This is a genomic window from Marinobacter lutaoensis (assembly GCF_001981305.1).
In the GTDB taxonomy this organism is placed as follows: Bacteria; Pseudomonadota; Gammaproteobacteria; order Pseudomonadales; family Oleiphilaceae; genus Marinobacter; species Marinobacter lutaoensis.
On record NZ_MSCW01000009.1, the window covers coordinates 57,672 to 114,208 of the forward strand.

The following is a 56,537-nucleotide window of genomic DNA, read 5'->3' on the forward strand; positions in this document are numbered from 1 at the left end:
GTACACCTCTGCCAGCTATGAGGAAGTCCTGAAAATGGTCATCAAGGAAGCCGGTATGGCCGTGGCCATGGAGTTACTGCTCCGGCTGGTGTTCAGCTATGCGGTGGGCAATGATGATCATCATCTGAAGAATATCAGCTTCTACCATGACCCCATGTTCAGGCTGACACCGTGCTACGATGTGCTGGCCTCCAGCCTGTATAGCTCGGCGTCCGAGAACCCAATGGCTCTGCCCTTCTTTGAAGATCGAGAGGCGCTACCGAGCTATTACGGGAACATGGGAAATGGTTTCTATGCGGGGTCGGATTTTATTGAACTGGGCGTCAGAGCAGGTCTGTTGGAGGCCGCTGTTCGCAAACGCATTTCTCAGCTGCTGAGAAAAGTGGCCAGGCTCGCCCCCGCTGCGATCCATGATTCCTATATGCCTGACGAGATGAAAGAAAAGTATGTGAATCTTGTTCGCCAAAGACTCACGTTTCTTGATGTGTTGGACTACACAAACCCAAAACCGACGAGAGAGGGTAGCCGGTGAACATCGCTGCAATCCGAATAAATCAGGATCAACGCTTTTCTCTCGCCAGCGTTTCAATTTGACCTACAATATCGGTACGCCGCCGGGCAGACTTTGTGCTGGCCGACGGATTGCAACTATAGGTTGGTTATTTTTCGCACGGCTCACCAATCACCAACTTCCCGGCTTTATGCCGGCTTTTTTTTGTGTGCCCGGCACGGGCGCACAATCGGGATAGTGGGGAGCCATGAGGCTCCGCCCCTCCCCCACCACCCGGCATGCGGGTCCGCACCGGGCGGTTCGAGACGTTGAGGTTTCACGAGAGTTTCGGCACACCCAACCGGTCGAGAAACTCAGTGGCGAGGACGCGCTGGTCGCTGACCCGGTGCGCGACAAGCCCCGCCGTTCAGGGCGGGGAAGGATAGCGCGGACGGCGCAGCCGTCCTTGTCTTTGGGTTTCAGTGTGGGGTTTGCTGCTGCTCGATGTACTGGCGCACGATGGAAATCGGCGCGCCGCCGCAGCTTGAAGCGAAATAGGACGGCGACCACAGCACGCCTTTCCAGTAGCGCTTCTGGATGTCGGGCCGTTCCTTCCGCAGCAGGCGACTGGAGACGCCTTTGAGGCTGTTCACGAGCTTGGAGACAGCCACCTTGGGCGGGTATTCCACAAGCAGGTGAACGTGATCGTCCTCGCCGTCCATCTCGATCAGTTGCGCCTCGAAGTCGGCGCAGACCTTGGCGAAGATCGTGCGCAGCCGGTTGATAGCGTCACCATCGAATACCCTGCGGCGATATTTCGCTACAAAGACCAAATGGACATGCATCTTAAAAACGCAGTGTCGTCCATGCCTAATATCGTTGTCGTCGCTCATAGGCCAAATTATAATATCCGCATGCAACGCCTCCAAGCCTTCAAATACGAACTGCGACCAGACGGCCAGCAAGAGCGGCAAATGCGCCGCTTCGCCGGTTCGTGCCGGTTCGTCTACAACAAGGGGCTGGCGTTGCAGAAAGAGCGCTACGAGCGCGGAGAGAAGAAGCTGGGCTACGCCGGGCTGTGCAAGCTGCTCACCGAGTGGCGCAACAGCGCGGAAACGGCTTGGCTGGCCGATGCGCCGGTCCATCCCTTGCAACAGGCGCTCAAGGATTTGGAGCGGGCCTACAGCAACTTCTTCGCCAAGCGGGCCGACTTTCCACGTTTCAAGAAGAAAGGCCAGCGCGACAGCTTCCGCTACCCCGACCCGAAGCAGATCAAGCTCGATCAGGGCAACAGTCGCATCTTCCTGCCCAAGCTGGGATGGCTGCGCTACCGCAATAGTCGCGAGGTGCTGGGTACAGTCAGAAATGTCACCGTGAGCCAGTCTTGCGGCAAGTGGTTCGTAAGCATCCAGACCGAGCGCGAAGTTGAGCAGCCCGTGCCGCAGGCCACCACAGCAGTGGGTATCGACATGGGCGTGATCCGCTTCGCCACACTCTCGGACGGCACGTTCTACGCGCCGCTCAACAGCTTCAAGCGGCATGAAACGGCCCTGCGCAAAGCGCAGCAGGCCATGAGCCGCAAAACCAAATTCAGCAACAACTGGAAGAAGGCGAAAGCCCGAGTCCAGCGCATTCACTCCCGTATCGGCAACGCCCGCCGCGACTTCCTGCACAAGACCTCGACCGCGATCAGCCAAAACCACGCGATGGTGTGTATCGAGGATTTGCAGGTACGGAACATATCAAGGTCAGCGGCAGGTACTACCGAACAACCGGGACGAAACGTTCGGGCCAAGTCCGGCCTGAACAAGTCCATCCTCGATCAAGGCTGGTTCGAGTTCCGCCGCCAACTGGATTACAAGCTGGCGTGGCAAGGCGGCTGGCTGGTTGCAGTGCCGCCACAGAACACGAGCCGTTCCTGTCCGTGCTGCGGCCATGTGTCTGCCGACAACCGGCAGACGCAAGCCCGATTTGCATGTGTGGAATGTGGCTTCGAGGAAAACGCCGATGTGGTCGGCGCGATCAATGTGCTAAGGGCGGGACACGCCCGGTTCGCCTGTGAAGTGAGCGATGCAGTAGGGTCGCCAGCAGCAGGAACCCACCGAAGCGACTCAGGGGCGGCTCAATGCCACCCCTGAGCGCCGTAGGAATCTCCGGCCTTCAGGCCGGGGAGGATGTCAACTCTCGGATTCCCATTATTCAGCAGTGTTATTTACCCAGTTTGCCAGGCGTAGCCCAGGCACGTTTTCGAACTGCTTCGTGTTATTCGTGACGACGACCAGGCCCCGTGACCGGGCATGGCCCGCAATCATTTCATCGTAAGGGCCAATCGGTCGCCCCTTCTTTTTGAGTTCGGCTCGCAGTTGCCCAGTATGCGCAGCCGCCTCGTTGTCGTAGGGCAAGACGTTTAGGCGGGCGGCGAAGCCTTCGATAACTCGCAGATTGCGCTCGACTGCGGCGGAAGCCTCGGCGCCGTAGATCAACTCCATCAACGTGACCGCCGAAATGCACATCTGGCCATCATGCGCCTTGAACGCTTCCCGGACCTCTTGTGGCCGGTTTTTGATGGCGTATATAGCGATGTTGGTATCGAGCATGTACTTCAGCATTACAAGGTCTCACGCTTTTGATGGCCTGACTGCTCACGACTTGCCATGAAGTCGTCTGAAACGCCTTCACCGTCGAACCAGGTGTCCCATGATTCGCCTGCAGGAGTGATGATCCTGGCTCGACCTTGGATAACAATATCCACCTGCTTAACGGTGTCAGGGTACGCTACAGGCTTTGGAAGCCGTAACGCCTGACTTTTGTTGCTTTTGAAGATGCTTGCTCTTTCCATTCGTTGTCCCTCATTAAGTATATCCCATTGGTATATCCAGTGTAGCGCCAGTGGCTGGATATGGCAACGGTATATCCCTATCAAGGGCTCCGTCCCATTGACATCCTCCCCCAGCTAAAGCGGGGGGATTCCAGCCGCCTCTGGCGAGACGACGGGTGGTACTCCCTCGCGGTTTCCCACAGGTTCCTGCTTCAAAAGGCGGGCAATCCCATTCCCTCCACAGGCCAGCACCCGGTGCCCCCGGGCTCTGATATTCTTCGCCGCGTTGATGTCCGCGTGTTCTTTGTGTCCACAGGCCCTACAGTGGAACACTGCTTGGCTTGGCCGGTTGTCCGGGCTGGTGTGCCCGCAAGCGGCACATTCCTGGCTGGTGTGATGTGCGGGCACCTTCACCAGCCAGCCCCCTTTCCATTGCAGCTTGTAGTCGAGCTGCCGCACGAACTCACTCCAGCCCTGATCCAGTATGGATCGGTTCAGCCCGGCCTTGGCCCGGACGTTCCTGCCGGGCTCGTCGAGGGTGCCTGCCGCCGACCGGCTCATGTTCCGCACTTTCAGATCCTCGACGAAGACCACCGCTTGGTTCTCGCTGATGGTCGTCGAGATCTTGTGCAGGAAATCCTGCCGGCAGCAGGCGATCTTGTGGTGAAGCCGCTGGATGCGGCGTTTCTGCCGCTTCCAGTTCTCCGAAAACTTCACCTTGCGGTTCAGGGCTCGTTGCGCCCGAGCCAGTTGGTTCTGATACTTGCGATAGGGGCTGATCGGATCGTAGGTGATGCCGTTGGACAAAGAGGCGAAGTTCGCCACCCCTAGATCAATGCCCACGTCCAAGGTGGACGGATGCACCGACTCTGGCAATTCCTGCTCCACCTGCACCGACACATACCAGTGCCCAGCCCGCCAAGACACCGTGGCGTTTTTTACCTTACCCTCGACCTCGCGGCTCTTGAAGAAACCGACCCAACCGATCTTGGGCAGGTAGATACGCCGATTATCCAATTTCACACCCTGTGGGTAGCGAAAGGATGCGTGCTGGTGCTTGCGCTTTTTTCGAGGTAGGCGCTTGAGGGGCTGGTCTTTATCGAAGGCGTCCCGGTAAGCCCGGTCCAAATCCTTGAGCACTTGCTGAAGCGGCTGTGAATGGACTTTACGCAGGAAACCGTATTCCTCGGACTGCTTCCAGAGTGTGAGCCAGTAAGCAGCCTCCTGATACCAGATCAGTGGTTGCTTCGCATCAAGCCGTCTCTGATTCATCCTCCAGATCTGGTTCCAGATCCAACGGCAACACCCGGCGTGGCGGAACAGCTTTTGCTCCAAGACCGGGTTGGTCTTTAGTCGAAACCTATAGGCTTTGCGGATCAGCATAGAACTTGTTCCGCAAGGTGTGTGAGGACTTCGAGGTGGAACTGATCGAGTTCAACGGCGAGTCCGACCATGTGCATCTGCTGGTGAATTATCCTCCGAAGGTGCAGCTCTCCCGGTTGGTGAATTCATTAAAGGGTGTGTCTAGCAGAAAACTGAAGCTGTATCACCCGGAACTCATCAAGCCCGCATACCTGAAAAACGCGCTCTGGTCGCCATCCTACTTTGCCGGTTCCGTTGGCGGTGCGCCACTATCTGTCCTGAAGCAATACATCGAGCAGCAGAAAACACCTCACTAATCGCCCTGTCGGGCGATGGCGCTTATATCCCCGCCCTCAAAGGGCGGGGTTTTACGCGCCGCCAGGTGACTGCTCCCCGCCCTGACGGGCGAGGCTTCCAACTTCTCAGGCCGCTGCCGGTGCGTGACCGGGCTTACGCAAGCCTCCATTGGCAGGAACCGACAGTCCTTCGGCTCGTAGTTTAATAACCCCCTGCTGGCGGATGTTGATCGCGGCATTAATGTCGCGGTCATGCTCCGTATGGCAGACTGGGCAAGACCAGTTACGCACTTTTAGGGGCAAGGAGTCTACCTTGTGGGCGCAGCAGGAGCAGGTCTTGGAGCTGGCAAACCACTGGTCGATCTTGACCAGATATTTACCTTGTGCCTTGGCCTTGTACTCCAGCTTCTGGATCAAGCTGAACCAACTGGCATCAGCGATATTCTTCGCCAATTTCTTGTTCTTCAACAGGTTTTTCACTTTCAGTGTCTCGACTACCACCGCTTGGTTTTCGTCGATGAGTTGTCGAGACAGCTTGTGCTGAAAATCAGCACGGGCATTTGCAAGGCGCTCATACGCCTTGGCCAGTTTCAGCCGCGCTTGCGCACGACCTTTGCTGCCTTTCTGGCAGCGAGACAGGGCTTTTTGCTTGCGTCGAAGGTTTGCAGCAGCACGTTTCAGGAAGCGTGGGTTCGCTATCTTGTTGCCTTCTGAGTCGATAAGGAGATGGGTGAGTCCCATATCAACGCCCAGTACCGCATCGACAGTTTTCAGGGGTGAAGGGGCTTCTACACCATCCTCAAACAACAGAGATGCGTAATACTTCCCCGTCACTGTCCGCGACAGAGTGATGCTCTTGAGGTTACCCGTCAGTTCGCGGTGAATCCTTGCTTTGATCGGCTCCATCTTCGGCACCTTGATCCAGTTCTCACCTGCACTGACGCTCGTGCAGTGGTAACTGGACTGCTTCCCGTGCTTGCGCTTGAACTTCGGGTAATGCGCCGGGTGCTTCGGATCAAAGAAATTCTGGAAGGCTTTATCGAGGTTGATGCACGCTTGCTGGAGTGCGATGGAGTCGAAGTCTCTGAGCCAGTGATACTTGCGGGACTTCTTCGCCACCGCCAGCAGGGGCTTGAGGTCTTGCTTGGCACGAAGTTTCCTACCATGCCGCCGGTACTGAGAGCTGATGATATGCAATGCCTTGTTGTACACAAACCGCGTAGCACCAAACTGGCGGTTAAGGAACTCCGCCTGCTCAGGTGTCGGATAGATGCGTACCTTGATTGCCTTTAACATTTCAGTGCTCACAGCTAGAATAGAGTAATTATAGTATTTATAGAGTCATTTTCAAATGAGTGTACAGGATCACACGCCCCTCAAGGACTACCTGAGAAAACGGCACAGCGTCACGAGGCTAGTCGTGCATCTGGTCTTCACCACCAAGTACCGCCGTAAGCTGTTTGACGGCTACATGGTTGAACAACTGCGTGAAGCGTTTGAGTCGGCCTGCGAGAAATTGGAGTGCGAGCTGATGGAAATGGATGGCGAGGCCGACCACGTTCACCTGCTCGTAAGTTACCCGCCCAAGCTATCCGTCAGCGTGTTGGTGAACAACCTGAAATCTGTATCGTCACGCCGTATACGAATACTCAATACGCACATACCACGGCAAAGCAAAAGTGGGGCGCTGTGGTCACGCTCCTACTTCGCGTGTAGCGCCGGGGGGGCGACCATTGAGACTTTGCGGGAGTACGTGCAGAGTCAGGCTACACCGGATTAGAACCGCTGCGCGGTTCCCGCTTGTATCCCCGCCCGATTGGGCGGGGGTTTACGCGGGGTTGTGCTAAGTTTTTTCTGGATGAAGTCTGCAAGCCTGGGAAATCATGTAGCCAACCCCTGCGATCTTGTGTTCGTGTTTAGGGCCGAATGATTGAAGGTGAGCGCGAACACACCTGTTTAAATGCTCTGGTTTTACTCCATCATTGAGCTCGACCTTGCAAGCTGGCAGCTCGGTGCCGTAAAAGATGGCTTCCGCTAACGAGGTGTAAAGGTTCCCCCGCTTAAAATCCTCCGGAATTTCCTCCCAGGTTGGCAGCAGGCGCTCAGTTGAGAACGCCAGCTCTACATCAGTAATGGACGCAACTTGTTCCGGCGTTAAGCTATATGGTTTATCGTGTGGCATTATCGAATTCCAATAACTGATCAGTGATCTATCTGAGCGTCGAACACCATTGGTTCTATGCTGGTTTGGCCATTCGTACCCAATTTGGATGTCGCCCGTTAGAGCTTCTGACGAAGCAAGTATAACTCGGTGATAATCCGAGCCACCCCAATTATCAAAACACCCAAAGCAGGCAGGACGAGAGACGAGATGTCCTGGGCCACATGAGCCACCCGGCTCTGCCAATCTGCACCGCCAGCAAAGAACACCGTCACCCAGAGTAGAATCAAGGCCCAGCCCACCAAATCGATCAGCGTCGCAGCCAGGGAACCCAGCCGGGGAGTTCGCTTTGCTTCTTGCGTTGCCCCGACTTTCTCTAACTGCGCGATGGATTCCCCATCTTCCGGTAATCGCCCTTGCGCCATGTCACCCCCGTTTTCCTGTGTTGACCTACTGGATTTTAACACTGGGGCTACATGCACTCCGGCCATTCCGCCCAAACGAAACAGCCTTCTCCAACGAATTCTGAGGGCAAAAGAGTTGAAAATAGTATGCGTAAAGCATACCATATAAAGCGTAAGAGGTCACACGCCCAAGCACGGAGAGAAAACCATGACATTCGATGCAACCCTCAGCCAAAGCACAACAGAAATCGCAGAGCAAGCGTCCACACCGAACAGCGACACCCACGCGGAAGCAGAAGAAGTGCGCTTTGTCAGCCCAAACGAAATTGAGATCATCCCGGAACGCAACCCGCGTCGAACCCGCTCAAAAACTGAAGTGGACGAAATGCGCGAGTCCATTCGCCGGCGCGGCGTAATGCAGTCCGTCATGGTTCGCCCAAACCCGAATCCTGACACCGACAAGCCGTATGAGCTGATCGCCGGATATACCAGGATGGCGCTTGCCCTGGAGCTAGGAATTGAGAAAGTACCGGCCCTGGTGCGTCAGGTTTCAGACGACCAGATTCTTGAATTTGCCGCGATTGAAAACATCGTGCGGTCAGACATGACTCCGATGGATGAAGGCATGGCCGCTCGAAACCTCATGTCTGAAGGCAAAGATGCGGATGAGATTTGTAAACTGCTGGGATGGAACCCAACCTTTCTCAAGGGGCGCATCCAGTTGACGCACTGCATCGATGAAGTAGCACAAGCCTTGTGCGACAAACAAATCAACATCGGTCACGCGCAACTGCTATCTGGCCTTCGCCCCGAGTCTCAAAAGAACGCCCTGGCAGTGATCGTGCAACACAATCTGACTGTTGACCAATTACGAGAGAAGATCGACCAGCTTTCATTGCGACTCAAAGCCGCTGCGTTTGATCTGACAGATTGTGCAACCTGCCCCCACAATTCATCGACCCAGACCAGCCTTTTTGCTGATACGACATCGTTGGCTAAGGCGCGGTGCCTGAATAAAGCCTGCTTTGAGAAAAAAACCCAAGAGCATCTAACCTCGGTAAAAGCAGAGCTGGCGGAGTCCTATCACAAAATTGCGTTCACTAGCGAAGTGCCAACGGGTGCAACAACCGTTGTGGTTGCGGGTGGCCCTCACGGGGTAGGCGAACAACAGGCGCAAGCCTGCACCGAGTGCCAGCACTTCGGAGCTTTGATTGACAACGCACTCGGCTCCAAAGCTGCCGTGACAGAGCATGTGTGCTTCAACCTGAAATGCCACAATGAGAAGGTGGCGGCCCACAAAAACATCATTGCAACGGATGCACAACAGGATCAGACCACAAGCAAGGGTGAGACAAACAATGACTCTGGTGCCATGCCCGCTGGCGCTAAAGGCTCCAATAAGCAAAGCGCATCGGAAAACGGCAAAGCCAAGCAAACCAAGTCACCAGCTAAGACCGCCATCCCTAAGAAGATTCTGGAACAACACCATCAGATTCACCGGAAGGCAGCCGCTGAAACCGCACAAAACGAACGAAAACTTGCTCTCATTGGCAGCATCCTGTGCCTGATTCGTGATGCCAAGGTGACGCTGCCAAAAACGCCGAAAGACTGGCCGGTGTCAATCAGCGATGGCAAGTCCGCCCGGAAAGCAGCCGAGCTTCTTGATACCCAGCCCGTAGAAGCGCTGGAAAAACTGCAAACGAAGCTGGTCAGCCAGATGGTGTTGAAAGCGCAAGGCAATTTCGGTGGCGAAAACGAGGGTGATGTATTTGGTGGTTTTGCTCACTGGATCGCAGAGTCTCGTCAGTCTGATCTGTCGGCGTACTTCACTATGAGCGCAGAGTATCTGTCTGCGTTTACCAAACCGATGATCGAGTCGCGCCTTAAAGCAGCGGGTTTCGACAAGCACTACGACCAAACGCATGGTGACAAGGCGTTCGATGCACTGATGAAAGGCAATAAAGGCGACATCCTCAAAGCCGTCAAAGAGTCTGATTTCAATTTCAGCGGCTTTATTCCCGAAGGGTTGGCACTGAGCAAGTAATGGCAACCGGCGGGGACAAACTGTCCCCCCGGAGAACTGAAAACGGTCGAAACGAATATTGATTGAGGTAACAAAGATGAACTCTACCCTGCTGGAACTGGTGACTCCGATTCTGAACAGCAAGACCGCAAAAGTAACCATGGATATTTCCGCTGGCCCTACGGATGACGAACTCCAAGTGGTCGTAAAACCCGTCATTGGCCCGGTTTCAGACAAGGCACCGGAAGAATTGAAAGTCCTGTGCGCCGCGCTTGGACAGCACATCAAGGTAACGGGCGAGCCGGGCGACATTGAACGACTCCTGGCCGAGCGCGTGAACGAACAAGCGGGCAAGCGCCACCAATGGGCGAACCGGGCAGCCCAACTCGACGCCGCTATCGCCGCCGCAGCCGCCAAAGACGCCAATGGCAGCAAGAAAACGACCTCTACAACCAGCACGAAGAAAACCGAAACCTCTGGTGCACTGGTGGAAACCGACACCGAGGATTCACCGAATGAAAACGAGGCGCCGTCCTTCGATCTCGATCTTTGATCCGCAGAAACCTCCGTGCGCCGGGAATACCCGGTTTTGGGCGAACCTTTCGGTTCGCCCTTTTTTGTGCCCAGACAGGCGAAACGAGTCCTGGCATTCACGATAGTGAGCACTTCTTGTGTTGTGTTGACAGAAGTATGCGTAACGCATACTATATGACTATCTCGGATCGATTGCCTCGCATCCGACTAACCCCGCGAACACGATCAATCGCTTTTGCCACACAGGAGAAACACTATGGCAACCATCACCACGCTAACCCGAGTATTCCGCCTGGGAGCTACCGATTTGCCTGACCCTGATCCCGATCTGACGCCGGAGCAGGTTTTGGAAGCCTACAAGGAACAATATCCTTCACTTCGCTACGGCAAAGTTCAGGAAGTCGGGATCGAAGCGGACACCCTTGTATATCAACTCGTGCCTGCCGAGCTGCACCCCAATGGCTGACTTGGAACGGGCGTTAGCCGAATTGGAGCAGTGGGCCGACCATGACGCCAATTCGGCAAGTCTGACAACAACCGGCGGCCATCATGGTGAATACGGAGAAGAAGAATCATGTTTGTCACCCCATCAGATCAGATGCCTGCTCGATCTGGCCAGGAACATCCGGGCCTGCCCTTTGCCGGAGTCGCTAATGCCGCCTATCCCTCGCTAACCTGCCAGGCACAGGGACACCCCCTGCTCCCTGTGCTGCGGGTTCCAGAATTTGGCAGCCACACTCAAAACGAGTACACCCTGGCAAAGGCGTTCAGCACTACAAAGCTGAAAGGCCAACCCGACCGATCCACACTTTTCGAGCACATCAACGTGCTTGCAAAAACCGGTCATCTAACCGCCGATCAGGCCCGCTACCTGGCCGAACATAAAGAGCAAGATGCCGTCCTCTGGAATGCTGTGGGCTCCTTGTCGAAAGACTGCTTCACTGACTCGGAGCGCCACATTTCAAGCTCTGTGGACACCCTCGTTCGCACGACATTTCCGCTACAGAAGATTGTCAGGTTCGCTGTGGAATGGAAGCGGGCTTATCCAGCCTCCATCAAAGACGCAACCATCCGAAATCTGAACCGGGCCGTTATCGGTACAGAGCACAAAGGGAATGCACAACCCCCACAAAAGAAATTCGACAAACTGCGAAACGCCACTGCCGCTGTACTATGGGACGTAACAACCTTTCTCAACAACCGGATGAAGAAGCAAGTTGGCTGGATCGAACTTGGTTTTGATTTGCATAAAACCACCGACAACCACCCCATCGCACTCAGCTTTGGCGGTGTTTCAGGGTTCGTCTACAACATCGATTTGGCCCAGTGTCAGGAAGAAATTTGGCAAACCACCAATCTGGCCTTGCAACTCATCACCACCATCGCCTGCCCAGGCATGACATCGGCGGACGCTCTGGAATACCACGAATGCCTTCTGGATGAAGTTTGCGAAGAACTCGCGGAGATTGAACAAGCCCTGGAAGCGGCCGGGGTAGACGTTGACGATGATGATAGCGTGGACGCCTTTCTTGACCGTATTGAGACGTGGGTGATTACCACATCTGAGGAACTGCAATATTACCGGGAGAGAGCGCGGCGCCTGAACCAAGAAAAAAAGCGCTGGCAACTGCCTCCCACCACCCAACATAACCTGGACAGCCTGCATCAGTTATTGCAACAGCTTCCAGCCCCGGCAAACGAACAGGAAACAAAGCTGATTGAATGGTGCCGCCAGGCATATCAGACGTTACGTGACATCCCCACCTTCTGGACTGAGTGTATCGACGCATCGCACCAGCCATGCGCAAGCTATGAATTCGATGCCAACCTTCTCATTATGTTGAAAGACGACCAGGAAACGCTTGAGGTTGCGGACAGCATTCACCGTTCGATGATGGAAGGCGGCGAAGAAGTGAGAATGGAGTTTGACTATGCCACGCCTCCGGCACAACTGGTTCGGCTGGCCGACACGATCAATGTCGGATGGCGACTGCTCGACGCGCTTGATGAGGCCGTAAACGCTGGCAAGGACACTTGACTATAGTATGCTTTAGGCATACCATGGGGGAGTAGATGGGAGGAAACCTATGTATCAATCAACCGCTAAAGTTCAGTCCATCGCTCTACTGATTCACCAAGTCGAGCAATCCGCGACCAACGAACCGGCCATTGCCATCATGGCTCACGACGTTTTTCATCAAGAAAACGGGCAATCAATTCTTGGGGCCGGTCGCCCATTTGGGCATACCGAGAAAAAACACATGCTGGACATTCTCAGCCAGGATACCAGCCCGGAAATGGAATTTCTGGAAGCTCGTTGTCTGGCCCAGGGCAAAGAAACCCTCATGTGGTATCGGCCCCGTCAAAGAACTCAAGTGGACGTTCTCGGAAAAGACTACAACGTACCTCTGCCATCACTGGTATTCCTGCTGCACCAAAAAGAGCTGTTCGTAGCCGCTTATGCTGGTGACAAGCGCCCCACGAAGGATACCCGACTGCTCAAAGCGGGTCTGCCCAATGTCGGCGGAATTGATGGACTCTGGTGTTCTGGCGGCAACTCGCTTCCGAGTCACCCAAGGCAATCCCACATCGAGGAAGTCGAGCGCGTTTTCTTTCTGAGTCCGTTCACACACTTTAACGGCGCGGATGCAGAGTTTGATCTACCAGGCGCCGAAGATAGCACTACGAAGGAGTACATGCTGTCGTATTTCGATCTGCTGGCTTCCAAGAGGACATTCCCAGTAAGCAAATTGGCTCGGCTTGAGGGCCAATCAACCCACTTCCGCCGGAACTTCGACGAGCGTGGAGTAACGCTCAAGAGTTGGTTTGATGCCATCACCGGGCACTGATTGAGGCACGCGCAGGAGGGACGACCAATGACTGCCATGATTCCAAAAGCCATTCGCACTCGACCGCGTGTCTTTGAAAACCACGACTATCCACTCAGAGTGCTGCTGGTTGGCGCTGGTGGGAATGGCTCAGAATGCTTCGATGGTCTGCTGAGACTTCACACAGCCTTGCTCGCACTCGGCGGGAAAGGACTCAGCGTCACGGTCATGGACGATGACGAGGTATCCCCCAGCAATATCGTCCGCCAGCGCTTTTGGCCGCATGAAATCGGCACCAATAAAGCCATCGCACTTACACACCGCGCCAATTTGATGCTGGGCACCAACTGGGTCGGCCTGCCCTATCGACTCACAGACAAACAGCAATTTACCCACAATCCAAATCTGGTCATTACAGCGGTAGACAACCTGGAATCCAGACGAATGGTGAACCGCATGTTTTCCAGAAAGCTCAATGTTTTTTGGCTGGACATGGGGTGTGATAAAGACAAAGCACAGGTCGTATTTGGGCGTTTTGGGGACAACAAATTGACCGACGAATGGCCTAGCGTCATGGCCCACTACCCCGACCTGGCCACCCGAGAGGATGCAGAAAATAACCCATCTTGTTCCGCCGCTGAGTCCCTGGCCAGACAAGACTTGATGATTAACGGAGCGGTCGCCAATGCCGCCATCAACATGCTCTGGAAAGTGATGCGTGAAGGACAAATCTCATTCAACGGCGTAGTCATCGACTTATCCAGCGGGCACTCCCAAGGCATGAGTTTCCTTCCGTTCGCGCCCTAACAACGCTGATTGAACACCGCAACCAGCCCGGTGGCGCACCGCACCCAGCCTCCCTCCCTCCGGCCGGCGAGGGCATCGCCCGACCCGGCCATCCTCACCGACGCCAGCGCGGAGGTGAGGTTAAGCGCTGGCCGAAGGCCACAAATCGACAGACTCCACACCCAATAGGCAGCGCGGAACTCAAGCTCACCCTGAGCGCCAGAACCACCTCCCCATTAAATGCAAAAACAACACGCCATGATGCAGCCCAAGCTGCGGGACAGCGCACTGCAATAAGCCAAGGCACAGAGCCCAGATACAAAAACGCCGGCAAATGCCGGCGTCTGAGCGTCATACCTCGCAAATTTAATCGGATGATTTTTTCTTCAATTCCACGATCTCCCCGTGCTCGTTATACCGGAGTGTCGCCAAGTCATAGCCGAGCCTGTCCAGGAAGTCCAGACATGCAGTGGCGAGACAGTCTGAATTGGTGGGATTCCGATGGTCGGGGTGATCCTGGTCATAGAGCTTCCGGTTAAAGGCGACAGAGATTTGTCGGATACCCCGTTTATCTTCATCGCCCATCGCAAACCAGCGGGCAATTTCAAAGCTGTTGTATTGCTCACGCAAGCGGCGCATTGCACGAACAAACATTGCGGATTTGGTTTCCGGTTTTAAGGCCATGGTATATCGCTCTGTGAAGAAAAAACCTACCCGGCAAAGTACGCCGAAAGCATACTGGCAGTGTAATCAACGATGAGTTGAAATAAAACTCTGAACGCTATCGGATTTCCGAAAAGGCTCAAAAAAATACCGTCGGTGCAAGGAAAGCGTTATCACGTCGCAACGCGACAACATGTGCCATCTGTACGCCATCGAGGCCAAACATCTCGACATTTCGACAAGACGATCACCTTGGATCGTGTGCACGACATTGCATCGTTTTTTGGCCGACGGACTTGCATCAATCAAAGTGCTGGGAATATTATTCATCCGCCTAACATCACATGGAGTATTGCAGTATGAAGTTTAAAGGCTTTGTAGCGGGCGCACTTGCCATGACCCTGCTGAGTGGCTGTTCCACTGTCATCAAAGGCACCAGCGAGTCAATCACCGTCAATTCCCTGGAAGATGGTACGACGATCTATGTTAATGGCGCCGCTCGCGGCAAAGATTCCGCATTCGTGAACCTGGAAAAAGGCAAGGTCCATACCATTACTGCCCGGAAAGAAGGCTGCGAACCCGCGACCACTCAAACCGGCGAGTCGTTTGACCCCACTACCCTGCTCGGAATTTTGATCGACTGGGGCCTGATTACCATTCCCGTGGACCTGATTTCCGGTGCTGCCTGGGAAATCACACCCACAACGTACACCGTGACGCCCATTTGCCCGGGCAGCAATGCGGTTGCTACATCCCAGTAACCTCGGCGGAAATAGAGCTCTCAAAGCAGACACCTGGCGGCGTTGGCGGCCAGGTGTTTTTTTTGGGCGCCGAGAATGTTGCGTAAAAGCGACACCCGGGATTCATGTGATTGAAGGATCTTTTCTCAAACCTATAATCTCGACGTCACATAGGTTACTTTGATATGCGGGAGTCTCGAAATGCTGAATGTCGCTAAACATCGGGCACTGGAAGTCATTGATCGGTTCTTGGGACTCCCTGCAACCTATGACTCGACTCACCGCCGAATTGAACCTTCCTGGCCAGAGAAAATTGAAAACACGGCCACTCAGGAGGAATTGTCTCCTCCAATTCTGATTCCGGAATCGCCGCTGATTAACTTTCTCTCGCAAATCACCCTGTCCCAGCGACTAAACATCCGAAATATCACCCTCAGTGAGCGATTGGGATACCGGATTGAGCAACAGTTCCGGGATGCCGAAGCCCTTTATCGATGGCTGACCCCGGGACAACGCATTGTGACCAATTTTGCCTGGCCGGCAGAGTCTCATCGAATTCGTTGGTTCAGGACGCCTATTACAGCCAAAGACCTCATCAACGCTGCAGAGCTCGTACACGATCCCGAATCTCTTGAGGGTATCGTTGGGGAAGCGCAGTTTTAAGGCCCGGGTAGCATTCTCTGATTCGCTCGCCCGAAAAATCGATTGCCGAGTTGGAGTCAACCCAATTCGGCAAGTTTTTATAAATGCAAATCGCCCTTGCTATAGCGAAAGCGGAAATGCCGGCGACTCTCAATTTGCGGGATGATGGGCATTTCACAGATTCCCAGCGCAGCAGAGCTATGGCCACCCAAGATTCTCTCCCCGTTACCCTATACCAGCCGATCTACCAAACGCCCACCGATGAACCGTCGTCTCGCTTTGAGCAATGCGACGGTGTTTTTGGACGTGCTTTTTACTTCACGAAAGATCGCAATGCCGCGGCATCAGCACCCGGAGTTCACGGGATTCTGCGCTCCATCATTCGTTGTTCAGATAGTGCCACCCTGGATATGCACCAGGACATTCAGTTTCAGCACACAAATGCAGCACAAGCCGTAAGGGAGGCCTGCGAGTGGTTGCAATTGGACGCACCGATTCCCCGGGAACCGATCATACAGTGGCATCAGCGAAGCCGTGACTACTTGGCGAGCAGAGTCAAGCAAGGACATTTCGCGACTCCAGACCTGAATCAACATCTTGGCCTTCTTGGCATTGATCTGCTGAGAGGCCCTGTACCTGCGACAACAAGCGGCCATTACAACTTCCGTTTGGTATGGGCTTTTACGTCAACGGATCGAGTACAAAGCGTCGAGTTAGAGCTCATACACTGAACAGAAAAAAAACGCGGGTTTCACTTCGGATCTTTACAGTATGCTTTAAGCATACTATGCTGTCATCGTAAGCATCCACGTTTACTGTGGAAAAGGAGAGAGTGATGACCATGATCCGCACAGTACGCAACCCTCGCACCGATCAACCGCGTGTGGTTCTAAACATTATTGCGGTTGTTCTCTTCATCGGCGCAGCGATGGAATTCGATTTCCCCGAAGCGAAGATTGAACCCTCGCACGAGCTTGTTTGTCCGCTGATCCAAACGGAAATTCAGGATGAAAGCGGCACGTATACCGCTGCTCGGCAGCGCTGTTTTTGGGCGGTACGATGAAAGAGCTGCAGAACCTTCTGACGGTGACCGATCGTCGCTTCAAGCCAACGGATCAGCAAAAACGGGTTATCCAAGCGATGGAAACCGGAGCTGACCAGATTTGCATTGCGTTTGCCGGGTCCGGCAAAACAGGCACAGGTATTGAGGTTGCGCATCGACTGCGCAAACCAGGTCACGCCCTTCTGTTCAATCGGGCCAACCAACATGAAATGCGATTAAGGGCTCCGAATTTGATCAACGCGGTCACAAGCCATAGCTTGGCGTATGCCCAGGTCATTGGAAACAGCAACGGCTATGCTCAGAAACTGGCTGGAGCGCTTGACCCATCCACCGGTCCAACCCTTACCCCTGTATTGATTGCCCGATCGATCAACATCTCGGGCCGGATAGGTGAGGGTTACCCTTCGGCCGAGCAGCTGGCATTGGCAACATTAAGAACCGTAGAAGTATTTCAGACGAGTGCGGATCTGGTGATCTGTCGAGACCATATCCCCGATGACGCGCTGCCATTGCACTTACGACACCCGGATCAAAAAGATCTGGCGGATCAGATACGGGAGCAAATCGTCGAGTGGGCTCACGAACTCTGGCGTCGGATGATCAATGAGTACAACGGTTTCCCGATTTCCCATGACACCTATTTGAAGGTCTTTCACCTGCGTGGGTACACCGTTCCGGGTGAGCTTTGGATACTCGATGAGTACCAGGATACCGCGCCTGTTGTGGCGGACATCATTCGCAATCAGCCCGGGCAAAAACTCTATATTGGCGACCCATATCAACAGATTTACGGGTTCAGGCGAGCAATTAATGCCCTTCACGATCCCATTGAGCGGGGCGTGCAATCTCATTATCTGACGGACTCCTTTCGGTACAACTACCAGATTGCAGGCCTGGCTTCGCTGATACTCAGGGCTTTGGGTGAGCGAAACCTGGTTCGAGGTCAGCATCGTCCATTGCTCCCGGTTAACGAACACGAAAGCCATACGGTCATTTGTCGAAGCAACCTGACGATCCTTGCCCGAGCGGGAGAGGCATTGTTGCGGCAGCGTGAGGTCCGCATTGAAGGCGGGATTCCTGAACGCACATTCACGCGCGTGGAGTCGGCGCTTGCCCTCTATGAAGGGCGCCTTGAGGACGTTCGTATTGATGCCATGCGTATCGCCGGTAGCTGGGATGCACTGGTTCAACAAGTGCACGCCCTGGGAGACCGTGCCGGCGACGCCTGGTCCTTGATCCGGTTGATAGAGCGATACGCTACCCATATCCACATTTTCCTGGCCTTAGTTAGGGGGGCCTTACAGCGGTCAAAACGCTCATCACTAAACGCCATTCAGTTCATTACGGCTCACAAGTCCAAGGGCCGCGAGTTTCCTTTGGTGGTTCTCGACGAGGACCTGGCACCGCCGGAAACCGTGATGATGAAGCTCCGAACGCGAGAAACACTGACAGCAACAGAACGTGAAGCCCTACACCTGCTGTACGTTGCGATCACCAGGGCAGAATTGGGGCTCGAACTGCCCAACCGCATCAAAACAACATTCCATGAACTCCAATCTCTGTTCGGTCAGCATCTTGAGCCGGAGGATCACCTTGCCAGCGATCAAATACCAGAGTCCAATGCGTTCCGCAAAGTTGCCCAAAAGGCTCGAATCGAACGGTTTATCCGCCAGCATAGGCGACCGTAGGTGCTCTTCAACCAACACACGATTCCTAACGAATGGTAATGCGCAAGCACTGCTTAAGAAATTGAACTTATGCCACGGTAGTGTATGCTATTAGCATACACTTAGATATAAACGAGACACTCCCTGGAGATGAATTCATGGATGCGCAGAAACAGATGCCCCGCAGCTTCCCCGATCTTGCCAGTCACCCGCAAGACTGGACCGTAATCGACCAGAAACTCTGGCGGGCATCGTTTCGTATGTACTTTGAAGTCAGCCCCAACCTGATCCTGCATTACCTGCACCACATGGCAATGCACACAGTTAATGGCTATCAGGGGGATATTTCTGGCTGGGAGTACGCATATTCTTCGGCAGAGAAAGGAGGTCTGTTTGTATACCCAGTCGCTGATGGAGAGAGCCACAACGATTTTGAAGTGTTCAATTTAGCGGGGAGCAATGCTAAGCACCTCCCCCCCGTCTTGGCGGGCATCCATACCATGATGCTCGCTGTGCTGGCGATGCTCGAACACGCAACGAAACTTAAACTGACCGACAAGCAGTTCAGGGAACTCCGGATGCATTACTACAGGCTGCGCGATTATGGACTCCTACTGGCCAAAGAAACCGGTCATGAGAACGATTTTTTGGATCTGATTGATTAACCAACGCACTTGAACCCAAGCGATCTCTGGCTCAGACATAAATGACTTTCAGGCAGGACTTTTGACGACATGAATAGCGAACGCTCAACGGATCATTCGATCATCAATATCAGTTTGGGAATGGAAGTCTTCTACCGCGGGGAGAGATTGGATTCCAGGGCGCTGGCGCAGTATGTCAGTGTCAACGCTTACCAATGGCTGGCAGGCCAAGAGAGTCATCCGTTGAGTGATGTGCAGATCGAAGCCTATTGCGTTCAAAGTATTGCGGACCCCGAGGATTACCGGGAAAAGCTTGAGGAAAAAATTCGGAACGAGCTTGAAAAGTGCTCAAGAGACATCCCGGATCTCGCCCGAGAAATTGTTGATGCGGGTCTGACATCGACTCCGGCATTTATCCGAAAGCATCTGAACTCTGGGAGCAGTGATCGGGTGTATCAAATCAACAACCAAGGAGGGGCTATGCCGCCACCGATGCGATAGTTGTATCGGTTATGGCTATGTATGGCTGTGGCGCCCGGAATCATGGGAGAGCAACGATATGAAAAAACAAACCACCCCACCACTCAAGCGAATTCGTCTTGGCAAAGAGCTGAAGGGTAGACTCAACGAGGGGCTCATCTCGTTTGCCAAGGGGGCCACAAAAGACCAAGCCACTGTTTTTGGTGAAGCCTTGAAGGAGTTGCGCCAGGGACTGGGTAAAACACCCCGTTACAAACTGGCGAACCTGCTTGGCATGACTGAGCAAACGCTTCAAAAGCTGGAAACCGTACCTCATAAATGCGGGGTAAAACCCACCCTGAAGCTGCTAAATGCCTTTGGTTTGACATTGGCGATAAAGCATCCGGCGGTTGATCAAAGTCAGGGTTACCTCTCGCTGGGCAAGGCGTTTGTTGCTGTTCGAAATTGCAATGCACACCTTACGCAGCGAGACCTGAGTGATGCCACCGGGATTTCAAGGACCACCATCCAGACCATTGAGGCGGGAAAGCCTGCTAAGGTTTCAACGCTGATTCAACTGCTGGAGGTCCTGGGTGCAACACTCATCATCGTTTCTAAGGATGAACTGTGTTTGCGTGACGAGGAGCCGCGAAAAGTCGAACCGGCGAACGCCAGCACCCAGTCCACCCAGAGCAATGACGAAGCCCCCCTGGTAATTGACCGGTATGCACCGAGTCTCGCTGAGATGTTGACTCGGGTGCCCTGGAATGAAAAACCAGGCGCTAAGGTCGCTTGACATCCTCCCCGCCCTAAAGGGCGGGGATTCCAACCGCCTCCGATGCGACGGCAGGTGGTACTCCCTCACGGTTTCCCACAAGTGACTGCAGGTTACTGCTTCATAGGTGGGTCTGACTGCACCCATCCTCCACAGGCCAGCACTCGGTGCCCCCGGGCGCGGATATTCTTCGCCGCATTTAGGGCGGCTGTGAATGGGCTTCACGTCGGACTGCTTCCAGCAGCTTGAGCCAGATGGTTTATTCGCTAAACCTGGTTCCAGACCCAACGGCAACATCCAGCCTGGCGGAACAGTTTAGTAGCACCCTAACCGGCAATAAAAGTTTGGAACGGATATTGACACTTCATCCTACACTACCTATAGTGCCGTTGCGTTTCATGCGTTATATCTTGAGACGATCCAACCGTTTACGCAACTTCATTCACCGAAGGTTCCAAGACGGAAGGAACCTGTTGCCCAGGCCTGACGGCCTGGGTTTTTTTTGCCTGCCAAACAAGCCTGCCAAACAAGCGCGAAGCGGAAGCGAGCGCGCCCCTGGCCGCACCGCAGGTGCCGGCCAGTTCGGAGCGGCAGCGTTGAAACCCTGCACACACCTCACCATTGACACCTCAACGCGCATCAGCCCCCACACTCAACGCCACTCGCGCAGCGAGTCGCAAAAGCGACAAAAACGGATCGAAAGAAGACAAAGCCAACGACGTAAAATAGGTTTAGTGTACCCTGTGCGATGATGCATCGTAGCCGTAAACATATCGGACAGCACCAATGAAAGATCTACACCGTAGGCTGAAACAACCCATCATGAGGGAAACCGTCAACATCGTCATGCAAAACGACAGTCTCCTGTTTGTGTCCCGCCGAAAAGAAGCCATTGCCGGTTACGCCGGCACGGCTGGGACATCGGTATTCTGGGATCACAACGCTATGGTTGCAGCCCAGCTGCTGGAAGGGCGTTCGCCCGTAGACATTATCGACCACAAAGATGATACGTGGGCGGTAATCAGCAAAGCGCTCTTGCGCCTATACCAGAACATTCGCTGCTACGAAGACGAAGAGATCAGCGATCCGGTATTTGATCGGATCGAACCTGACTTGCCGAGACCGCTGGCCAGGGCTCGATTAGAGATTCTTGAAAAGCATGGTCGAATCTGTGACATCCCGGCCGTCATTGAGCTATCTGAAATCTGTCTTGCCCCCTTGCAGAACCGGCCGGTGAATCGTGAGCTTTTCCGTAAGGAGTGCCGAAATAGCAGTTGGTTGGCCCGAGTTGAAGAATATGAGCCGGAAGCCATACGGCGAGCACTGGAAACGACTATTTGTCGGTCGCAAAAGCACAGCAACGATTCCCTCTTCCGGTCCAGCATGGCTGCGCTCGAAGTCGCTGAGTTGAAGTACGCATTGGATCATCGATCCAGCGCTATTCCCACTTTGGACGCCTTTGACACGCCAGCCACACACGAAGAGGTAGGCCAAGTGGCATCTTGTGTTGCCCGTTGAACCACTTTTCAGCCAAGGAGAGATTAAACGATGCCCGCCAATATCAAAGACTTTGTGCACCTTCGCATTCAAACACAGTTGCTCCCGGAGCAACCAAGCTGGAGTGAAATAGGAGCCGTCGCCACAAAGTGGAGAGATTTTCTGGCAACCATCGCCCTGCCTCACGACAACCCGGTATCGGTGATTCGGAACCCTTTTCAGGACCGGAACCCTCTTGCGTCTGGGCATTCTCCCACGTTGCGACAACTCCGGTATCGTCACTATACCCAGATGACAGAGATTGCCGGCCTGGCAATGGCGGCATCGCGGGGCCAGCGAAATTTAGACGCTCGCATGCGGACAAAGACATTTGATCGACTTCTGGGCATGATCGATGACATTGGGCGCATGGCAGAGCATGACGTTGACCCGGTGAGCTATACTCGACTCCGAGAGTCTGGTTACGGACGAAACAAGTTTGATGATATTCGGCGCCTCAACAGCGCTGGAAAGGTATCTCTGGATGAATACAAACGCCAGGTCCGACGGGTATACCAACATCTGATTCCAGAATATCTGCTTCACTGCTTCCCATCGGTAACCCGAAAAGAGGATGTTCCAGAGATCAACCTACGGACAGCCCTGATGATTGCCTCAGATTTGCATGAAAGCATTGCCGACACAAAGCCTCATGAAGCTGGCGAGATTTTGTCAAAGATCTTCCAGAACGCCGAGCAGAACAACTGTTTTAAGTTGCCGGAGGAGCCAGGCATCCGTAAGCCGTCATATTGGGCAGATGTGATTCGCAATCGCTTTTCTGATACTGATCGGGCACCCAACTACGATCACCTTCTCCCGTTTATTGTGCAAGATCGTATTACCTCTTCTGAAATCGTGATGACCCTGATGGAACAGGGCGCCTGGAAAATGGCTCCCGAAGAAGTGGAACTCTATCATCTCAACGGAAATGCGAATGATATCCAGGAAATTATATCGTTCAGTGAAGGCACTCAAAACCGTGTGCTGGTTATGGAGGATCAGTTAAACGGAGACCCATTGTTGGTTCAAAATGCCGGCCACGGTCTTCAAAACACGATCCGAGTCGTGAAGCCTGGGTTCCAAGAAATGGTGACCACCATTTTCTATTCTGATACCGACTCCCTGGACAGATCGACACGGACAAAATGCCTTGAATCTTCGGTCTTTAGTGCGGTAGCGCAGACAACAAGAATGACAGAGAGTGGTGCTGACGTTGCAACCCTGCAGAGCCTCGAAGAAGAATGGCTCGCCATGTTCAAGAACAATTTTCTCGTGACAGACAGCGCCATTAAACGTTTTCAGAAACGGGTCGCTCAAGCTGCGGAGCATCTGATTGCACCGGCTCTGCATAGTTTTGCGATCGACAGGGAAAGTCAGCAAGAGAAACTGCATCAGTGGTTGTTCTTGGCGCAGCGATGTGGCCTGACATTGCAGCCCGATGTGTACGTCTCATTTGGCCTTCCTCGAAAGTTTGGCACAGTGCACGGTAGTGCCTCCCCGAAAGCGGAAATCGTGCTGGAAGACCATGAGACTGCGCGGGTATACAAACTGGATAGCGAGGGGGCCCGTAAAGACAGTGTGCTGGTAACGGCAAACGGTAACCTGACTCAGAAAGCCTTGGAAGCGGCGTTGAAAATGGGGGCCACGACGGTTGGGGAAAGGCATCCGTCTGGCTTTGGTATGAAAATCGCTAAACTGAGCGAAAACGGTCAGTTTGTTGATATTGGTCACTGGCTCGCACCGGATGAGCGCACCAAGCTTCTCGAACTGCCTTTGGCGGATGTAGAAAAAGCACTTGCTCCTGACAAAGCCGATAAACGGACTTCTGCCGAAATTATACAGCTTCAGGAGGCCCTGTTGGCGATGGTGTACCAGCCAAACACCCAAGACCCGTTGGATTCGCGCAACGATTTGATGATCGAAGCAGGCTATCAATGGAATACGCAGGGGCAGTTGCCGATCCAAGCCAAAGACGGTCACACCGTGCTTGTCGATGTCTCTCGCGAAGTGCTGGAAACACAGCCTTTGAAGGAAATTCGTCGGCACTTGTGCGCGCAGATCATTCTGTCTGACCTCAACTATTACGATAAAGCGAACTGCGTACAGAGAATCCGGTCTTCGGCTCTGGAAGATGCGTACCAGGATTATCTGACTGTACTTGATGACGTTTCGTTGGTGGCTGAAACACCGCGTCTGGCGGTCAGTTAACGTATCGAAGCAATCCCACCTTTGATATTGCTGAACCCTTAAAATAGTGCTTCCCAGAGGATTATTTGCAGGGTTCAGCATGTCCGATTCCGCTTCATTTCAATCTGATGTAGGCGTCATTTACTGCCGTTCTGACTTTAAGTTAGAAGATGTAACCGATCGTCTGGTCGAGGCGACGAAATTGCTTTACCAGGGAGAGCGTCGGATGAATGAGCGAGTTCCAGCGCATGGTTGTAGCATCGCCATCTGCCTGACCTCCGATGAGTCCCTATCCTGGAGAAGTTGCAGAGCCATCAATTATTCGCGTGGTGGGATGAAGCTCGAAACAGACATGGATCTGAAAGAGGGTGATCTGATTTGGGTAAGAATCACGCCGGATTGGAAGGCCACGGCCATGGAGCCGTTCAGGATTGGTGCGGAGGTTCGTCACACCACCCCATCTGGTGATGCCATCAGTCTTGGCGTGCAATTCCGGCTTGAAATGACTCAAACCATGAAACGCAGCCAAATAGAAACGAACCTGGATCGCCTGGACTCCTTTTTCCGAGCCCTGGGATTGATCGAAACCTGAAAGTCAGACAGACCAACCTCTTCCGGTGCTACCTGGCGACCTCCGAGTCGTTAGCAGCGAGATTCTTTGCCCAAACCTGCGTGTTTGCCCTCTCTTCCTCATATCTTACGACGCCGTGGCCCGGCAAAGCCAATGGCTGGTATCGTGACTTCCACAGCTGGCCGCCCCTGTGTATGTGCGCCTCTAGGCCGATTGGTTTCACTCTACGATATACTGTGCGATGCAATAGAGTGCGTTGACCACAGAAGCAATGGAAGAGGCCTGCAATGATCACAGAACTAACGCACAAGCGTTTTGCCGCGGCTCCCTTACTCCTTGTTGGCGTCATGGTGTTGACAGGGTGCAAATGGGACAACTCTGAAGACTATCAAATTCGCAGCGAACAGACAGGAACCGAAGACAGTATCGAAACCGGTGATGAGACCTCCAATGATGGTAGTGGAACCCCGATCGACAATACTGATCCGGTTGTATCCGGTGTCGCGGCCACATCTGAACCGCTCGAAAATGCAAATGTCTGTCTGGACATAAATGACAACGCCCAGTGCGATGAAGGTGAACCTTCGACCACAACGGACAGCCGTGGTGAGTGGATTATCCGGTTGCCTGATGGGCGCCTGACGACAAGCACCCGGGTTATCGTTACTACCACTGATGAAACGCGGCTGGCGGATTCAGGAGAAATTGCAACCTGGAACTTTCCTCTATTCGGTTGGGCTATACCCAATGGCACCGATACGGTCAGCGGCGTTTTTGTTTCTCCGATCTCAACCCTGGTAGAGAACGAAATCAACCGCCTCCCCTCCGGGGACCGGGATGAAGCTATTCGCAATGTTGCAAGCAAGCTCGGCACAACCGTTAATATCTTGGAGAACTACCTGAACCCACCTGCAGGGTTAACACCGACCGAACAGGATGAGTATCAACGGCTGGAACGTATTGCCGAGGTGGTCAACGAACTTGCCATAGAGATCGACCGAAATATACCTGATGAGGATCGGGCCAGTCTGACCCCGGATGAGCTGGGTAACCTCATTTTTGATCAAATAAATGATGGTCTCGAACAAGTTGTCGAAGACGTTAACCGCTCGCTGATCGAAACCCCCGATAACCGTGATTTCGACGGCGAGACTGTCATCCAGCAAACGGTGTACGACGAACTCAAGGCCGCTCCTGAAATATCGGCTCCTTCACCTACTCTGACGGAACTGGAGACACGGATTGCGAACGCTCAGAACAACTCACCATTCTTCGAAAAAAGTGGGTTCGAAACCTACCCAGTCAATGGCGCACAAACCATCGATCTTCATTTTTTCCGAAACCCCCTGATTTCGACGCTCAATGCACGTCGGGCACAGCTGCATGACCTTGAAGTAGAGCTGGCGAATCTGCAGAACACCCCTGAACCGCCAGCCCCGTCGATGCGGGACACAAACCAGATCTACTACGAAGCACGACGGCGCATTGCCGTCGACACGGAGCTCGATGCCGCCATCGTAGACATTCAAATTGCAGTACCCAGAAATAACGATTTCCGCAGTGATGCAACGAGCTTCCAGATCATCAGTGAGACCATCTGCACCGACGGTGATTTTCAGTGCGATGAGTTGATGAGCAAGCCTGGGCGCGTGCGTGCTTTGGTTTGGTCAGGCTTCTCCTTCCGGGAACAAACCATCCAAACGGGTCACGCTGGGCAGCAGCGGTATTTACCTCTGTTCGAGCTGGGGGACATCGTTGCAAATTCGCAAAGCACTCAATTTTCGTCTGAGATGAACTTTCGCGAATTCAGCCTTGATGGTTTGGATGCCCGTGATGTGATCGAGGAGCTTGTCGGCGGTGAGTCGGTACCGGGCACGAACAGCTTTACCTTTGGCTCGGAGGCCAAGGCCTATACGTTCTCTGAAGCTCTTGTTGCCGAAATCGTGCTGAGCACCTGGCCGGCTGGCGGTACTGGCAACCTGTGCGATGCTCCAGGTCTTCCAGATGCGTCTGTTACCGGGTCCTGTAACTTGGTTTACGGCCGGATTGGAACCACGACCGGTCAACCCGCCCAAACATTTGCAGACGCCCTGTATCCTGTCGCCCAACAAAACAGCGATTACACGAGCTTACTGGAGAATGGAAAACCGGTTGATGCCCTGGCCATCAGTGGCCCCACAGATGATGTTTTTGTCGCCCGGCTTTTTGGCTCAGCGAGCAACGATGACGGGATCATTAAGCTGTACCGACAAAGCGAGCTAGGTGACTGGGAAACATTGCAGCTCACCGGTCGCTGGGAGCGTTCGCAGGAAGCGTCGTTCGAACGGATCGACCTGCATCTGCCGGCGGGCTTCCATTACTCCGATGCCAAGCTGGGCTTTGAGCTGGGACACGCCTACTTGTTCGAACGAGACGGCTACCTGCGCCATGGCTGGGTTGTCCCGGAAACGGTAAACGTCGATAGCCTGTTCAACCGCAAGCAGGTGAGGTACGCCTTCAACCAGGAGGCCTTCAATCAGATTATCACTGAGCTCAATCGCCTTGGTTTGTTGACCGAACATCCCTACTACACCCGCCAGCTTATTGAAGACGTAGAAGCAGCCATTCAGCAAACACAGGAACAAATCGACAACATCAATTCACCTGGCGGCAGTGGCGGTCAGACGGAATAACAGGGAGAACCCATATGGTTGGCTGATTAAAGCCTACAAGAGCAACACCCGAACGGCATCGACCGGTAATCCATTGGCTGATGCTGCCAACGGCCTTCACTGAGGCTACACAGACCTCAAAAAACTAGGCTCCGGGCCGTGAGGCTTCGGAGCCTTCTTATATTCGGCAGACGCTAAATTGGTATGCTCAAGGCAGACTATCAACCTTTGAATAGCATCATGAGCGAGTTGTCCTATCCTCCCGTCAAGCAGATTCGCGATTCCGGAAGCCAGGCCCCGGCCGTCGGCCTGAGAGTAGTAAAAGGCGCCCTGGTGCCGGCAACGGAAGAGGATTACCAGCAGCTGAAAACACTAGATCTATCCTTGAACCAGACGATCTTCGCCACTATCGACTTCGCTCAGAAGCCTGGCAGCCTGAAGCGAATACATCGGCTCGGCCAACTACTGGTTGAGCAGGTTCCTATGTTTGCTCATCTGGATGCCCATCAGGCCATCAAAGTCCTTCAATCACTATCGGGTGCAGGATGTGATGTAATAAGCGTGCCTGCAGGCACTCTGGCGGCGCTGGCGGGTATGGAATGCCAAGGTGACCCGAACGCGCTAGTTACGGTTTTTCAGCCCTGGTCGTTATCTCCGAGCAGCTTGACTGGCCCCCAGTTCGAGCGTCTGTTCAGCCAACTGTGCCGCTATGTTGCAACGGAGATCTGGCCAGACCTCGACCCTGGTGATATTGAACGGTGGACCGATCTTGTCCACCGGGATACGCCATAACGGCACCTCGCCCTGAGCGGGCGAGGCTTCCAATTTCTCAGCCTTTTTCCGGCTCCTCACCTGCCGCCTTGCTTGTGATCGATCGAAGCAACGGGCGCTTGCGGACCCCGAGCACCTTACCCTTAGTGTCAAACTGCAACGTGCTCACGTCATAGCCTTCCCTGTGAAGAAGATCGAGCAGGCCGATCGCCAAGACATCGCTGTTATTGGCACCACGCTTGTCTGGGTGGTCTTCGGGATACAGCTTTCGAAGCATCGAGCTTCGGATGATGCGCTTGGCCGATGTGCTGGATTCCCCCAGAGCAAACCAACGCGCGATTTCAAACTGAGGATACCAGTCCTGAAGCCGAAGCATGGACTCACAGTAGGTTTGATTCTTCGCGTTTTGATCCAAATAGCCCTCCTTGAGATTCTCAATTCGACACCAGCAAGGGTATGCCATTAGCGGACATTAGCACAATGTTGATATGCTCCCCAGCCTGAAGGCTAGAGATGCCTACGGCGCTCAGGGGCAGCATTGAGCAGCCCCTGAGTCGCTTCGGTAGGTTCCTGCTGCTGGCGGAACTACCGCGCCACACACTCGAACTAGGCTTGCCTCTGGCGGACTCAACGCGCTTTAAGCCTGGAAGCGGTGTCCTGCCTCTGGGCTCGTAGCTAAATCAGCTCTCGACCAATAAATCAACGACCACACGCTCAAGCCCGGTCGGGATGGTTTTTGGACACTTGTAACTGAAGGAAATCTCTTTTACTTCCGGATCACTGCATTGCAGGCGAACGGTTTCCGTCAGCTTCGCCGCAGTCTCCAGGTCCTGAGAGATTCGCCGGATAGCGGATTGCTCCAGCTGATCGAAAGAGCGGTAACCGGCCTGGTCAAGAGAAATCTGGTGCTCAAAAGGTGCCGGCAATTTATTGAATGCGATCTGTGCCCGAGGCAATACAGATTCCGCTTTTTCATCGAGAATTGCCTGGATAGATTCGCCTTGTTCCCCATCTGGATAGTCAATGTTCCAGCGAACGATTGGCAGTGGACTGTTGTGGTACGCGCTGCGCAGACGATCCAGGGTCTTTAGCGATTTCACGTAAACAGCATCGATGGCCAGAAGACGTGCGGAGAAGTCGGGAATTTCACTGGCGGCCTGAAGAACCTCGTCCGAAAGGAATTCCGGTGCCTGCAACCTAACCCAATGACCACTGCCCGCTTCACCAGTCGGACGGCCTGTAGCGAACCGGACAAACTGATACTGACCGCCCTCACCTCGTGCTAGCTCAGCGTAAAGCGGGATCGACAGTTCATGTTTTTCCGTTTCAACCATTGAAATACTAGCTGCGCTACCTGGTGCCGTGGCACCGAGAGCACCATCACTTATGGATGGTGACCCGGCACACCCGGCAAACAAAACGATGCTCAGCCCTCCAAGTGTGTAAATAAACGTGTTTTTCATTACTTCCCTCGTCTTCACAAAATGGACATTTGGCAACTCATTGAAAATTGCATTTGAGGTATTGCCTGTACCGAAAGATGATACCTTTTCCGGCTATTCGACATAGTTCAACCGATACCAGAGGCCGTGCTTATGCGTTACAGGCTCAATGTCTATTGATTCCCTGGGTGCCGGGAGTCGGCGTTCCATGGCCGAAGTTATGGAATCCACCAAACTACCCGGGCTATTAATGGACTGGTCGTGGCTTACACGAAACGGCAACCAGTCATGCGCTGAAAAGAACAACCCGCGCTCCCGATCGCGATGATGATCTTCAAGAAACTGTCCGTGACCGCCCCAACCATCGACCTCAACGTAAATGCGCCATCGAGGCAGAGCAAAGTCGCACCGGAACCTTCTCTCTTTGAATGGGATCAATTCAGGGACCACCTCACCGCCCTTTTCCCAAAGACCGAAGGCCTGCGTTAATACAAGGCGAATCGATTGCTCGCCAGGGCTTTCCCCAATAACCGGCTTCCCGGAAGGCTTTCGAGTAGCGGATGTTTTTCGAACTTCGAGGTCATCTAACGCTTGCTTGATCTGACGGGCGGCCCAGCCTGCCATGCACGAACCACCGGCGAGCGTTTTCGATTTCTCAGTCAACTTTTCAAAGTCGGCTTTGCTTTTGATCCTCACTCATAGCACCTTATATTGGTAACGATAACAGCGCGTCATTGCATCACATGGGATGTTGCACTATAAAATATCATATCCAAATGAAGGTGGCAGATATGCCAAGCAAACAGGGTGGGAGGAAAAGAATCGTGAAGCCCCGTAGTATTCGGTGGATCGCTGGCATTGCATGTTTCGTTATGTTTGCCACGTCCAGTTTGGCCATAGCAGACACGTCCACCGACTTCCATGTCCGGGGGAAGGCTACCGTTCACTACGTCATTGATGGCGACACCGCCATTCTTCGGGTATCTGATGCGACAACCTGGAAAAAGCTGAGAGACCTGGCGCTTGATCGGCAACGGTTTACCGGTCGCAAGCTCAACATCAACCGCAACTTTTCAGTGGTGAATGGCTATCCGGAAATGAAGGTCCGAATCGGCATGATCCAGACACCGGAGAGCGTTCACCCTGACAAGGACCGAATCACAAAAGCCGGTATTATCGCATCGCAGTTTGCCAAGTCTGTTTTTCAGGGCGACCACGCATATTTCGAGTGCTGGGACATCGGATATTATGGCCGCCCTATTTGCTCTGTTCGGACCCCCGATGGCGATTGGGGGAAGGTAATGATTAAAAACGGGCACTCAACCTACTGGACGAAATACGGCACGCACCCTTTTGATCACGAAGGATACCTGGCTGCTGCGCGCGCCCGTTAACACCATATTGCCTACGAGCCTTCGTGTTGAAGCCAAGTCTCAACTTCGTCTTCCCCGTATTTCTTCACCCACTCGCGATACTGCCGATGATTCCTGGAGCGCGTTTTCAAAATCGCCCCAGTGTGAGGATTCACAAATTCCAGCGTCGGGTGCAATACCCGGGAAACCAGTGGAGAGACAAGGCGCCAGCTTTCCACTGCATCTTCGCCATATTCCTCAATCCATTTCTGTAGAGTTGCATCATCCTCTGAAACAACCCGAAGAACCTCTTCGGTGTACGGGTTACGAAATACTATCGAAGATTTACGGGGGTCAGTCGCCAGCTTGCCTTGAGAGCTGAAAGCATCAGCTCCAGGACCAGCATTTTTCGTGTCACCGACGGACTCGCCGTCAGCAGGGCTAGATGTAGGTGTTCGAGGCCGAATTGACACCTTTCGGGGTCGAGACATGCCCGTACCCCCCCCTGCATGACTGGATTGCCGATCAATCTGTCCGCTCATGTCACTATCAGATCTTTCTGAATCCTGGTAGGACTGGAGTTGCGATAGAAGATCATGGTCTTTTGATGGCTCACCCTGATTCCCATCAACATGATTCTGGGCTGCAACCAGGCTATTCGACGGACTTGAAAGAGGGTTATCGACATCGAAGATCAGGCAGATTGCCTCGATAAGCTGTTCCGGGCCGAGGCCGTACTTGGTTAAAACACTCTGAACATCATTTTTTAACGAGCCAGTCAATTCTGCGGCAGCGTTTTTGGCAAGCTGACGAATCTCGCGTTGCTTATCAAGGTATTGTGTCAATACGCTGGTATCGCGAGTAGGCATCGAATCCAACTCCATAGGCAACAGGTCTAGGTTTCAAAGTATTGGCCTATCGTCGCAGGTTTTCATCATCTTGAAAACTTCGTTTGCCCATGTGACCCGCAAACTCACAAAAAGTAACGCAAATTTTATATTAGAATACCCATTACGAATTGACTGGCGGAGCAACGATTGAGAAAATACAACCATAAGGTCATGAATATGGAGCAAAACCGATGTACCCAACCTCTAAATCTAAAGCCCGGCAATCGGCAAAAACCTATCTTCTTGCCACTCTTGCATCTTTGGCATTGACCGCCTGCGGTGGTGGCGGTGGTGGCGATGAGACACCCGCACCGACAATCACCAACGAAGTCGTGTCAGTGGATGCCGCCGAAAACAGCACTCATCGTGTGGCCCTCGAAGGGCAGACAAAAACAATGGACGTAACACGCTCATTCCCGGCCATCGCCTTTGCGGTTGACGAGGAAACCAACGAACTGACGATCACCGTAGGAGAGGTTGAGCAGGTACAGGGTAACGCCCGAGTGGAAATCACCACGACCGCAAATATCCGGTACATCGTGGATGTGGTCGCTGAGAACACCAGTGCCGCCCCGATCATGACCGAAGCCGAGACACTCTCTGAAATCAGTTCTGGTGCCGCGCTGGCCGCCGATGATCTGAGACTGGCGAATGTTGCCCTGGAGTTGGAATACCTCGCGTCCCAGATCAGCTTTGAAGATAAGGAAGCCGCTCGTGCGGCAAATACCGCCGCAGTTGATAGCGCAGCCAGCGCCCTGATGACCAGCATCGAAACGTTGGAACAGTCGCTGGCGGATTTCCGGAACGGCGATATTTCCGAGACACAGCTGAGCCAGTCGCTTGATGTGGCCAAGGCTCACATGAGCACACTGGATCAAGCATCTGCCACTGCAGTTGAGGCGGTTCTGGACACTGTGAACGCCCTGATTGACGTGCCCTTGCCCGCCGATCTGGAAGCGACTTACCCGATCACCTACGTGGCCGAAGCGGATCGCTACAGCCGATATATGACGACAGACCTGGGCACCCTGTCCCCGGATGGGAGCTATAGCTTCTCGACCGAATACGACTTTCTGAATTCCGTTTTTGCGTTCGCCAGCAGCGCCAGTGCACAGTAAGTATCAGGAGCCAAGCCATGACCATGAAATCACGGATTTTGACCGCCTGCGTGGCTACCGCCGCAATCAGCACCGTTGTGATGACAGGCGCCACTGTGGCGCATGCGGGCGACGCCATGCGCTTCAAAAGCATTGAGGAGCAGCTGGACGCACAGATGATCCGACTGATCATCAAGCGTGAAAACAGCGCCGGGGGCACTTATTACGATACTCAGATGGTGCCCGTTTCAGATTGGGAAAACGTCAAGGCCGAACTGCTGCGGCAACCGGATGTAATCAACGTGGAGCGGGATGTGTTCGTCTCTATCCCCAACCCTCGTCCGGTTGAAGTTCCGCCGGTTACGGTGCAATCGTACAGCGTCGGCGACGTTCCCTATAACGATCCGCTTTACAACGAACTTCGGTATTTTGCTCCCGGGGAGCAGTACAACAGCCGCATTCAGGAGGCTCATGGCCGCCTGAAATTCACCAACCCGGTTCGAATTGGCATTGCCGATGTTGGGTTTATCCGCTCGGACGAAGTGAACTACGTTGACGGCTACAGCTTTGACCATGGTCGCGGTGCGGGCTTCTACAATTCAGATCCGAACGTAGGCTGCACCGGTGAGAACGAGTATCTGCACGGCAATTACGTCGCGCAGGTTGCGGCCGCTATTGCTAACAATGCGATTGGCACCACAGGGGTCGTTCCTGGTGCTGAGGTTGTAGCGGGACGGGTGTTCGACTGTGACGGTTTTGGCACCCTCTTCTCTGTTGCAGAAGCCGTGAACTGGATGGCCGGCAATGGCCCCCATGACGTACCGCCACTGAGCGAGCCTGTCGATGTGATTAACCTGTCCTTGGGGGCGCCCACCGAATGCCCAACGTACATGCAGGATGCCATTGACAATGCTCGTGCTGCGGGTATTGCGGTCGTTGTCGCAACCGGCAACGACAATATCGAGACAATCGAAGCCCCTGCCAACTGCGAGGGCGTCATTGCTGTAGCCTCAACGACGGAGTATGGCACACGGTCGAGCTTCTCCAACTATGGTGCCGGCACCACCATCGCCGCACAGGGTAGCAATATCCCCGTACTTCACTCTGACGGGACAACTCGGTACGTGTACGGTACTTCATTTGCCACCCCGATTGTGACCGGACTCATTGCCGCCACACTGAGCGACCGGCCGGAGCTGACGCCCGCTGACATCGACCGGATCGTTGCCGAGTCCGGCAAGCCGGGCAGAAACATCACCGAAGACATTGGAGCCGGCATTATTGACTCCATGCTGTTCCTAGATGGTGCGGGCGTTGTTCGCGAGGTAATGACTGCCCAGCACGTATTGACCGGCGAGCGGGAACAGTATCTGGAAGCGCTCACGCATCCGCGTGCCACTCAGTTCATCCAGAACGCTTCACACGGTGCGACGGCCTGCGATTTCCTGGAAGTGGATGGTTCTTTCGCCAGCAATGCCACCGAAAATGACACGCTGATGGTGTTCAGTGCGCGTGCCGGGGCGCCCCTTGATCCCACAACGCCAGAGAACGTGCTAGCGCAAACTGGTGGCGACCGACTCCTTGTTCGTAAGGACTATGTGGAATATGAGGTATCACAGGGAAATCAGATTGGCATTGCCCGGTGCAATGTAAACACCGGCGACAACTGTTCGGTAGTTGATACGGTTCGTGGCCTGGATCACACCCAAATCCAATCACCCGCGATTTGCCTTTGACCAGCAACAAGCCCCGGCAAACATCCGGGGCTTATCATTTCACCAATCGTCAAATAAGAGGTTCCCATCATGATCCCATTTAGAACAAGCCTAGCTGTCCTGGCATTCATTGTGAGCGGCACAGCAACTGCCCAGCAGAACATCGAGGACTTCCACCAACTCACGGAGACGGCCTGCGCTACTCACAAGAACAGCATCATCGCCATGGTGGAGCAGATGGAGTCTGGCGTATCGCCAGAGGCCATCAAAGAGCGCGGCGAAGCCAGAATCGGCGACAACCAACGCAGACAACTTGTTCGGCAGATCCTGGAACAAACCGCATCCGCTGAACAAAACCCGGTATTACGACAACGGCTGGAATACGCGAATCAGGCATATTTCCGGTCAGGCCGATTGGATGATTTCAAACGAGCCCTGAATGGATTCGTAGACGAGTGCGTGCGCCTGAAGTCCCATCAGGTAGGCGAAGCCGTTTCCCGTAGCCGCGAAATGATTAATCAACTGGCTCCTGAACAGACCAAACCCACGAAACCCGACGGCAGCAACCTTCCCTCACGGAAAAGTTACTTCTGATTGCAACGCACGAGCGCGAACCATGAGTGAGCGCGACAGCTACCGGCCGGCAAAGGCCGGTAGCCAAAAGAAGACTCTCATCGCAGGCGCACCGCGCCTGCCCTAAAGGAAAAATACAAGAACAGGACTCTACGCACGCCGGTTTGTTCGACGATCGGCAACAACAAGCTGAACCGCATCACGATGGTCGTTGATACTGCGAATGTTGGCGATGTCAATCCCGACGCTTTTGAATAGAGGACGATAGACGTTATCGCCAACTTCGGTGTACGTCAGAATGCCGCGTTCATCGACGTTGTACCACACACACGAGAGATCGCTGAAGCGCGTATCAACAATGCTGATGTCAGGGGAAAAACCCATCGGTAAAGCACCTCACATAACAAATAGGAAGTGAGGAAAATATCACAATCTCGGAGAGTATCGCAGGGGCATCTATAAACCATACTAATGCGTGCGGCATAGCCCATTACTGTTCTCGGGAATCCAACAGGGTTTCCAGTTCGTCAACTCGTTGTTCCAGCGCTGCAATTTTGGTTTTGAGGTTCTGATTGGCCGTAGTGGCATCATCAAGGTCCTGAGATAAGCGAATTACTTTGGTGCGTTCGATTTTGAGATCCGCGGCGTAACGCTCTTTTTCCTCTCGCATCTGGCTTTTCAGTTCACTCATTTGTGTTCGGGCGTGATCCACCTGAAGCATCCAGTAGTCCACCATGCGCACCTGTTTTTCCTCATCCCGCTTGCTCCGCTCTGTTACTTCGTCAAGGGCATCCTTCAATGCCTTGAGCTGCTCAGCGTGTTCTTTTCGCATAGCGTCGAGTCGGATTGCATGATCGTCCTGAAGAGCGTTAATTCGCTGGTTCAGAGACTGGATTTCCTGTTGCTGTGCATGAATAGTCAGCTCATGCTTGCTGATGGTGCGTGTAGCGGCGTCAAGAGCGTCTTCCGTCGTTGCTCGTTTTTGATACTGTTCCGCTAACGCTTTTTTCCGATCATCCAGTTCGCGTTCGAGTTGGGCGATTCGATCACTCTGTTGTGCGATGGTTTGCGTGGCTTCAGCAACCTCTTTTTCCCAGCCTTTTTCCAGCTCATTGAACCTTTCCCCGGCCTTCTGCAGAGCCTGGTTCCAGAAATCTTCAATAATGGGCACGATTTCCTCTGGGATCGATGAGGGCAGCGTCGTCAATCCCTTGTTTTTGAAATCATCGAAGAAACGCTTTTGATGCTTGAGGATCGTGCTTTTTGAACCTCGGCGCCCAACTTCTTCGTATATGGCGTCTACGCTGGCGTACTTGCGATTGCTGATAATACGAACACAGGCTCGCGCTACGTCTTCGTATGTGATAGCTGGCGGCCTAGCCATTATTCACCTCGGTTCGCGTTGTATTGCAGTTCGACTGGTGCTCGGTAAGAGCCTTCTGAGTAGAGGGGTCGGGCACCAAGTTGTATTTGTTAATGACGGCCAACCATAGAGCTGTGTATTGGCATTGGTTGGCAGGAGGCATCCATTCGGCCGGGGTCCGCGCTCCTTTTGATCGGTTTAGTCGTGAAGAGACGAATTGCAGATTTAGCGGATCATTCGCAAAGGCGATACGACGCTCCCAGGACCATTGGTCTGCCCCCATTTGATAAGCCGCAGCCAAAGGGACGATATGATCGAGATCCAGGTCGGTCGCATTGGTGTAGATTTGATTCGTGAAGAAGCCCACCCAACGACCGGATACGACCCGGCAACGCTCCTCACTGGCAAAAGTAACAGGTTCGAGTGATCGCTCAAGAAGAAGCTCGGCCCGAGTGTCCATGCAATCCGGATCATCATCCTCAAGCCATCCATGGCCGAAGTCTTCCCGATCGTATTGGTCATCGTTTGCTGCGCGGCCGTCGAGTAAAGCTAGACGGTCCAGAGACGCTGGAAGCCTACCACCTGACTCCAGACAACTTTTGAGATCCAGGAACACCTCAAACGTGGTCAGCCGCTCGTAGTACGGGCTTTCAGGCGGATGGCACAACCCACTTTTTGTCTTGCGCACATCTAGTCCATTGGCAGCCGGCGCAAGACATACGATCAACAAAAGGCAAACGGTTTGAATGATGGACCTACGCACCATCATTAGCGATACCGGTCACGACTGGTTAATTTTATGATCTCCGCACGTTCGCCGCCGGAAGAGTACAGCAAAGAGAGCGCTTCCAATTCGTCTCTCAGGTCATCCTCCTTTACCATTGTATGCCATACCTTTTCTTCTGGAGCCCAGCGATACCCTCTTGATTTCAAGGCATCCTTGCAATTGAACGGGCTACCCCATGCCTTCACCTGATATTGGACTTTGCTTTCGTTTGCGAACAAAGCACGAGACGCCTTATTCACATTGGTCAACAGAAACGCCAGCGCCAGGCAGTCTGTCGCTGCACGGTGCCCGTCATAAAAGTAGCCACGCTTGAGTAGCAGATATTCGAGTTTGGCGCTTTCGAAGCCCATTTCTCGCCACGGCACATCTTGTTGGGAGCAGGCCCAACGCAACCGATCCAATGCAGGAAACTGTTCGTCGAAAAAGGGCCGGTCAAAGGAAGCATTGTGAGCGACGACGATGGGGTCATCACTAAACCAGTCCAAAATGTCGTCCGTCTCAATCGTCTGCCCGGACACCATTGCGTCTGTGATGCCGGTGATGTCAGTGATTACTTCTGGGATCGGAAAGCCGGGATCGTTATAGAGGCTTGTGACTGAAATCAGCGTTGCTACCTGACCCGTTGAGGGACTTACCAGGGCTTTGACCATGCCAAGCTCGATAATGGCATCGTTTTCATGGTCGAAACCTGTTGTTTCGTGGTCCAGGAACAGCACCGGCACTTCGTCGCCGACCGGCGCTGACACATCATAAGGGAAGGAAACCCCTTCCTGTGTCCAGGGCACCCTTTCAAGCAGCCGGAAGTTGTCGGGTTTTTTCTGGATTTCCTCAATTCTGCCCAGCGGAAAGGCCATACAGTCACCTCTCAGTGCTTGTTTTCATTGGGTTCTGTCGCGCGCGCGCCTGAGAGGTTCATAGAACGAACTGCGCTGCAGCCCTCACCCACCTTGACGACCGCACTCAACAGGCACGCTCGGAGTTTTATTTCATACCGTTACGGCATAGTATAACGTAATGAATTATCACTCAATAAGACTGATATAAACATAATGTCCCTTATGTTGTATCCTAGACAGATTGCGAGATGTTGAGGCCCAAGCGCGTGGAACATCGGTAATGAGATTAACCGGGCGCCGAAGCCAACCAGCGCCCCTACCCCACGCAAAACCGCAGAAATCAAGCTTCAAAGGGGAAGGAAAGGAGAGCACGGATAAAATCCCTGTTGACCCGTGGAACATTGCGGCCGGTCTTCAGGCGTGGCGTCTTCGACAGCCTCTAGGTGAGCGGAACAGTCCTTGTTGGGCCTTCTGGATTCGTAATGGCTTGCTAACACCCTAAGTTGAAATGGTATGACTATAGAAAAAGGAACCCTGATTGAAGCTGTTGGCGAAAGGCAGATGAGGTTAACCGCCTGGCAGGCTCAGGTAATTCCAACGCATCAAGGACCCCTCGCAGCCAGCGGCCGCATCGGTTGGGAAGCGACGCATGATCTTCAGGCAGTAGATCTATGGCTTCGCGAAGTCGGATCGAGGAGTGAATTGACGGCTGAAGCGTATGAACGGGAAGTTCGACGGTTCGTATTGTGGCTAGCGGACGCTGGGAAGACGATCACGGATGTCACCCGCGAGGACTTTCACCGGTATGCCTCATTTTTAGGTAATCCTGGAAAAAAATGGATCTGCACAAAGCGATACCGGTTGACCGACCCTCGGTGGCGGCCGTTTCGCAAACCCCTGTCAGAGAAGAGCAAGCTGTATTCTTTGCAGGTCATCCATTCTATGCTCACTTGGATGCACAATAGTGGGTGGATTCAATTTAATCCAATGCCGGCGCCGAACCACCTTGCTCCGGTCACCACGTCGAGCCGAGCCGATATGGTGGAAACAAGGCAGATCCCCCAAAGGCTATTTGAAGAACTGCTAGAGTGGTGTAAGGACAACCTGCACACTAACAGCGATAGCGTGCGGGAAAGATACCGTAATGTGAGATTACGGGTTGTGCTTATGTTAGCGGGTTATCTTGGCGCTCGGAGCGCGGACATTATCAACGCGCATTTCACCGACATTCACCCCCGCCAACATGGTGATCAGGTTTTCCACGTTTGGTATATACCCGATGGGAAAGGTCGCAAATCGGGGCTTCTTCCAGTCCACGAGAAGATAATGCGTGTGATTCGTGAGGCTCGACTTGCCCTGGGCTTGATGCCAGATGTCGCGAAGGCGGAAGCGCCCTGCCCTATTATCGTTGGCGCGCGCGAGATACCGCATAACCGGATGCCTTGCCTAGACAAGCTAAAACCGATTCACAGATCGTCGCTCTATACCCTGGTGTCAGATGCTTTGGGGAAATTCGCCATATATCTGCGCTCACTATCTCGAAATAGCGAAGCAATCATCATTGAGCAAGCATCAACGCACTGGTTGCGACACACCGCGATCAAGCGGGTCGTTCTGGAAACTAAGGACATTACAATGGCTCAGCGATTGGCTCGGCATGAGAACCTGAACACGACCGGCGTTTATGCAACAACCTCTGTTTATGAGCTCCAAGAGTTCTTTGGTGCCCACTTTTCTGGGAGCGAACAATCCAGCCCCACCGATTCCGATTATTAGCAAGCTATTTTACTGGAGCTCACGGCAATGACGGAGACGGAATGGCTTTTTTATAAAAAAGTTCGTGAGACAAATTGAGGTAGCCAGGGATATTTAACGGTGATCATAGGCGGGTATTTCCAGCGGCAAACCGGCAGCGGGAACCGCCTGATAGGCAGCATGTTCGTCGGTGCAGAGCATCGAACCTGACTCAACCGTTGCCAGGATGTGACCGACGATCTCCCGCGAGTTTGTTCGCCTCCTTGCCTCCAATGTAGGTCTCGTCACATTCAACAATCCCGCGCAGGAACCCGTTGTGATCGTCGTCATCGTCATTATCGTTGCCGCACGCCTCGCGGATACGCTTGAGCATGAACCAGGCGGTTTTTTGCGTCACACCAAGCTCTTTCGATAGCTGGAGTGAAGAAATCCCCTTCCTCGCCGTGGTGACGAGGTACATGGCATACAGCCATTTATCCAGCGGTACATGCGACCGCTGGAAGATCGTTCCGGTGCGGACGGTGAAATCTGATTTGCAGGATAGGCAGCGAAAATAGCCATCCAGTTTACGCTTCTGGATGCGTTCGACTGCACCGCAGTGCGGGCAGAACGGTTCGCCGTGCCAGCGCAGCTCCTCAAGATATTCTCGTGCGGCCTTTTCGTCTGGAAACTCGTAGGTGCTGATTGTGATCTTGTCGTTTGCCATGTCGCACCTCACGCAGAGCCCGGTTTGTGGCTATAGCGCTGTCCAGCACTATCCTCTGCGATTACCTCAGCAATCAAATCCTCCTGCACTGGGTCTATCTCGCCGCCATTGGCGCGGTGATGTGCGTACCATGCAGATACAAGCCCCGCTACATTATCCTCTGGCCCGTCCCGAAATATCTCAATAGGCAGCCCGTTCTCACGACAAATTTGCTCAATGGGAGACCAATCAAAACTCACCGATCCATCAGCGCCACGGGCGAGTTTTAGATCGGAAAAATCTAGGCCGACAGGAATTCGGATTTTTGCGATCTGTCGTTGCATGTGTGTCTCCACTGCATTAACTATCCAGTCTGTGAGCCGCATTCCTGCGGCCCGGCTATGGGCGACCCAGTGGCCTTTGGTGGCCGCCGGGACGCGCAGGTGAATATAGGCGTTGCTCACACTTTCACCATTTTGGTTTTGCCGGCGAAGAACAATCCGACCTCGACATACACCGCATCGGCTGGATCGCACAGCGCACCGGGCGCCATGTCAACATCAGAGGCTGTCGTCCTGGGGACAACATACGTGCCATCGACCCAGTAGGTATAGCTCGCCGGATCAAAATCCATTGATTCAACCAGCTGCTTCCCGGTATAGCGTTTGCCGTTAATTGTGACTGTCTTTTGCATGATGTTTCTCCTATCAGGATTCCCGGTGCCGCCGGGGCGGGGAAGGTTTTTGCCTCTCCATGGTTAAGATACTAGTCTATTCAGGTTAGGGAGTAAAGTATATAACCCCCTTGTTTATTGGGAGTGGGGAAAACTGGAAAGCGCAACAGATGAATCAGATACATAGTCAACGAGCGCCAGGACTGGGACCTTGCCAGACTTTTTTATAAAAAAGCCATTCAGACAACCGGGTGGGAGTCAATCTGTTGTGCGTAGCGGCTATTTGCCAGAGCTAGAGTCCAGGCGGACATTGGCGATGTTGAAATCAAGGTCCTGAAGGTGCGGGACTGTAACGGCTTTGGTGCCCGCTTCTGAAGCGGGTGCAGAGCATTGAGGCACCAGCCGCCGCACTGCTGGGCACTCAAGCCAACACGATCCGTCGGTTGAAGCAGCGCTGGAGCAATGCGCACTAGAACTGGTATCAACGTGATCTGAGTTAGCAGCGGCGGTTGTCTGTCGTAATCAACCCGACCATTTCCCTTCACGCCTTCCCAGTAATGCTATCGGAGATACGCTTGATAAGCGGTTTGTTGAAGTCCAGTACAGCACACACACCAATGTCTGTATAGCAGCCAACGATGCGTACATCTCCCTTTAGCCAAGTCCAGGAATCTAACTCGCTGAATCGCCATCCAGCAAAATCCAAAGGGATTTGGCGCGCGCTAGGGAGCGTTCTCGCAATGGAACGATCTATCGCCCCCAACCACTCTGCAAACGTACCTTTAGAAACCTCAATGTAAACCCCCCCCATTCTGTGCGCTTCAAGAACCCTGAGATAGGAGTTGTAGTATTCTTTGAATTGCATACCGTGACCCGCCGCGTGTTCAGAGCATTCAGAGAACTTTTTTATAAAAAAGATTCCCGAAAGAACTCATTGTTCCAGCAGATTTTGTTGCACAGCCCAATTTGTGGTGTAGTATACACAAAAAACGTCGGTATACCGTTTTTAGGGTCGTATACCGGATTTTGGTACAGCAAAAATCCAACGGTAAGATAAGGAGAGCCGGATGCTGGATAAAGCCACCCCCCCTACCCTGAGCCTCGGCCTGGACGAACCATCTGAGTCTTTTGATCTTTGGTCTGACGCTGGCTACGAAATCATCGAAGCCAAGCGCAGGGAATCCCGTGAAAACGAACTCGCAAAACGGAAACCCAGGACCTACACCCAGGTACAAGCCACCCAACTGATCGGTCGCAGTGAATCATTCCTCAAAGGCAAAGGGCTCAATGATGCGTGGAGTGATTCCGGACTTCCTCGCTATACATTGAAGCGCATCAACGAGCTTCGAGATAAAACAGGTACTCGCTACCGAAAGCCTGAGAATGTTAAGCCTCTCACTATAGCACTGGCTAAGCTCAAGGGCGGCGTTGGCAACAGTACGATTTGCGTTCATCTTGCGCATTACCTTGCAACACAAGGGCTTAAAGTGTTGATCGTGGACCTGGATCTGCAAGCCAGTGCGAGTGGACTCGCTGCCGGTGTAAACCCGGATGTCGATTTCGACAAAGAAGACACCGTTTACGAAATTCTCCGAGACGCACCAATGGATTTCCCCTCCATCGTTCGTTACACGTATTTCGAGAATGTTCTTTTGGCACCGTGTAACTCGGTAATGCAAAACCTGGAGTTCGAACTGGTTGAGCAGATTCAGAAGGATCGCTCCGAGTGGCCAAAGGATGAAGATGGGAAACCGATTTCCGTTTACAACCGACTCAGCGTTGGGTTGAAGACTATTGAGAACGAGTTTGACATTATCCTCCTGGATTGCCCGCCAGCACTGGGAACGATCACCATCAACGCACTTACCGCCGCCGATGCGATGATCAACACAGTCCGCCCGAATCCGTTGGATCGCACCAGTTTTGCGGTGTTCAACAGTAGCTTGGCATCCCTGTACGAATCGGTACCTAAACCGCTGCGCTATTATCGAATTCTTATTAACCAAATGGATCGGAGCAGGGCTTCCGAACTTGAGGAAAACACGATTCGGGAAATCTATGGCAGTTACGTGTTGAAGAACACTGTTGTTGAAAGCTCGGAAATCAAAGGAGCGCCAAGCCTGATGAGCACGCTCTTTGATTTGGAGAAGCCGGTCAAAAGCAGTAACGCGAACCGGCGAGCAGTAGATTCCATGAGTCGTACCTTTGATGAGATCTTGACTGACATTAAAGCTCTGTGGGAAATGGAGGCGGAAGACAATGGCTAAGACAAGGGCTAGGGCACATCTGGATCTGAAAAACGAAGTGGAAACCAAGGAAGGCGAGAAGGCCTTTGGCAGCCGTCGAAATAAGTCAACGGCTCCAGCTGAGCCCGAGCAAGTGGACCTGAATAAGAATCTTCAAGCCCAGAAGAAAGAGATCAATACTCCCTCGAAAGCGAACACTGGTTCAGTGTTTAGTGTGGAGCAAGGCGAGAAGACGCTCGGAACCGTTATTGGATATTCGTACCTTGATCCCAACCGGATCAAGACATGGGCGTACAAGGATCGGACGCTTGCTGAACTTGAGTGGGACAAAGAATCCCTCGAAGAGTTTATAGCGGACGTTGAAGAAGCCGGGTTTACAACACCGATCGTTGTCCGACCGATCGAGGGTGCGTCCGAAAACGATGAGTTCTTGTACGAGGAAATTGCCGGCTTTAAGCGTCACTATGTTGCAAAGAAGCTGAACCTGCCAATTCCTGCTGAGATCCGCAAACTGACGGATGCTGAAGCGTTCAGGCTTCAAAAATCTGAGAACACCGAGCGCACTGAGCCGTCATTTTGGAGTAGGGCGATTTCATGGTCGCAGCTGGATGAGTCTTTTGGGGCCACGCAGCGCGAGCGTGCAAAGATTGCCGGGGCATCAGAATCACAGTTTTCTACGGCACTTCGATTGGTTCGCCGTATGCCGGAAGAGATTGTGAAGTCCCTGCGGTTGTACACCTTCGGATACAATGCATTGATCGCACTACTGCAGTTTATCGATCAAGACGATGACAACACTAAGCGGCAGGAACGTATCGACCGGATTATTGAGAACTCTGATAGGTTTGATGCCAGACCGGAGAAGGCCGAATCGATTATCCGCGGTATTGCTGCTGACTTTCAGAAAGAGAAGTCTGGGGCGAAGCCGGCGAATGCTGCTGAAGTCGTCACGACAAAAAAGGGCGGTAAAGTATTCAGCATCAAACGCAAGAAAAACGGCGCGACTATCGATCTGCATCAGATCGGCATGGAGTTCGCCGATCTCAATGAAATTCGGGATATGCTGCTGAAGCATCTGAAGAGCAAGGGTGTCCCAATTTCAGATTGATGGCATAACACTGAATAAGGCAGGGCAGGGCAGGGCAGGGGCTTTTTTATAAAAAAGCCCCTCCTGCATTATCGACTACCGTTGGCCTTTTTTATAAAAAAGGTACAGTCTGTACTTTCTCAGAACATCGTAGCAACAAACCCGCCAGGCATCCTCATTTCCGAGTTTCCGAGCCCGCCAGCCCACCAATTAGATTCAATGGCAACAAGCATCGTCCACCATCAATTCGTCATGCCGGTGGCCCAGCGCTTTCAGCGCGAACAATGAAATCGCTATGGACAGATGCCGGTGGGGAGCTTGCCTAAGACCTCTTGTGGCGCCGTTAATTCAACACTATCAGTCCGCGTGTTGTGGTGAGCTGAGCTTTTGGACAAACGACCGATTGCGGTGCGTAGAAATTTGGAAGGGTGCAGGTAAGATCAGTAGCCATCGATGATTAGCCATGACGAAATTTGGAAGACTTGTGTTCAGCTCATGTGCTTTTTTATAAAAAAGCTCGTCACTATTGAGTTGTACGAGTGCTGGTTCCACACCATGTAGTTGTGAGTCGGACCCAAAAGCACTATATCCAGATAAATAGTGGTGATCTGCCGAAGGAACGCCCAGGATCACATCTGAGAAAGGAATTTGGAAGACTTACAAAGTGACTGCTAATAGCATACACATTGGGATGAATTATGAGCATGTTGAACAGATTATAGTCAGGCACCAACCCCATAGGGATTAATTTAAGGGTAAAAAAGGTTAAAGAAAGGGTTGAAGCGTAGAGAAAAAGACCAAAAAGATCGCGAAATGAACAAGTTAGTAGTCAAAACCTCTCCAGAAGTCTTCCAAATTTCTCCCGAAACCACGTCCAATATTCTACCGGGTGAAATTTGGAAGATGCGCCACAATCATAGGAAAAACAGTGAAATAGTAATGCAGTGGCTGTCAAAGTGATGTTATTTTGGTCACCCCTTCCAAATATCTACCCACAGCAGCGTCGAAATCCAATAAGTCTTCAAAATTTCTACTGAATAGGGTACTGGATACTCAGCCTCTTCCAAATATCTCCCGAAGTCCCTTCCAAATTTCTACCTGTTTATCCACAGAATGTCCTCGATCCCGCACTGGAATGAAGCTACTCTTCCAAATTTCTACCCAATGTCTTTAATGATGCGCTTGATCTTTTGCTGGCCCGCGCGCCTCTCCAAAGCCAATTCCAGCTCTTTACTGGCTTGATTGGCGGTAATGGCTTGGTCGATGAACTTGGCACCTGGGAAGAAGGTGAAAATGGCATCCACATCCCGATTGCCTTCCTTCTTCTTCCGAATCTCAAGGCGTTCCAGGTCAATGACATCATCTCGCCCGAGAACTTCCAGCGCGCGCTTCATATCACGCATGTGGTTACTGATGGGCTTACCTTCGACCAGCGGTTTACCGTAACCGCTCATGATTTCTGAAAGGCTAATGGTGTAGGGGTCAATAGAACTGGCCTGCGAATACACCAAAGACATTCGTCTGTACACGTATTTTGCGAGATTGTTGGTTAGCGCCATCAAGGTATGCCAGGACACCAAACGGGTATCCGCAGCCAGCATCGCTTGGTTCACCAATGTGTGAAATGTGACGAACCACTCTCGGTAATAGGTCCGGCCATCACTGGCAGTTTCTTCGCCATTCCGGCCGTACTGAGGCAAGAACAGCTCGGACCATTGTTGCCCCGTGACTTCATCGGTAATGATGAGATGGCTTCCATGCAGCACGTCCAGGGCCTCGGATATGTCGGCATGACTCATGGAATGGTTCGCTTCTTTGAGTAGCTTCCGCAGTGAGTAAATTGAAAACCTGGAGCCAAGCCGTGAGGCAAACAGCTGACCATGGCCATGCGTGCTCATCCATCGAAGCGTATCTTCAACAACCTGCTCCCGATCTCCAGGGAACATCAATACGTCTTCGCCGCTTGGTCGCTTGATCCGAGCCGCCTTTACGGTAACTGAAAACGGGTGCCCCAAGACCCGGAATTTGCGAGTGAACTGGGCTTCAGCAGTCACTTCTTTCACCCGGCGATAGTTCACCCACTTTGGAGCCAGGTCATACACCAAAACCCCAGAAATACCGTTGTGAGATCGATCGCGATCAGTAAGCAGATCAAGCGAATACTGCAGATCTTGTTCACTCAATACCGACAAATCTTCGTGGAGATGTTCAAGTGCGGAGTGAACCGCCACATCCTTTACCACGCTGCTCCTGGATTTCGTTCGAGCCGCTTTTCTTGCTTTGGGGCTATCACCAGTCATATGAAAACCTAAACCCGTTGTTGGTTAACAGTGAGAGTACGCAAGTCGAAGTCATTTCTCCATCGTCAACCGATCACTATGAATCTGGCGGCGGAATTGACGGTTCATAAAGCCGGCTCGTTGCTGCTTGTTCCGGCGAGTACCTGTCGGTAGTTATCTTATGGCCACCAAAATTAACATTCGAAGTTTCAGGTAACGCGGAATGCACAAGTCTCAATCGGGGAGTGGGGGAGGAAGAGGAAGACGCCAGCTTCGGGGCAGGGGATTTTCTTGCAAGCTGCTCTTCAACGCGCTCAATCACGTCGCGGTATTTGGCAACGGTTTGACGTGAAAGGCCGGACGCTTGAGCGACGGCGACAAAGGTGATCGATGCACCTTCGGCCTTCAGATTGCGTACAGCAGCCTCTATGCGCTCTTGTGTGCTCCTGCGGCGATGATGGTGCGTTCGTTGCGCAGAGAGCGCCTGGCGCGCCTTGAGGGGGAGGTCCGAATCCAACCCCATAATCCCTCGATTCTTCTGATAACGCTTCGAGCGTTCAGGATCGCCAGCCAGTTCCCAGGCAAACCGAGCAATACTCGACGCAACGGCTCGAACCTGAGAGGGGCGCAGGTTGCCTTTTCCGGCGAATTCAGATCGGCCGACGAACCGGTTATGTCGTTTGACGATTTCGTGGAAGCGCTCGAAGAATGCTTGATAGCCCTGACCTGATGCGGAATAGAAGTCACCAACCATCCGATATGCGATAAAGCGGGTAGCATGGAACAACCAGAGGTGGCGGGAGTGCGTGTGTTGATTAAGCAGATCGTCCGGAGCATCTGCACTGTAACTTGGTGCGGCTGGTTCGATGTATTCCTGGAGATCCGATAGGTCATATTGTTCGGTATGCAGACACAGAGTTTCCCACCGGGAATGGAAGGGGGTCTTGCTGACCGGTCCGCCAGCATAATCAGGATCGGAGCCAAGTTTTTCGACCATGGCCCGATAGATGGCTTTCGCGTAGCTGATTGGGTGTTGCCGGCCTTTCAGGTACACCGGTGAAATGGCGTAGTACCAATGGGCGCTCCCTTTCTCTGGGTCTCGGACGATCAGGTTGGGAGGTGGTAGACCGCAGTCGTCCCAGTGCCCGAAGGGTGCCTGGTGGTCCAGATCGAAGATCAGCCACGCACGGTAATCGTTCCGACATACCGTGATGTAAGGGTATCGGCAGGCGATGTTGCGCGGACGGGTGAGGGCCGCATTGCTTTGTGAGGAGCAGCGCGGGAAATAGGGTAACCACTGGACAAGCCGATCCCATGCCCAGGACTCAGTTGCATTCAGAGCCCGTGCAGGTGGTGCCGGTTCATCAGGAGTTTGGTATGACAGTGCTGTGGCGTGTAACCCAGTCACGGCACCCCCGCGAGCAAACAGCTGCGGAGGATCGGGTTAAAAAAATCAGCACGATCTCCAGTCAAGCACATTTTTATTTGCATAAAAATCCAACTAGCGCTAGACTGGGTGGAGAAATTTGGAAGACACCTTCCATTTTCTGAACCAGTCATGCGCTAAAGCAGTTAATGCTAAGGGTCTGGCAACCAAAAGCGCGTTTTTGAAAACCTCGGGGCGGCCACCTCGGGGTTTTCTCATTTTCGTTCCGAGCAGTTTCTATCCGCTCATCAAACCTCCTACCTCTGTCGCAGGATCGGTGTCATCCCAGTCATCCTCGTTTGCAGTGTCGTCGAAAAGTGGTGATACGAATTCATCACCTTTCAGGTCCGCAAGAATTAACCCTAGAGCATACTGACTTATTACCGAGTCAGCCATAGGTTTAACATCCGAATAGGAATCTTTTTTGCCTTCCTGGCAATCCCAGTGGGCCTGTTGAACAAGGAAAAAACTCGCTGGAAGCCCGAAACAGACCTCTAGGCGTATCGCAATATCGCGGGTGATACGCCCCTTCTCTCGGACAATCCGGTGAATGGTTGCCCGACTCATTCCGGTATGCCGACTCAAATCCGCTATCGATGTGGACATCCGTGACATGAATCGATCAAGGATGTGGCCCGGATGCACAATGACACCGCTCGGCTCTTTCACCGGGCATTGAGTGAGAAACTCATCTTTAAGGTCTCGAATGCGTTCGCGGATGCTGTAATCAACTCGTCGCATAGTATTGTTTCATGTGTGTAACTGTTGCACACCCGAGGTGTAAGCCGAGGGTGTGAGCGATGCCGGCGCCGTGCGCCGACGAGCATGATGCAAAGAAATAGGCGCGCTCCGATGTCGAGACGCAGACCATAGCTATAGGCCCGCAGTCCTACGAATCACGCCCCCATTCGCTATATGCGCAAGATTCACGTGCTCGATAACGTGGTGGATAGTGGAGGGTGCCGGGATTCGCCATTCCTCGCCAAAGCGCTCGCCAAGAGAGAAAAGAGTACAACGGTCAACGCCAATCCGTTCAGCTATGACCTGAAGCGGTATTGCCTGGTGTGTATAAAGCGCTTGCGCGGAACGTATGACGATCTGTGCCAGACGCCGATGGCGCTTGCATGGCAGCAAGTCTCGGATCGGAGCCGCAGATAGTGAATATCGTGACGGCCAGCGCATGGAATCAACATATTCGTTCAGCTCGGATTCTTTGACCTGTAACAACATGGCAAGTCGGTACCGAGGCATGGGGTATTCGCGACATAGGTACCGAATATCCGACGGATTCAGGGCATCTGGGGGAAGCCAGCCATAGGCGGCCAAGTAACCGTTCCATGCTTCGGAATTGGAGGTGCGGTAGACAGAGCGCCGGTAAAACCGATCAAGAGGGTCAATAAGGTTTTCTGTACCGTCGATGAACATAACGCTCTGAAATGAGCCAATATCCTGTGCGTGCTCCGCTGTCTTGGGGCATGAGGGTAGCGACAGATAGTTGGCGACCAGATATACGTGGTTAACGTCCATAGAAAAGAATCGGGCAACCCTCGATACGAATCGGTCCATGTTGGTGTACTGGTGATAGCGGGACATCCAGAATCGCGAAAACTCTTCTGAAAAGGCGCGCGTTATCCCTTGTATGAATTGTTGGCGGGTTGATTGATACGTGGCCCGGTTGCAATTCGATAGTGATGCGAGGTGCTGTTGGGCTTGCTCTGACAGCTGAACTTCGGCCGGAATTAAAAGGCGCTGTAAATCGGAGTCGTTGTTCAACACATAGGGCGAATGGTTTCTCGCGCCACGTCTTAGTACCCGATCATCAGGTTGATCAAACTGGAAGGCGTGCTGCTGCGAGCATTCAAACCGTTCGAGATTACAAATCGACTGCCCTTGCATGACTAACCTCGCTCCTCAGTCAGTGGCGTGCACCTTAGCTCCAATTTTGTATTCCAGTACCCTATGCGATGTCATAGGCGCGCCAGAATCTAACAAAATTGTCAGGAATGTCAAGAAAACGAAACAAGGCGTGGCAAAAAAGCGTCAAAAATAGGGAGCGGAAGCTGGACCAAGCGGACGTTGCGGGCAAAGCGTCCTGAAGACGCGGTATAGTGACCCCTGTGTGATAGCAGTGCAAAGGAGAATCTTATGAGTCGGGTCACGGTTCACTCTATTCAGGCAGCGCACTACAAGATAATTGGGGGGCTTCATATTGCGCTGCGTCTTCTTGAACAGTTCGGAATGAATCTAAAGTGGAGACGAGACACAATCGCTCAGATCAAAGAGCGAGGGGACCAGGCACTGGCACTGGCCGGTCAACCACGCAGCATACCCCTTTCATTTGAGAGCTACCGGGAAATTGCTGAGGACACGGTTAAGGTTGCACGGAATGCCTGGTCGGTCATGCTCAACGATTCTGTCCTGGATTCCATTACGCCCATGGTGGATCAATTGTTGGTCGCGGCACAGAACCTGGACAAGATTGAGCCGAGTGACGATCTGAACATCACATTGGAAGATGTGCCAGCCAGAATGCGCGCACTGAGAGATGAGGTTTGTCGGTACGACGTAAACCACTTGAGCCCTCGCGAGAAACTGCTCTTGGAGCATGATCTAAGGGCGATCGGGGCAGCACTGGATGCTGTTGACACGCTGAAGGAATTGGAAAACCGAAATGGCAAAGAAATCAGTGTACCAAAGCTGAATGTCGAGTTTGTGAACGAAGCAGTTTTGCGATCCTGGATGCTCTCTATGGCTGTTCAAGACGCACTGCCTGAAGATCCTGGAATCATTCACAAGGCATTGGATCACATTGAGAAGTACCATCATTTGGATGGCGCCGTCAAAGCAGAGTTGGCTAGCGAGTGGGCAAAGCAAATACCAGCGATGGATGAGCGCGCCTTGGAGATTGCGGTGGGGGCTCTCATGATGAGTGCTTGTAGCAGTAGGCTTCAAAGCCTGGAGTATTCGTCAACCGATGTTGTCCGCCGGGTCGTGGACTCGGTGTATCAGGAACAGGCACGCCGGCGTCAAAGCATTGCTGTAACAAGTCAGGCTGACGATCTTGGATCGCAGGTTGCGACTGCGGACGAGATACAAGAACTGATGCCAATGCTTCAGCAGCTGAGTCGGAACCTATTGTCTCTTGAGGCTCACCTTGGGTACTCGGTTACCCGTTATGCCGTGAAGGACATACGGGAATTGGTGGAGAAGATAAACCAGAAAGCAAGCGCACTTTTTGATCCGGACGAGAGAGTTGACCAAGGGCCGTCGCTGAGGTGACGGCCGCATACTCAATTTAGTTCGCCTCTCTCAAGACGCTCTTTAAGGGTTAAGTCCATTGCGCCAAGAGGCACCTCATTCAGTGTGGATTCCTCAAAATTCAGTGAGCTGGTTACATCACTGATAATAGGCCCGTGGACGATGCCACAACGTTCATCGGCGATAGCAATTGTGTGTTGTTGGCGAAACAAGTCAAGTGCTTCATCGTCGGTTTGGGCATCGACACAGAACTCATAGGTGATTTCAATGCGTTTAAGCATAAGTCGTTTCCGCTGACGTTTGACCATTTGCCTCAATTATACCTAGCCCCCCCCCAATAGGGGAATTTCGCTCATACGACCAACAAGCGGCAAAGCAACGGAGTTTCCCAGAGCAAGGTGCAGGTTATGGTAGTCTGTGCGAAAAATGGGGTGCCAATCATGCTGCTTCTACGTCCGTTTTTGAATTCCTCACTGCGCGGGATTTTTGCGAACACTCTTCTGATCGTCTGTGCATTTTTGCCGCAGGTTTCGTTTGGCTCATCATTGCCCCAATGGGGAGCCTTATGTCAGAGCAGCTCAGCTGTCGTGAGTCGGGCTGGAGCGATCAGCCTATCTGAGATGGAATCCGGGATGAGGATGTTGAGTCAAGTTGGGCTGCTTCCGGCAATCAGTCGTTTGGGTCAGCTAGAAGCCTGTCTGTCTATTGTTGGATCGGCGGCAATCAGATCACCCATTCTTGTCCTGGAGAAACGGTTGCCGGAGGCTACAAATCGTTTGCCGATCTCAGCCATCAACCGGCTTTCTGATCACTATGTTCGTGAGCAGATGGCAGAACGACTTGCATCATTGGGCATCAACCTGATGCTGGATTATCCGTACCAACCTTCGAGCCCGGAAAGGACTGCGGTGCATAGCAATCGAGCTGTGCTGTATGGCGATGCAAGTGATCGGTCATTCTCGGTAAAGGGGCCTGGGGTATGCCTTGTGGCTCTTGATACGGATGACCTGGCCGGCGACCTAATGCAAGAGATGCCGTATGCGTGGTCTTTGCTGGGAACTATTGAGCAGGAATACCTGAAGCGGTGGGGGAACGCGATCGAATTCTGGCATGAAATCGCCCACTGTAACTCTGAAAACGCCTTTAACGATCTAAGCCTCATTGGGGAGCAGGCTGCCCACGAAATTCAGCGATACTCAGAGCGATGGGCACAAGAGGCCCAGGAGTGCGATCCGGTTGTGGGTGAATCGCTCCTATCTGTGCTTGAAATGACCCTGGTGGAGAACCCGGATAATCCAATGCTCGCTCTGGATGCTGTACAAGCTGCTGGAGGTTTCGATAGCGCGGTGGGTAAGGATCAAATTTTACGTTTTCGCCTGTTTACAGAAACGCTCGCCGATTCTTGGGCAAAGTTCCAAATTCAACGACGCAAGATCGCCAATGAGGGCTATTGCAGTTCTGAAAATGCGGTTACGCATCCCTGGGATCGCTTCCGACTGGCCATGTCCATCCGACAACCTGATGCCCGTTATATGACCTGGCTTGTGCCATGGTTAAAGGGGCTGCCTGAGCATATTCAGCGTCAGGTTATAGCGGATGCTTACGAAGGCGTGATGAGGCTGGCGGAGGAATTAGTACCAAAATCCATTGTGATGAAACTGGTTAGCGAGCGAGAAGCGCGCCCGGATGTATTGGCATTCAGTACCCCGAATCTATCTCCAGATTCAAGGCGGGCGGATCGTTGGAAGCATTGGGCACAGGAAAACCTTGGGACGTCATTTCGGTATTAGGCGCGTCGGAAAAACGGGTCAAAAGTGCATCGCATCTGAGCGCAAATTGCCCAGCAGGTGACGTACAATGCAAGATAGAAATTCAGAATAAAGCATCCCATGTGACGTAGTGGTGTGACAATGACTCGTAATCCAACATTGCGCGATGTGTGGTCAAACGACTGGGGCCAAATGCCCTCGTTCAACGGCGAGCAGCCGGTGACGTTTGATACTTCGCTGCCCCCAGGACTTTGGCCGAATGATGAAAGTCTTGAGAACCTGAGGATTATAGCCATCCACAACGGAACCACCTGGCTGAGCTTAATCAAGTTGCTTGATTCTGATGCATTGTCGCAAGCTCAGTTTGTCGCTCTCAGGACAATTGGATTCCGTCAGGGCCAGAACGGACGATTAATACATCCTGCTTACCCTACGACGGAGCTGGTAACAGTGGTCAGCCGAGTTCTCGGTTGTGATCTTGAGCCGCTGAGACAGGAGCAGGTGGTTAGCCTTCATACCAGTGAGCAGTTCCAGCCAAAGGTTCCCCTGGAAGTGCAAGCCGCTATTCGTCGGCTTTGGATGTACGAAAAAGACACTCTTATCGGTGAAATTTTCGATTCATTGAAAGAGGCCCAGGATCTCCCGGATGAGATTGCAAGGCACCTTGATCGCGACGATCCAATTCCGCCGTTCTGGATGCGCCACCCAATGCGATTGCAGGTGTGGGTGTCACAGGCATTGTCGGGAGATATTAGCCCGACTACAGAGCCTGTTCTTGCACTGGGGTTGGCCCGTGCATCACGAGAGTATGGCGTAGATCCCAGCGAATGGCCGGAAGAATTGCAGGCGCTGCGGCGCGAGCTATTAGAACACCGCGGCATTGACCCCGATGCGCTTGTTCACGTTGGGGAGGTAGCCCCTGCTCCGGTGGACCAACGCCCAGCAATTCGTTCCGAGATTCAATGGCAACAGGATGGCCGAACTCACAGTGGCGTGATCGTTGGTTTGCCGGAAGACCTGGATATTTGTTGGGTAGTGCCAACGGGCGAGAGCGCCGAGTTTTTTCAGAAGCAACGGAAAGGGATACCGTTTTACGTTCCTCAGAAGATCCGAGTTCCGGTCAGTGCATTGACTGGGAAACACGCATTGCAGGAGAGTCAGCAGAAAGCCCAGAAAGAGGATTCTGATTCCCTGGCCACCACGGCTTCCGACCGCGCACCCGAGCAAACAGAAACCGATCTGTACGATCAGCCCAAAATCCGTTCTGGCGATTTGCGCAACAAGGCCCTGGCAAAAGAACAACCTGCGGGCGCACTCGACACAAAACTTGTCCGTAGACTTCAACATATTGCCCGGGCTGGCGGTGAGCGCGGTTTGTATTTTCGTCATCCACTGGTTATGGGAGAGCATTCCTCCAAACCATTCGTTATCCACTGGGGCCAGGCAGAAATGATAATGGCGATGGCCGCTGAAGGTGGGTTGAGTAAAGATGTTTATTCTGACGCGGCAGTCGTCCTTCGCGACGAACTCATCGAACAGTTCAACCGGGCGCAACCAAAAACCCCAGGAGGGCAAGCATGGCCTCTTGCAGTTCTGCCATACGGGCACCAAATGCCGGCATTGTTTTCGGATGACCCGGAATTCTTCGAAACGATCAATCGCATCGAGTTCTGCAGAGTTGGCATACACCCTCGTTTATTACCTGAAATAGAGGCAGCTCTTGGTCATTGGCGAGAGCATAGTCTCCCAGCTATCCGCAAACAGGCACCTACCATTGCGGACAGCCTGGATAAACTGGCGTTCACGCTATTGGATGAAGACACCCGGTCATTTAACGAATTAGCGCTGAAGTCCACCGACGTATCAAGCCATCGAATTCGGCAGCGAGTGCAAAACGCCTACCTCGATTTTCACAAGCTGCTCAACTCAAGGGGGCGGAATTTTTCTGAAAGTGTCCTTGAAGAAGCCAGGGCTTGGGTAGATTTCATTCGTTCACCGGAAGGCTGGAACACCGCTTTCGGTAGAGCGCATTATGGGATCTTTGCAAGCTACGAAGCCGCTGGACACGTCATCACCGGGCACCCACAAGCTCAGGAACAGATCGCCTCCCTGGCCGAGAAGAATCGGCGCCTGTTGATGTCTGCTGCCGATCTTGCGGGGGTTGATAGGGCGGTTCTTGAGAGTTGCGATCATCCACTAAACATCATCCTCAAAATCGTAGAGCAAAACGGCATCAGCAATTGTGATCGAGCGGAAACTATGGCTCGGATTGGACTTGATCTTTCCCGGAACATTGAGATCCTCGGCGAGCTGATTGCAATGCAAGGCGTTTCGCTGGACATGGTTCACCGTTCTCAACATTTGGAGCGGATCAGCAGCGAAGAGGAACAGATTCGGCGAGATCACGAACAGATGAATGCGCCTATGCAGGCTGTTCGGATGGAAGCGTTTAGCGGCATTATTCGGCGACAAGGTGAGCGTCTACCTTTTCAGATTGCACTGCTGGATCAACGCGACAATGCGTTAAGCCCTGAAGCCATTCAGGTGCTTTCAAACAACCATTCTCCGCTGCTTTCAACGAAGTCCAGGCTCCAATCGAGCAGCCTTGGTCGATTGGCAGACCTCAACAATACCGTAAAGATTGAGTTTGGCCCCGCTCTGGAACAGGAGGGGCAGCTGATTCGACCGGAATCGATCGCAAAGATCGAGCCCACTGTATACGGCTTCACCGACATTGAGCCGAACTCGGTTGATGCTTTCCGCTCTATAGGGGCCGGATTTTCTGCATACAACATCTTGCAGCCCGTTGCAGAAGTGAAGGGAATCGGCAACACCCCAAAAGAAGCGCTTCAGGACACGCTTGAGCGGAACAAAACGATATTGCTAACCGGTGTCCCTGCTTGGGAGCTGGATCAACGTCTCGTTGATCAAGTTCGCTCAGCGATTGCACTGATGGCCGAGGACTCAAAGCCTCTATCGAAGCTGGCAAATAAAGATCGCTTGGTTCAGTCAGTGCTTGAAGAACTGAAGTCCGCTCTAAACCCCGAAATCTTAGTGCTGGCAATCAAGGCGACCCCAAAAAAGATCAAGTGGATCAACCATGTGGTCACAAAAGACGAGCTGGAGAAGGTTAACTTTGATCGTCGGATCGCAGCGGAATACGGGTTGCTGAAAATAAAGTCGAAAAACCCTTCAGTTAATAAGACCTGGAAGTATCACGCCACGCTGGATTT

56 protein-coding genes and 2 pseudogenes (2 of these 58 cut by a window edge) are annotated in these 56,537 nt (G+C 53.0%); 33 read left to right on the forward strand and 25 right to left on the reverse strand.

Annotated features, from left to right (window positions below; translation table 11 throughout):
• Positions 1-532: the 3' portion of a type II toxin-antitoxin system HipA family toxin gene (locus BTO32_RS14955; RefSeq protein ID WP_175618674.1), read on the forward strand. It extends 479 nt beyond the left edge of the window; 532 of the gene's 1,011 nt are visible here — the last part of the coding sequence; its start codon lies off the left edge, out of view; the stop codon is at positions 530-532.
• A 437-nt stretch (positions 533-969) separates the two neighbouring features.
• Here BTO32_RS14955 and tnpA (BTO32_RS14960) read toward each other — a convergent pair whose 3' ends face one another.
• Positions 970-1,383 (reverse strand): IS200/IS605 family transposase, encoded by a 414-nt coding sequence (gene tnpA, locus BTO32_RS14960; RefSeq protein ID WP_084206871.1) that lies wholly within the window; start codon positions 1,381-1,383, stop codon positions 970-972.
• A 21-nt stretch (positions 1,384-1,404) separates the two neighbouring features.
• Here tnpA (BTO32_RS14960) and BTO32_RS14965 point away from each other — a divergent pair, with 21 nt between their 5' ends.
• Positions 1,405-2,628, forward strand: a complete 1,224-nt coding sequence (locus tag BTO32_RS14965; protein WP_076725581.1) for an RNA-guided endonuclease InsQ/TnpB family protein — start codon at positions 1,405-1,407, stop codon at positions 2,626-2,628.
• 57 nt (positions 2,629-2,685) lie between these two features.
• On the opposite strand, the gene vapC is transcribed toward BTO32_RS14965, so the two are convergent.
• The 3 genes from vapC to BTO32_RS14980 form a co-directional block, all read right to left on the reverse strand.
• Complete coding sequence (vapC, locus tag BTO32_RS14970; protein WP_076725458.1) at positions 2,686-3,099, reverse strand: type II toxin-antitoxin system tRNA(fMet)-specific endonuclease VapC; 414 nt, start codon at positions 3,097-3,099, stop codon at positions 2,686-2,688.
• A complete protein-coding gene (gene vapB / locus BTO32_RS14975; RefSeq protein ID WP_076725459.1) occupies positions 3,099-3,329 on the reverse strand; it encodes a type II toxin-antitoxin system VapB family antitoxin in 231 nt (76 codons plus the stop codon). Before vapB ends, vapC begins: the two co-directional genes overlap by 1 nt.
• A gap of 114 nt (positions 3,330-3,443) precedes the next feature.
• Complete coding sequence (locus BTO32_RS14980) at positions 3,444-4,691, reverse strand: RNA-guided endonuclease InsQ/TnpB family protein (RefSeq protein WP_076725460.1); 1,248 nt, start codon at positions 4,689-4,691, stop codon at positions 3,444-3,446.
• 14 nt (positions 4,692-4,705) lie between these two features.
• Here BTO32_RS14980 and tnpA (BTO32_RS14985) point away from each other — a divergent pair.
• Positions 4,706-4,987 (forward strand): annotated as a pseudogene (gene tnpA, locus BTO32_RS14985) (IS200/IS605 family transposase); the annotation flags it as partial.
• A gap of 105 nt (positions 4,988-5,092) precedes the next feature.
• On the opposite strand, the gene BTO32_RS14990 reads toward tnpA (BTO32_RS14985), so the two are convergent.
• Positions 5,093-6,262 carry an RNA-guided endonuclease InsQ/TnpB family protein gene (locus BTO32_RS14990; protein ID WP_076725462.1) on the reverse strand — a complete coding sequence of 390 codons (1,170 nt, stop codon included), beginning with the start codon at positions 6,260-6,262 and terminating at the stop codon, positions 5,093-5,095.
• A gap of 55 nt (positions 6,263-6,317) precedes the next feature.
• Between BTO32_RS14990 and tnpA (BTO32_RS14995) the strand changes: the two genes are divergently transcribed.
• Positions 6,318-6,746, forward strand: a complete 429-nt coding sequence (tnpA, locus tag BTO32_RS14995) for an IS200/IS605 family transposase (protein ID WP_076725463.1) — start codon at positions 6,318-6,320, stop codon at positions 6,744-6,746.
• A 63-nt stretch (positions 6,747-6,809) separates the two neighbouring features.
• Here the strand turns inward: tnpA (BTO32_RS14995) and BTO32_RS15000 are convergent, their stop codons facing one another.
• Complete coding sequence (locus BTO32_RS15000) at positions 6,810-7,148, reverse strand: hypothetical protein (RefSeq protein ID WP_076725464.1); 339 nt, start codon at positions 7,146-7,148, stop codon at positions 6,810-6,812.
• 98 nt (positions 7,149-7,246) lie between these two features.
• Entirely contained in the window at positions 7,247-7,552 is a 306-nt protein-coding gene (locus tag BTO32_RS15005) for a hypothetical protein (protein ID WP_076725465.1), read from the reverse strand.
• A 187-nt stretch (positions 7,553-7,739) separates the two neighbouring features.
• On the opposite strand from BTO32_RS15005, the gene BTO32_RS15010 reads away from it, so the two are divergent.
• From BTO32_RS15010 to BTO32_RS15035, 6 genes are all read left to right on the forward strand, one after another.
• Complete coding sequence (locus tag BTO32_RS15010; protein ID WP_084206872.1) at positions 7,740-9,575, forward strand: PRTRC system ParB family protein; 1,836 nt, start codon at positions 7,740-7,742, stop codon at positions 9,573-9,575.
• 76 nt (positions 9,576-9,651) lie between these two features.
• The gene (locus tag BTO32_RS15015) at positions 9,652-10,107 is read left to right on the forward strand and encodes a hypothetical protein (protein WP_076725466.1); all 456 of its coding nucleotides are present in this window, start codon (positions 9,652-9,654) and stop codon (positions 10,105-10,107) included.
• A gap of 237 nt (positions 10,108-10,344) precedes the next feature.
• A complete protein-coding gene (locus BTO32_RS15020; RefSeq protein ID WP_076725467.1) occupies positions 10,345-10,554 on the forward strand; it encodes a PRTRC system protein C in 210 nt (69 codons plus the stop codon).
• Positions 10,555-10,662: 108 nt separating this feature from the next.
• Positions 10,663-12,126, forward strand: a complete 1,464-nt coding sequence (locus tag BTO32_RS15025; protein WP_076725468.1) for an immunoglobulin domain-containing protein — start codon at positions 10,663-10,665, stop codon at positions 12,124-12,126.
• A 49-nt stretch (positions 12,127-12,175) separates the two neighbouring features.
• Positions 12,176-12,937, forward strand: a complete 762-nt coding sequence (locus BTO32_RS15030) for a PRTRC system protein B (RefSeq protein WP_076725469.1) — start codon at positions 12,176-12,178, stop codon at positions 12,935-12,937.
• A 27-nt stretch (positions 12,938-12,964) separates the two neighbouring features.
• The gene (locus BTO32_RS15035; protein WP_076725470.1) at positions 12,965-13,723 is read left to right on the forward strand and encodes a PRTRC system ThiF family protein; all 759 of its coding nucleotides are present in this window, start codon (positions 12,965-12,967) and stop codon (positions 13,721-13,723) included.
• A 345-nt stretch (positions 13,724-14,068) separates the two neighbouring features.
• Here the strand turns inward: BTO32_RS15035 and BTO32_RS15040 are convergent, their stop codons facing one another.
• Positions 14,069-14,386, reverse strand: a complete 318-nt coding sequence (locus BTO32_RS15040) for a hypothetical protein (RefSeq protein WP_139339084.1) — start codon at positions 14,384-14,386, stop codon at positions 14,069-14,071.
• A gap of 338 nt (positions 14,387-14,724) precedes the next feature.
• Between BTO32_RS15040 and BTO32_RS15045 the strand changes: the two genes are divergently transcribed.
• The 8 genes from BTO32_RS15045 to BTO32_RS15080 all read left to right on the forward strand — a co-directional run bounded on the left by BTO32_RS15045 (position 14,725) and on the right by BTO32_RS15080 (position 20,376).
• Positions 14,725-15,126 (forward strand): hypothetical protein, encoded by a 402-nt coding sequence (locus BTO32_RS15045; protein WP_076725472.1) that lies wholly within the window; start codon positions 14,725-14,727, stop codon positions 15,124-15,126.
• A gap of 180 nt (positions 15,127-15,306) precedes the next feature.
• Positions 15,307-15,768 carry a hypothetical protein gene (locus BTO32_RS15050; protein WP_076725473.1) on the forward strand — a complete coding sequence of 154 codons (462 nt, stop codon included), beginning with the start codon at positions 15,307-15,309 and terminating at the stop codon, positions 15,766-15,768.
• 83 nt (positions 15,769-15,851) lie between these two features.
• Positions 15,852-16,478, forward strand: coding sequence for a hypothetical protein (locus BTO32_RS17770; RefSeq protein ID WP_139339085.1), 627 nt, complete (start codon positions 15,852-15,854; stop codon positions 16,476-16,478).
• 104 nt (positions 16,479-16,582) lie between these two features.
• Positions 16,583-16,810 carry a hypothetical protein gene (locus BTO32_RS15060; RefSeq protein ID WP_076725475.1) on the forward strand — a complete coding sequence of 76 codons (228 nt, stop codon included), beginning with the start codon at positions 16,583-16,585 and terminating at the stop codon, positions 16,808-16,810.
• A complete protein-coding gene (locus BTO32_RS15065) occupies positions 16,807-18,498 on the forward strand; it encodes a 3'-5' exonuclease (RefSeq protein ID WP_084206873.1) in 1,692 nt (563 codons plus the stop codon). The genes BTO32_RS15060 and BTO32_RS15065 overlap by 4 nt, the downstream gene beginning before the upstream one ends.
• 137 nt (positions 18,499-18,635) lie before the next feature.
• The gene (locus tag BTO32_RS15070; protein ID WP_076725476.1) at positions 18,636-19,142 is read left to right on the forward strand and encodes a hypothetical protein; all 507 of its coding nucleotides are present in this window, start codon (positions 18,636-18,638) and stop codon (positions 19,140-19,142) included.
• 69 nt (positions 19,143-19,211) lie between these two features.
• A complete protein-coding gene (locus BTO32_RS15075; protein ID WP_076725477.1) occupies positions 19,212-19,622 on the forward strand; it encodes a hypothetical protein in 411 nt (136 codons plus the stop codon).
• Between the two features lie 58 nt (positions 19,623-19,680).
• Positions 19,681-20,376 carry a helix-turn-helix domain-containing protein gene (locus BTO32_RS15080; RefSeq protein ID WP_076725478.1) on the forward strand — a complete coding sequence of 232 codons (696 nt, stop codon included), beginning with the start codon at positions 19,681-19,683 and terminating at the stop codon, positions 20,374-20,376.
• Between the two features lie 245 nt (positions 20,377-20,621).
• Here the strand turns inward: BTO32_RS15080 and BTO32_RS18290 are convergent.
• A pseudogene (locus BTO32_RS18290) lies at positions 20,622-20,675 on the reverse strand (helix-turn-helix domain-containing protein); the annotation flags it as partial.
• 466 nt (positions 20,676-21,141) lie between these two features.
• On the opposite strand from BTO32_RS18290, the gene BTO32_RS15090 reads away from it, so the two are divergent.
• The 5 genes from BTO32_RS15090 (at position 21,142) to BTO32_RS15110 (ending at position 28,092) form a co-directional block, all read left to right on the forward strand.
• Positions 21,142-21,873: a hypothetical protein gene (locus tag BTO32_RS15090; RefSeq protein WP_076725479.1), complete on the forward strand. Its 732-nt coding sequence runs from the start codon at positions 21,142-21,144 to the stop codon at positions 21,871-21,873.
• Positions 21,874-21,903: 30 nt separating this feature from the next.
• Positions 21,904-24,099, forward strand: a complete 2,196-nt coding sequence (locus BTO32_RS15095; RefSeq protein WP_076725480.1) for a hypothetical protein — start codon at positions 21,904-21,906, stop codon at positions 24,097-24,099.
• Positions 24,100-24,178: 79 nt separating this feature from the next.
• Entirely contained in the window at positions 24,179-24,670 is a 492-nt protein-coding gene (locus tag BTO32_RS15100) for a PilZ domain-containing protein (protein ID WP_084206874.1), read from the forward strand.
• 266 nt (positions 24,671-24,936) lie between these two features.
• Positions 24,937-27,321, forward strand: a complete 2,385-nt coding sequence (locus BTO32_RS17925; protein WP_076725482.1) for a hypothetical protein — start codon at positions 24,937-24,939, stop codon at positions 27,319-27,321.
• A 183-nt stretch (positions 27,322-27,504) separates the two neighbouring features.
• A complete protein-coding gene (locus tag BTO32_RS15110) occupies positions 27,505-28,092 on the forward strand; it encodes a hypothetical protein (RefSeq protein ID WP_175618675.1) in 588 nt (195 codons plus the stop codon).
• A gap of 37 nt (positions 28,093-28,129) precedes the next feature.
• On the opposite strand, the gene BTO32_RS15115 is transcribed toward BTO32_RS15110, so the two are convergent.
• The 3 genes from BTO32_RS15115 to BTO32_RS18160 form a co-directional block, all read right to left on the reverse strand.
• Complete coding sequence (locus tag BTO32_RS15115; protein ID WP_076725483.1) at positions 28,130-28,486, reverse strand: hypothetical protein; 357 nt, start codon at positions 28,484-28,486, stop codon at positions 28,130-28,132.
• Positions 28,487-28,751: 265 nt separating this feature from the next.
• Positions 28,752-29,534, reverse strand: a complete 783-nt coding sequence (locus tag BTO32_RS15120; RefSeq protein WP_139339086.1) for a hypothetical protein — start codon at positions 29,532-29,534, stop codon at positions 28,752-28,754.
• 93 nt (positions 29,535-29,627) lie between these two features.
• On the reverse strand, positions 29,628-30,209 hold the full coding sequence (locus BTO32_RS18160; protein ID WP_245820355.1) for a hypothetical protein: 582 nt from the start codon (positions 30,207-30,209) through the stop codon (positions 29,628-29,630).
• Between the two features lie 95 nt (positions 30,210-30,304).
• On the opposite strand from BTO32_RS18160, the gene BTO32_RS15130 reads away from it, so the two are divergent.
• Positions 30,305-30,907, forward strand: a complete 603-nt coding sequence (locus BTO32_RS15130) for a thermonuclease family protein (protein ID WP_076725485.1) — start codon at positions 30,305-30,307, stop codon at positions 30,905-30,907.
• Between the two features lie 11 nt (positions 30,908-30,918).
• Here the strand turns inward: BTO32_RS15130 and BTO32_RS17775 are convergent, their stop codons facing one another.
• Positions 30,919-31,734, reverse strand: coding sequence for a hypothetical protein (locus tag BTO32_RS17775; protein ID WP_139339087.1), 816 nt, complete (start codon positions 31,732-31,734; stop codon positions 30,919-30,921).
• Positions 31,735-31,946: 212 nt separating this feature from the next.
• On the opposite strand from BTO32_RS17775, the gene BTO32_RS15135 reads away from it, so the two are divergent.
• The 3 genes from BTO32_RS15135 to BTO32_RS15145 all read left to right on the forward strand — a co-directional run bounded on the left by BTO32_RS15135 (position 31,947) and on the right by BTO32_RS15145 (position 35,161).
• Positions 31,947-32,873 carry a hypothetical protein gene (locus BTO32_RS15135; RefSeq protein ID WP_139339088.1) on the forward strand — a complete coding sequence of 309 codons (927 nt, stop codon included), beginning with the start codon at positions 31,947-31,949 and terminating at the stop codon, positions 32,871-32,873.
• 17 nt (positions 32,874-32,890) lie between these two features.
• Positions 32,891-34,588 carry a S8 family peptidase gene (locus BTO32_RS15140; RefSeq protein ID WP_076725487.1) on the forward strand — a complete coding sequence of 566 codons (1,698 nt, stop codon included), beginning with the start codon at positions 32,891-32,893 and terminating at the stop codon, positions 34,586-34,588.
• Between the two features lie 69 nt (positions 34,589-34,657).
• A complete protein-coding gene (locus BTO32_RS15145) occupies positions 34,658-35,161 on the forward strand; it encodes a hypothetical protein (RefSeq protein ID WP_076725488.1) in 504 nt (167 codons plus the stop codon).
• A 129-nt stretch (positions 35,162-35,290) separates the two neighbouring features.
• Here the strand turns inward: BTO32_RS15145 and BTO32_RS17780 are convergent, their stop codons facing one another.
• The 4 genes from BTO32_RS17780 to BTO32_RS15160 all read right to left on the reverse strand — a co-directional run bounded on the left by BTO32_RS17780 (position 35,291) and on the right by BTO32_RS15160 (position 38,144).
• Entirely contained in the window at positions 35,291-35,524 is a 234-nt protein-coding gene (locus BTO32_RS17780) for a hypothetical protein (RefSeq protein ID WP_139339089.1), read from the reverse strand.
• Positions 35,525-35,630: 106 nt separating this feature from the next.
• Positions 35,631-36,524 (reverse strand): DNA-binding protein, encoded by an 894-nt coding sequence (locus BTO32_RS15150; RefSeq protein ID WP_076725489.1) that lies wholly within the window; start codon positions 36,522-36,524, stop codon positions 35,631-35,633.
• The gene (locus BTO32_RS15155; RefSeq protein ID WP_245820356.1) at positions 36,517-37,191 is read right to left on the reverse strand and encodes an HNH endonuclease family protein; all 675 of its coding nucleotides are present in this window, start codon (positions 37,189-37,191) and stop codon (positions 36,517-36,519) included. The genes BTO32_RS15150 and BTO32_RS15155 overlap by 8 nt, the downstream gene beginning before the upstream one ends.
• Before the next feature lie 80 nt (positions 37,192-37,271).
• Positions 37,272-38,144, reverse strand: coding sequence for a 3'-5' exonuclease (locus tag BTO32_RS15160; protein WP_076725491.1), 873 nt, complete (start codon positions 38,142-38,144; stop codon positions 37,272-37,274).
• Between the two features lie 495 nt (positions 38,145-38,639).
• Between BTO32_RS15160 and BTO32_RS15165 the strand changes: the two genes are divergently transcribed.
• Complete coding sequence (locus BTO32_RS15165) at positions 38,640-39,902, forward strand: tyrosine-type recombinase/integrase (protein ID WP_084206875.1); 1,263 nt, start codon at positions 38,640-38,642, stop codon at positions 39,900-39,902.
• A gap of 190 nt (positions 39,903-40,092) precedes the next feature.
• Here BTO32_RS15165 and BTO32_RS15170 read toward each other — a convergent pair whose 3' ends face one another.
• The 3 genes from BTO32_RS15170 to BTO32_RS15180 all read right to left on the reverse strand — a co-directional run bounded on the left by BTO32_RS15170 (position 40,093) and on the right by BTO32_RS15180 (position 41,260).
• Positions 40,093-40,587, reverse strand: coding sequence for an IS1595 family transposase (locus BTO32_RS15170; protein WP_076725493.1), 495 nt, complete (start codon positions 40,585-40,587; stop codon positions 40,093-40,095).
• 8 nt (positions 40,588-40,595) lie between these two features.
• On the reverse strand, positions 40,596-40,910 hold the full coding sequence (locus BTO32_RS15175; protein ID WP_245820357.1) for a hypothetical protein: 315 nt from the start codon (positions 40,908-40,910) through the stop codon (positions 40,596-40,598).
• A 116-nt stretch (positions 40,911-41,026) separates the two neighbouring features.
• On the reverse strand, positions 41,027-41,260 hold the full coding sequence (locus BTO32_RS15180) for a ubiquitin family protein (protein ID WP_076725494.1): 234 nt from the start codon (positions 41,258-41,260) through the stop codon (positions 41,027-41,029).
• Positions 41,261-42,306: 1,046 nt separating this feature from the next.
• Here BTO32_RS15180 and BTO32_RS15185 point away from each other — a divergent pair.
• Both BTO32_RS15185 and BTO32_RS15190 read left to right on the forward strand, forming a co-directional pair.
• Positions 42,307-43,506 carry an AAA family ATPase gene (locus BTO32_RS15185; RefSeq protein WP_076725495.1) on the forward strand — a complete coding sequence of 400 codons (1,200 nt, stop codon included), beginning with the start codon at positions 42,307-42,309 and terminating at the stop codon, positions 43,504-43,506.
• Positions 43,499-44,593, forward strand: a complete 1,095-nt coding sequence (locus BTO32_RS15190) for a ParB/RepB/Spo0J family partition protein (protein WP_076725496.1) — start codon at positions 43,499-43,501, stop codon at positions 44,591-44,593. Before BTO32_RS15185 ends, BTO32_RS15190 begins: the two co-directional genes overlap by 8 nt.
• Before the next feature lie 1,136 nt (positions 44,594-45,729).
• Here BTO32_RS15190 and BTO32_RS15195 read toward each other — a convergent pair.
• The 4 genes from BTO32_RS15195 to BTO32_RS17785 form a co-directional block, all read right to left on the reverse strand.
• The gene (locus BTO32_RS15195) at positions 45,730-46,872 is read right to left on the reverse strand and encodes a hypothetical protein (protein WP_139339090.1); all 1,143 of its coding nucleotides are present in this window, start codon (positions 46,870-46,872) and stop codon (positions 45,730-45,732) included.
• Positions 46,873-46,948: 76 nt separating this feature from the next.
• Positions 46,949-48,259 carry a replication initiation protein gene (locus BTO32_RS15200; protein WP_076725498.1) on the reverse strand — a complete coding sequence of 437 codons (1,311 nt, stop codon included), beginning with the start codon at positions 48,257-48,259 and terminating at the stop codon, positions 46,949-46,951.
• 255 nt (positions 48,260-48,514) lie between these two features.
• Complete coding sequence (locus tag BTO32_RS15205; protein WP_076725499.1) at positions 48,515-49,018, reverse strand: HigA family addiction module antitoxin; 504 nt, start codon at positions 49,016-49,018, stop codon at positions 48,515-48,517.
• A 132-nt stretch (positions 49,019-49,150) separates the two neighbouring features.
• Positions 49,151-50,173 carry a hypothetical protein gene (locus tag BTO32_RS17785; RefSeq protein WP_139339091.1) on the reverse strand — a complete coding sequence of 341 codons (1,023 nt, stop codon included), beginning with the start codon at positions 50,171-50,173 and terminating at the stop codon, positions 49,151-49,153.
• Positions 50,174-50,422: 249 nt separating this feature from the next.
• Between BTO32_RS17785 and BTO32_RS15210 the strand changes: the two genes are divergently transcribed.
• Positions 50,423-51,556 (forward strand): hypothetical protein, encoded by a 1,134-nt coding sequence (locus BTO32_RS15210; protein WP_076725500.1) that lies wholly within the window; start codon positions 50,423-50,425, stop codon positions 51,554-51,556.
• 11 nt (positions 51,557-51,567) lie between these two features.
• On the opposite strand, the gene BTO32_RS15215 is transcribed toward BTO32_RS15210, so the two are convergent.
• Positions 51,568-51,816, reverse strand: a complete 249-nt coding sequence (locus BTO32_RS15215) for a hypothetical protein (protein WP_076725501.1) — start codon at positions 51,814-51,816, stop codon at positions 51,568-51,570.
• A 159-nt stretch (positions 51,817-51,975) separates the two neighbouring features.
• Between BTO32_RS15215 and BTO32_RS15220 the strand changes: the two genes are divergently transcribed.
• Entirely contained in the window at positions 51,976-53,325 is a 1,350-nt protein-coding gene (locus BTO32_RS15220) for a hypothetical protein (protein ID WP_139339092.1), read from the forward strand.
• 120 nt (positions 53,326-53,445) lie between these two features.
• On the forward strand, positions 53,446-56,537 hold the 5' portion of the coding sequence (locus BTO32_RS15230; RefSeq protein WP_139339093.1) for an LPD1 domain-containing protein. The gene runs 2,602 nt beyond the window's last position; only the first 3,092 of its 5,694 coding nucleotides appear in the window; its start codon is at positions 53,446-53,448; its stop codon lies off the right edge, out of view.

What these genes read in the sequence shown, in the direction of transcription:
- BTO32_RS17770 (WP_139339085.1), top strand. Translation starts at nt 15,852, where the DNA reads ATGCAAATCGCCCTTGCTATAGCGAAAGCGGAAATGCCGGCGACTCTC.
- BTO32_RS15145 (WP_076725488.1), top strand. Translation starts at nt 34,658, where the DNA reads ATGATCCCATTTAGAACAAGCCTAGCTGTCCTGGCATTCATTGTGAGC.
- BTO32_RS15135 (WP_139339088.1), top strand. Translation starts at nt 31,947, where the DNA reads ATGTACCCAACCTCTAAATCTAAAGCCCGGCAATCGGCAAAAACCTAT.
- tnpA (WP_084206871.1), bottom strand. Translation starts at nt 1,383, where the DNA reads ATGAGCGACGACAACGATATTAGGCATGGACGACACTGCGTTTTTAAG.
- BTO32_RS17785 (WP_139339091.1), bottom strand. Translation starts at nt 50,173, where the DNA reads ATGCAAGGGCAGTCGATTTGTAATCTCGAACGGTTTGAATGCTCGCAG.
- BTO32_RS15220 (WP_139339092.1), top strand. Translation starts at nt 51,976, where the DNA reads ATGCTGCTTCTACGTCCGTTTTTGAATTCCTCACTGCGCGGGATTTTT.
- BTO32_RS15160 (WP_076725491.1), bottom strand. Translation starts at nt 38,144, where the DNA reads ATGGCCTTTCCGCTGGGCAGAATTGAGGAAATCCAGAAAAAACCCGAC.
- BTO32_RS15020 (WP_076725467.1), top strand. Translation starts at nt 10,345, where the DNA reads ATGGCAACCATCACCACGCTAACCCGAGTATTCCGCCTGGGAGCTACC.
- BTO32_RS15165 (WP_084206875.1), top strand. Translation starts at nt 38,640, where the DNA reads ATGACTATAGAAAAAGGAACCCTGATTGAAGCTGTTGGCGAAAGGCAG.
- BTO32_RS15065 (WP_084206873.1), top strand. Translation starts at nt 16,807, where the DNA reads ATGAAAGAGCTGCAGAACCTTCTGACGGTGACCGATCGTCGCTTCAAG.
- BTO32_RS15210 (WP_076725500.1), top strand. Translation starts at nt 50,423, where the DNA reads ATGAGTCGGGTCACGGTTCACTCTATTCAGGCAGCGCACTACAAGATA.
- BTO32_RS15130 (WP_076725485.1), top strand. Translation starts at nt 30,305, where the DNA reads ATGCCAAGCAAACAGGGTGGGAGGAAAAGAATCGTGAAGCCCCGTAGT.
- BTO32_RS15150 (WP_076725489.1), bottom strand. Translation starts at nt 36,524, where the DNA reads ATGGCTAGGCCGCCAGCTATCACATACGAAGACGTAGCGCGAGCCTGT.
- BTO32_RS15185 (WP_076725495.1), top strand. Translation starts at nt 42,307, where the DNA reads ATGCTGGATAAAGCCACCCCCCCTACCCTGAGCCTCGGCCTGGACGAA.
- BTO32_RS15015 (WP_076725466.1), top strand. Translation starts at nt 9,652, where the DNA reads ATGAACTCTACCCTGCTGGAACTGGTGACTCCGATTCTGAACAGCAAG.
- BTO32_RS17925 (WP_076725482.1), top strand. Translation starts at nt 24,937, where the DNA reads ATGATCACAGAACTAACGCACAAGCGTTTTGCCGCGGCTCCCTTACTC.
- BTO32_RS15140 (WP_076725487.1), top strand. Translation starts at nt 32,891, where the DNA reads ATGACCATGAAATCACGGATTTTGACCGCCTGCGTGGCTACCGCCGCA.
- BTO32_RS15120 (WP_139339086.1), bottom strand. Translation starts at nt 29,534, where the DNA reads ATGAAAAACACGTTTATTTACACACTTGGAGGGCTGAGCATCGTTTTG.
- vapC (WP_076725458.1), bottom strand. Translation starts at nt 3,099, where the DNA reads ATGCTGAAGTACATGCTCGATACCAACATCGCTATATACGCCATCAAA.
- BTO32_RS15050 (WP_076725473.1), top strand. Translation starts at nt 15,307, where the DNA reads ATGCTGAATGTCGCTAAACATCGGGCACTGGAAGTCATTGATCGGTTC.
- BTO32_RS14990 (WP_076725462.1), bottom strand. Translation starts at nt 6,262, where the DNA reads ATGTTAAAGGCAATCAAGGTACGCATCTATCCGACACCTGAGCAGGCG.
- BTO32_RS15205 (WP_076725499.1), bottom strand. Translation starts at nt 49,018, where the DNA reads ATGCGACGAGTTGATTACAGCATCCGCGAACGCATTCGAGACCTTAAA.
- BTO32_RS15090 (WP_076725479.1), top strand. Translation starts at nt 21,142, where the DNA reads ATGAAAGATCTACACCGTAGGCTGAAACAACCCATCATGAGGGAAACC.
- BTO32_RS14980 (WP_076725460.1), bottom strand. Translation starts at nt 4,691, where the DNA reads ATGCTGATCCGCAAAGCCTATAGGTTTCGACTAAAGACCAACCCGGTC.
- BTO32_RS15040 (WP_139339084.1), bottom strand. Translation starts at nt 14,386, where the DNA reads ATGGCCTTAAAACCGGAAACCAAATCCGCAATGTTTGTTCGTGCAATG.
- BTO32_RS15215 (WP_076725501.1), bottom strand. Translation starts at nt 51,816, where the DNA reads ATGCTTAAACGCATTGAAATCACCTATGAGTTCTGTGTCGATGCCCAA.
- BTO32_RS15080 (WP_076725478.1), top strand. Translation starts at nt 19,681, where the DNA reads ATGAAAAAACAAACCACCCCACCACTCAAGCGAATTCGTCTTGGCAAA.
- BTO32_RS15075 (WP_076725477.1), top strand. Translation starts at nt 19,212, where the DNA reads ATGAATAGCGAACGCTCAACGGATCATTCGATCATCAATATCAGTTTG.
- BTO32_RS15180 (WP_076725494.1), bottom strand. Translation starts at nt 41,260, where the DNA reads ATGCAAAAGACAGTCACAATTAACGGCAAACGCTATACCGGGAAGCAG.
- BTO32_RS15170 (WP_076725493.1), bottom strand. Translation starts at nt 40,587, where the DNA reads ATGGCAAACGACAAGATCACAATCAGCACCTACGAGTTTCCAGACGAA.
- BTO32_RS15000 (WP_076725464.1), bottom strand. Translation starts at nt 7,148, where the DNA reads ATGCCACACGATAAACCATATAGCTTAACGCCGGAACAAGTTGCGTCC.
- vapB (WP_076725459.1), bottom strand. Translation starts at nt 3,329, where the DNA reads ATGGAAAGAGCAAGCATCTTCAAAAGCAACAAAAGTCAGGCGTTACGG.
- BTO32_RS15195 (WP_139339090.1), bottom strand. Translation starts at nt 46,872, where the DNA reads ATGACTGGTGATAGCCCCAAAGCAAGAAAAGCGGCTCGAACGAAATCC.
- BTO32_RS15045 (WP_076725472.1), top strand. Translation starts at nt 14,725, where the DNA reads ATGAAGTTTAAAGGCTTTGTAGCGGGCGCACTTGCCATGACCCTGCTG.
- BTO32_RS15060 (WP_076725475.1), top strand. Translation starts at nt 16,583, where the DNA reads ATGACCATGATCCGCACAGTACGCAACCCTCGCACCGATCAACCGCGT.
- BTO32_RS15110 (WP_175618675.1), top strand. Translation starts at nt 27,505, where the DNA reads ATGCTCAAGGCAGACTATCAACCTTTGAATAGCATCATGAGCGAGTTG.
- BTO32_RS15095 (WP_076725480.1), top strand. Translation starts at nt 21,904, where the DNA reads ATGCCCGCCAATATCAAAGACTTTGTGCACCTTCGCATTCAAACACAG.
- BTO32_RS15175 (WP_245820357.1), bottom strand. Translation starts at nt 40,910, where the DNA reads ATGCAACGACAGATCGCAAAAATCCGAATTCCTGTCGGCCTAGATTTT.
- BTO32_RS15030 (WP_076725469.1), top strand. Translation starts at nt 12,176, where the DNA reads ATGTATCAATCAACCGCTAAAGTTCAGTCCATCGCTCTACTGATTCAC.
- BTO32_RS15010 (WP_084206872.1), top strand. Translation starts at nt 7,740, where the DNA reads ATGACATTCGATGCAACCCTCAGCCAAAGCACAACAGAAATCGCAGAG.
- BTO32_RS15070 (WP_076725476.1), top strand. Translation starts at nt 18,636, where the DNA reads ATGGATGCGCAGAAACAGATGCCCCGCAGCTTCCCCGATCTTGCCAGT.
- BTO32_RS17780 (WP_139339089.1), bottom strand. Translation starts at nt 35,524, where the DNA reads ATGGGTTTTTCCCCTGACATCAGCATTGTTGATACGCGCTTCAGCGAT.
- BTO32_RS15190 (WP_076725496.1), top strand. Translation starts at nt 43,499, where the DNA reads ATGGCTAAGACAAGGGCTAGGGCACATCTGGATCTGAAAAACGAAGTG.
- tnpA (WP_076725463.1), top strand. Translation starts at nt 6,318, where the DNA reads ATGAGTGTACAGGATCACACGCCCCTCAAGGACTACCTGAGAAAACGG.
- BTO32_RS15035 (WP_076725470.1), top strand. Translation starts at nt 12,965, where the DNA reads ATGACTGCCATGATTCCAAAAGCCATTCGCACTCGACCGCGTGTCTTT.
- BTO32_RS15025 (WP_076725468.1), top strand. Translation starts at nt 10,663, where the DNA reads ATGTTTGTCACCCCATCAGATCAGATGCCTGCTCGATCTGGCCAGGAA.
- BTO32_RS15005 (WP_076725465.1), bottom strand. Translation starts at nt 7,552, where the DNA reads ATGGCGCAAGGGCGATTACCGGAAGATGGGGAATCCATCGCGCAGTTA.
- BTO32_RS14965 (WP_076725581.1), top strand. Translation starts at nt 1,405, where the DNA reads ATGCAACGCCTCCAAGCCTTCAAATACGAACTGCGACCAGACGGCCAG.
- BTO32_RS17775 (WP_139339087.1), bottom strand. Translation starts at nt 31,734, where the DNA reads ATGCCTACTCGCGATACCAGCGTATTGACACAATACCTTGATAAGCAA.
- BTO32_RS15100 (WP_084206874.1), top strand. Translation starts at nt 24,179, where the DNA reads ATGTCCGATTCCGCTTCATTTCAATCTGATGTAGGCGTCATTTACTGC.